At 65.7% G+C, this 54,184-nt stretch carries 60 protein-coding genes, 1 tRNA gene and 1 other RNA gene (1 of these 62 only partly in view); 27 read left to right on the top strand and 35 right to left on the bottom strand.

Annotated elements, in window-relative coordinates:
* A protein-coding gene (locus D5084_RS04255; protein WP_162302375.1) for an ABC transporter transmembrane domain-containing protein crosses the window boundary here: on the bottom strand, positions 1-1,310 show its 5' portion. It extends 472 nt beyond the left edge of the window; only the first 1,310 of its 1,782 coding nucleotides appear in the window; it begins with the start codon at positions 1,308-1,310; its stop codon lies off the left edge, out of view.
* 127 nt (positions 1,311-1,437) lie between these two features.
* Here D5084_RS04255 and D5084_RS04250 point away from each other — a divergent pair, with 127 nt between their 5' ends.
* The 4 genes from D5084_RS04250 (at position 1,438) to D5084_RS04235 (ending at position 5,496) form a co-directional block, all read left to right on the top strand.
* On the top strand, positions 1,438-2,265 hold the full coding sequence (locus D5084_RS04250; protein ID WP_128514267.1) for an alpha/beta fold hydrolase: 828 nt from the start codon (positions 1,438-1,440) through the stop codon (positions 2,263-2,265).
* Complete coding sequence (locus tag D5084_RS04245; protein ID WP_128514266.1) at positions 2,262-3,230, top strand: threonine ammonia-lyase; 969 nt, start codon at positions 2,262-2,264, stop codon at positions 3,228-3,230. Before D5084_RS04250 ends, D5084_RS04245 begins: the two co-directional genes overlap by 4 nt.
* The gene (locus tag D5084_RS04240; RefSeq protein WP_128514265.1) at positions 3,227-4,012 is read left to right on the top strand and encodes an alpha/beta fold hydrolase; all 786 of its coding nucleotides are present in this window, start codon (positions 3,227-3,229) and stop codon (positions 4,010-4,012) included. Before D5084_RS04245 ends, D5084_RS04240 begins: the two co-directional genes overlap by 4 nt.
* A 245-nt stretch (positions 4,013-4,257) precedes the next feature.
* Entirely contained in the window at positions 4,258-5,496 is a 1,239-nt protein-coding gene (locus D5084_RS04235; protein ID WP_128514264.1) for a mandelate racemase/muconate lactonizing enzyme family protein, read from the top strand.
* Between the two features lie 50 nt (positions 5,497-5,546).
* On the opposite strand, the gene D5084_RS04230 is transcribed toward D5084_RS04235, so the two are convergent.
* The 4 genes from D5084_RS04230 to D5084_RS04215 form a co-directional block, all read right to left on the bottom strand.
* Positions 5,547-5,623, bottom strand: a tRNA-Arg gene (locus tag D5084_RS04230).
* A 31-nt stretch (positions 5,624-5,654) separates the two neighbouring features.
* On the bottom strand, positions 5,655-6,119 hold the full coding sequence (locus tag D5084_RS04225) for a GNAT family N-acetyltransferase (RefSeq protein WP_128514263.1): 465 nt from the start codon (positions 6,117-6,119) through the stop codon (positions 5,655-5,657).
* Positions 6,120-6,431 (bottom strand): ETC complex I subunit, encoded by a 312-nt coding sequence (locus tag D5084_RS04220; RefSeq protein ID WP_128514262.1) that lies wholly within the window; start codon positions 6,429-6,431, stop codon positions 6,120-6,122.
* 241 nt (positions 6,432-6,672) lie between these two features.
* Complete coding sequence (locus D5084_RS04215) at positions 6,673-7,533, bottom strand: class I SAM-dependent methyltransferase (protein WP_128514261.1); 861 nt, start codon at positions 7,531-7,533, stop codon at positions 6,673-6,675.
* Between the two features lie 138 nt (positions 7,534-7,671).
* Between D5084_RS04215 and uvrB the strand changes: the two genes are divergently transcribed.
* Entirely contained in the window at positions 7,672-9,855 is a 2,184-nt protein-coding gene (gene uvrB, locus D5084_RS04210) for an excinuclease ABC subunit UvrB (protein ID WP_128514260.1), read from the top strand.
* Between the two features lie 21 nt (positions 9,856-9,876).
* Here the strand turns inward: uvrB and D5084_RS04205 are convergent, their stop codons facing one another.
* The gene (locus D5084_RS04205; RefSeq protein ID WP_128514259.1) at positions 9,877-10,383 is read right to left on the bottom strand and encodes an REP-associated tyrosine transposase; all 507 of its coding nucleotides are present in this window, start codon (positions 10,381-10,383) and stop codon (positions 9,877-9,879) included.
* A 63-nt stretch (positions 10,384-10,446) separates the two neighbouring features.
* On the bottom strand, positions 10,447-10,734 hold the full coding sequence (locus tag D5084_RS04200) for a hypothetical protein (RefSeq protein WP_155523096.1): 288 nt from the start codon (positions 10,732-10,734) through the stop codon (positions 10,447-10,449).
* A 107-nt stretch (positions 10,735-10,841) separates the two neighbouring features.
* Between D5084_RS04200 and D5084_RS04195 the strand changes: the two genes are divergently transcribed.
* Complete coding sequence (locus D5084_RS04195) at positions 10,842-11,288, top strand: hypothetical protein (protein WP_128514257.1); 447 nt, start codon at positions 10,842-10,844, stop codon at positions 11,286-11,288.
* 125 nt (positions 11,289-11,413) lie between these two features.
* On the opposite strand, the gene D5084_RS04190 is transcribed toward D5084_RS04195, so the two are convergent.
* On the bottom strand, positions 11,414-11,731 hold the full coding sequence (locus D5084_RS04190) for an antibiotic biosynthesis monooxygenase family protein (protein ID WP_128514256.1): 318 nt from the start codon (positions 11,729-11,731) through the stop codon (positions 11,414-11,416).
* Between the two features lie 50 nt (positions 11,732-11,781).
* Here D5084_RS04190 and D5084_RS04185 point away from each other — a divergent pair, with 50 nt between their 5' ends.
* Positions 11,782-11,970 carry a hypothetical protein gene (locus tag D5084_RS04185; RefSeq protein WP_128514255.1) on the top strand — a complete coding sequence of 63 codons (189 nt, stop codon included), beginning with the start codon at positions 11,782-11,784 and terminating at the stop codon, positions 11,968-11,970.
* Positions 11,971-11,973: 3 nt separating this feature from the next.
* On the opposite strand, the gene D5084_RS04180 is transcribed toward D5084_RS04185, so the two are convergent.
* Genes D5084_RS04180 through D5084_RS04160 form a run of 5 tightly spaced genes read right to left on the bottom strand, consistent with a single transcriptional unit; the run spans position 11,974 to position 17,260 of the window.
* Entirely contained in the window at positions 11,974-13,110 is a 1,137-nt protein-coding gene (locus tag D5084_RS04180; RefSeq protein ID WP_128514254.1) for a TFIIB-type zinc ribbon-containing protein, read from the bottom strand.
* Position 13,111: 1 nt separating this feature from the next.
* Entirely contained in the window at positions 13,112-14,212 is a 1,101-nt protein-coding gene (locus D5084_RS04175; protein WP_128514253.1) for an SPFH domain-containing protein, read from the bottom strand.
* Positions 14,213-14,231: 19 nt separating this feature from the next.
* Complete coding sequence (locus D5084_RS04170) at positions 14,232-15,188, bottom strand: DUF2927 domain-containing protein (protein ID WP_128514252.1); 957 nt, start codon at positions 15,186-15,188, stop codon at positions 14,232-14,234.
* A 17-nt stretch (positions 15,189-15,205) separates the two neighbouring features.
* Positions 15,206-16,378 carry a toxic anion resistance protein gene (locus D5084_RS04165; protein WP_128514251.1) on the bottom strand — a complete coding sequence of 391 codons (1,173 nt, stop codon included), beginning with the start codon at positions 16,376-16,378 and terminating at the stop codon, positions 15,206-15,208.
* An 18-nt stretch (positions 16,379-16,396) separates the two neighbouring features.
* Positions 16,397-17,260, bottom strand: coding sequence for a 5-bromo-4-chloroindolyl phosphate hydrolysis family protein (locus D5084_RS04160; protein ID WP_128514250.1), 864 nt, complete (start codon positions 17,258-17,260; stop codon positions 16,397-16,399).
* Positions 17,261-17,552: 292 nt separating this feature from the next.
* Between D5084_RS04160 and D5084_RS04155 the strand changes: the two genes are divergently transcribed.
* Positions 17,553-18,521 (top strand): hypothetical protein, encoded by a 969-nt coding sequence (locus tag D5084_RS04155; protein ID WP_128514249.1) that lies wholly within the window; start codon positions 17,553-17,555, stop codon positions 18,519-18,521.
* Here D5084_RS04155 and D5084_RS04150 read toward each other — a convergent pair.
* Positions 18,518-19,597: a pseudouridine synthase gene (locus D5084_RS04150; protein WP_202910026.1), complete on the bottom strand. Its 1,080-nt coding sequence runs from the start codon at positions 19,595-19,597 to the stop codon at positions 18,518-18,520. The two genes, D5084_RS04155 and D5084_RS04150, sit on opposite strands and share 4 nt — an antisense overlap.
* Before the next feature lie 54 nt (positions 19,598-19,651).
* On the opposite strand from D5084_RS04150, the gene D5084_RS04145 reads away from it, so the two are divergent.
* Both D5084_RS04145 and D5084_RS04140 read left to right on the top strand, forming a co-directional pair.
* Positions 19,652-20,116: a nucleoside deaminase gene (locus D5084_RS04145; RefSeq protein ID WP_128514248.1), complete on the top strand. Its 465-nt coding sequence runs from the start codon at positions 19,652-19,654 to the stop codon at positions 20,114-20,116.
* Between the two features lie 533 nt (positions 20,117-20,649).
* A complete protein-coding gene (locus tag D5084_RS04140) occupies positions 20,650-21,507 on the top strand; it encodes a phytanoyl-CoA dioxygenase family protein (RefSeq protein ID WP_128514247.1) in 858 nt (285 codons plus the stop codon).
* Positions 21,508-21,519: 12 nt separating this feature from the next.
* On the opposite strand, the gene D5084_RS04135 is transcribed toward D5084_RS04140, so the two are convergent.
* The gene (locus D5084_RS04135) at positions 21,520-22,215 is read right to left on the bottom strand and encodes a metal-dependent hydrolase (protein WP_128514246.1); all 696 of its coding nucleotides are present in this window, start codon (positions 22,213-22,215) and stop codon (positions 21,520-21,522) included.
* Positions 22,216-22,380: 165 nt separating this feature from the next.
* On the opposite strand from D5084_RS04135, the gene gatC reads away from it, so the two are divergent.
* The 8 genes from gatC to D5084_RS04095 all read left to right on the top strand — a co-directional run bounded on the left by gatC (position 22,381) and on the right by D5084_RS04095 (position 27,744).
* The gene (gatC, locus tag D5084_RS04130) at positions 22,381-22,668 is read left to right on the top strand and encodes an Asp-tRNA(Asn)/Glu-tRNA(Gln) amidotransferase subunit GatC (RefSeq protein ID WP_128514245.1); all 288 of its coding nucleotides are present in this window, start codon (positions 22,381-22,383) and stop codon (positions 22,666-22,668) included.
* Positions 22,665-24,143, top strand: a complete 1,479-nt coding sequence (gatA, locus tag D5084_RS04125) for an Asp-tRNA(Asn)/Glu-tRNA(Gln) amidotransferase subunit GatA (RefSeq protein WP_128514244.1) — start codon at positions 22,665-22,667, stop codon at positions 24,141-24,143. Before gatC ends, gatA begins: the two co-directional genes overlap by 4 nt.
* Positions 24,144-24,174: 31 nt before the next feature.
* A complete protein-coding gene (locus D5084_RS04120) occupies positions 24,175-24,939 on the top strand; it encodes a hypothetical protein (RefSeq protein ID WP_128514243.1) in 765 nt (254 codons plus the stop codon).
* A complete protein-coding gene (locus D5084_RS04115; protein WP_238382515.1) occupies positions 24,936-25,643 on the top strand; it encodes an N-acetylmuramoyl-L-alanine amidase in 708 nt (235 codons plus the stop codon). The genes D5084_RS04120 and D5084_RS04115 overlap by 4 nt, the downstream gene beginning before the upstream one ends.
* An 11-nt stretch (positions 25,644-25,654) precedes the next feature.
* An RNA gene (rnpB, locus tag D5084_RS04110) (RNase P RNA component class A) lies at positions 25,655-26,062 on the top strand.
* A gap of 113 nt (positions 26,063-26,175) precedes the next feature.
* The gene (rpmG, locus tag D5084_RS04105) at positions 26,176-26,343 is read left to right on the top strand and encodes a 50S ribosomal protein L33 (RefSeq protein WP_008027883.1); all 168 of its coding nucleotides are present in this window, start codon (positions 26,176-26,178) and stop codon (positions 26,341-26,343) included.
* A gap of 150 nt (positions 26,344-26,493) precedes the next feature.
* Positions 26,494-27,186, top strand: a complete 693-nt coding sequence (locus D5084_RS04100) for a VIT1/CCC1 transporter family protein (RefSeq protein WP_128514241.1) — start codon at positions 26,494-26,496, stop codon at positions 27,184-27,186.
* 42 nt (positions 27,187-27,228) lie between these two features.
* On the top strand, positions 27,229-27,744 hold the full coding sequence (locus D5084_RS04095; RefSeq protein WP_128514240.1) for a GNAT family N-acetyltransferase: 516 nt from the start codon (positions 27,229-27,231) through the stop codon (positions 27,742-27,744).
* A gap of 48 nt (positions 27,745-27,792) precedes the next feature.
* On the opposite strand, the gene D5084_RS04090 is transcribed toward D5084_RS04095, so the two are convergent.
* Both D5084_RS04090 and D5084_RS18625 read right to left on the bottom strand, forming a co-directional pair.
* A complete protein-coding gene (locus D5084_RS04090) occupies positions 27,793-28,530 on the bottom strand; it encodes a Bax inhibitor-1/YccA family protein (RefSeq protein WP_128514239.1) in 738 nt (245 codons plus the stop codon).
* 127 nt (positions 28,531-28,657) lie between these two features.
* Positions 28,658-28,807 (bottom strand): DUF1127 domain-containing protein, encoded by a 150-nt coding sequence (locus tag D5084_RS18625; RefSeq protein ID WP_238382514.1) that lies wholly within the window; start codon positions 28,805-28,807, stop codon positions 28,658-28,660.
* Positions 28,808-29,014: 207 nt separating this feature from the next.
* On the opposite strand from D5084_RS18625, the gene D5084_RS04080 reads away from it, so the two are divergent.
* Complete coding sequence (locus D5084_RS04080) at positions 29,015-29,866, top strand: LysR family transcriptional regulator (RefSeq protein ID WP_162302374.1); 852 nt, start codon at positions 29,015-29,017, stop codon at positions 29,864-29,866.
* 2 nt (positions 29,867-29,868) lie between these two features.
* Here D5084_RS04080 and D5084_RS04075 read toward each other — a convergent pair whose 3' ends face one another.
* On the bottom strand, positions 29,869-30,840 hold the full coding sequence (locus tag D5084_RS04075) for an NADPH:quinone oxidoreductase family protein (RefSeq protein WP_128514236.1): 972 nt from the start codon (positions 30,838-30,840) through the stop codon (positions 29,869-29,871).
* Positions 30,841-31,216: 376 nt separating this feature from the next.
* Here D5084_RS04075 and D5084_RS04070 point away from each other — a divergent pair, with 376 nt between their 5' ends.
* The 5 genes from D5084_RS04070 (at position 31,217) to D5084_RS04050 (ending at position 34,980) form a co-directional block, all read left to right on the top strand.
* The gene (locus D5084_RS04070; protein WP_128514235.1) at positions 31,217-31,579 is read left to right on the top strand and encodes a helix-turn-helix domain-containing protein; all 363 of its coding nucleotides are present in this window, start codon (positions 31,217-31,219) and stop codon (positions 31,577-31,579) included.
* Between the two features lie 77 nt (positions 31,580-31,656).
* Positions 31,657-32,454: a histidinol-phosphatase gene (hisN, locus tag D5084_RS04065; protein ID WP_128514234.1), complete on the top strand. Its 798-nt coding sequence runs from the start codon at positions 31,657-31,659 to the stop codon at positions 32,452-32,454.
* Between the two features lie 195 nt (positions 32,455-32,649).
* Entirely contained in the window at positions 32,650-33,996 is a 1,347-nt protein-coding gene (locus D5084_RS04060) for an 8-oxoguanine deaminase (protein WP_128514233.1), read from the top strand.
* Positions 33,997-34,066: 70 nt separating this feature from the next.
* Positions 34,067-34,636 carry a hypothetical protein gene (locus D5084_RS04055; RefSeq protein WP_128514232.1) on the top strand — a complete coding sequence of 190 codons (570 nt, stop codon included), beginning with the start codon at positions 34,067-34,069 and terminating at the stop codon, positions 34,634-34,636.
* 26 nt (positions 34,637-34,662) lie between these two features.
* On the top strand, positions 34,663-34,980 hold the full coding sequence (locus tag D5084_RS04050; RefSeq protein WP_128514231.1) for a ribonuclease E inhibitor RraB: 318 nt from the start codon (positions 34,663-34,665) through the stop codon (positions 34,978-34,980).
* 309 nt (positions 34,981-35,289) lie between these two features.
* On the opposite strand, the gene guaD is transcribed toward D5084_RS04050, so the two are convergent.
* Positions 35,290-36,567, bottom strand: a complete 1,278-nt coding sequence (guaD, locus tag D5084_RS04045) for a guanine deaminase (RefSeq protein WP_128514230.1) — start codon at positions 36,565-36,567, stop codon at positions 35,290-35,292.
* Positions 36,568-36,690: 123 nt separating this feature from the next.
* Here guaD and mgtE point away from each other — a divergent pair, with 123 nt between their 5' ends.
* Positions 36,691-38,061 carry a magnesium transporter gene (mgtE, locus tag D5084_RS04040; protein ID WP_128514229.1) on the top strand — a complete coding sequence of 457 codons (1,371 nt, stop codon included), beginning with the start codon at positions 36,691-36,693 and terminating at the stop codon, positions 38,059-38,061.
* Positions 38,058-38,603, top strand: coding sequence for a 5-formyltetrahydrofolate cyclo-ligase (locus D5084_RS04035; protein WP_128514228.1), 546 nt, complete (start codon positions 38,058-38,060; stop codon positions 38,601-38,603). Before mgtE ends, D5084_RS04035 begins: the two co-directional genes overlap by 4 nt.
* Positions 38,604-38,658: 55 nt before the next feature.
* Here the strand turns inward: D5084_RS04035 and D5084_RS04030 are convergent, their stop codons facing one another.
* From D5084_RS04030 to D5084_RS03970, 13 genes are all read right to left on the bottom strand, one after another.
* Complete coding sequence (locus D5084_RS04030; RefSeq protein ID WP_128514227.1) at positions 38,659-39,975, bottom strand: DUF8689 domain-containing protein; 1,317 nt, start codon at positions 39,973-39,975, stop codon at positions 38,659-38,661.
* Between the two features lie 61 nt (positions 39,976-40,036).
* Positions 40,037-40,546, bottom strand: coding sequence for an A24 family peptidase (locus D5084_RS04025; protein ID WP_128514226.1), 510 nt, complete (start codon positions 40,544-40,546; stop codon positions 40,037-40,039).
* Positions 40,546-41,403 carry a tetratricopeptide repeat protein gene (locus tag D5084_RS04020; RefSeq protein WP_128514225.1) on the bottom strand — a complete coding sequence of 286 codons (858 nt, stop codon included), beginning with the start codon at positions 41,401-41,403 and terminating at the stop codon, positions 40,546-40,548. The genes D5084_RS04025 and D5084_RS04020 overlap by 1 nt, the downstream gene beginning before the upstream one ends.
* Before the next feature lie 51 nt (positions 41,404-41,454).
* Positions 41,455-42,015, bottom strand: coding sequence for a tetratricopeptide repeat protein (locus D5084_RS04015; RefSeq protein WP_435532658.1), 561 nt, complete (start codon positions 42,013-42,015; stop codon positions 41,455-41,457).
* Between the two features lie 18 nt (positions 42,016-42,033).
* Positions 42,034-43,017 carry a type II secretion system F family protein gene (locus D5084_RS04010; RefSeq protein ID WP_128514224.1) on the bottom strand — a complete coding sequence of 328 codons (984 nt, stop codon included), beginning with the start codon at positions 43,015-43,017 and terminating at the stop codon, positions 42,034-42,036.
* 7 nt (positions 43,018-43,024) lie between these two features.
* Positions 43,025-43,993 (bottom strand): type II secretion system F family protein, encoded by a 969-nt coding sequence (locus D5084_RS04005; RefSeq protein WP_128514223.1) that lies wholly within the window; start codon positions 43,991-43,993, stop codon positions 43,025-43,027.
* Positions 43,994-43,996: 3 nt separating this feature from the next.
* Positions 43,997-45,439 (bottom strand): TadA family conjugal transfer-associated ATPase, encoded by a 1,443-nt coding sequence (locus tag D5084_RS04000; protein WP_128514222.1) that lies wholly within the window; start codon positions 45,437-45,439, stop codon positions 43,997-43,999.
* A gap of 17 nt (positions 45,440-45,456) precedes the next feature.
* Positions 45,457-46,719 (bottom strand): CpaE/TadZ family protein, encoded by a 1,263-nt coding sequence (locus tag D5084_RS03995; RefSeq protein ID WP_128514221.1) that lies wholly within the window; start codon positions 46,717-46,719, stop codon positions 45,457-45,459.
* 247 nt (positions 46,720-46,966) lie between these two features.
* Positions 46,967-47,623 carry an OmpA family protein gene (locus D5084_RS03990; protein WP_128514220.1) on the bottom strand — a complete coding sequence of 219 codons (657 nt, stop codon included), beginning with the start codon at positions 47,621-47,623 and terminating at the stop codon, positions 46,967-46,969.
* 4 nt (positions 47,624-47,627) lie between these two features.
* Complete coding sequence (locus tag D5084_RS03985) at positions 47,628-49,010, bottom strand: type II and III secretion system protein family protein (protein WP_128514219.1); 1,383 nt, start codon at positions 49,008-49,010, stop codon at positions 47,628-47,630.
* 212 nt (positions 49,011-49,222) lie between these two features.
* On the bottom strand, positions 49,223-50,083 hold the full coding sequence (gene cpaB / locus D5084_RS03980) for a Flp pilus assembly protein CpaB (protein WP_128514218.1): 861 nt from the start codon (positions 50,081-50,083) through the stop codon (positions 49,223-49,225).
* Between the two features lie 372 nt (positions 50,084-50,455).
* Positions 50,456-50,662, bottom strand: a complete 207-nt coding sequence (locus D5084_RS03975) for a hypothetical protein (protein ID WP_128514217.1) — start codon at positions 50,660-50,662, stop codon at positions 50,456-50,458.
* 442 nt (positions 50,663-51,104) lie between these two features.
* A complete protein-coding gene (locus tag D5084_RS03970) occupies positions 51,105-51,308 on the bottom strand; it encodes a hypothetical protein (protein WP_128514216.1) in 204 nt (67 codons plus the stop codon).
* 347 nt (positions 51,309-51,655) lie between these two features.
* On the opposite strand from D5084_RS03970, the gene D5084_RS03965 reads away from it, so the two are divergent.
* Complete coding sequence (locus D5084_RS03965) at positions 51,656-52,510, top strand: lytic transglycosylase domain-containing protein (protein WP_128514215.1); 855 nt, start codon at positions 51,656-51,658, stop codon at positions 52,508-52,510.
* On the opposite strand, the gene D5084_RS03960 is transcribed toward D5084_RS03965, so the two are convergent.
* The 3 genes from D5084_RS03960 to D5084_RS03950 are packed head-to-tail and all read right to left on the bottom strand — an operon-like array spanning position 52,507 to position 54,132.
* Positions 52,507-52,797: a GNAT family N-acetyltransferase gene (locus D5084_RS03960; protein ID WP_128514214.1), complete on the bottom strand. Its 291-nt coding sequence runs from the start codon at positions 52,795-52,797 to the stop codon at positions 52,507-52,509. The two genes, D5084_RS03965 and D5084_RS03960, sit on opposite strands and share 4 nt — an antisense overlap.
* Positions 52,787-53,431 (bottom strand): 3-oxoacid CoA-transferase subunit B, encoded by a 645-nt coding sequence (locus D5084_RS03955; protein WP_162302373.1) that lies wholly within the window; start codon positions 53,429-53,431, stop codon positions 52,787-52,789. Before D5084_RS03955 ends, D5084_RS03960 begins: the two co-directional genes overlap by 11 nt.
* The gene (locus tag D5084_RS03950) at positions 53,428-54,132 is read right to left on the bottom strand and encodes a CoA transferase subunit A (protein WP_128514212.1); all 705 of its coding nucleotides are present in this window, start codon (positions 54,130-54,132) and stop codon (positions 53,428-53,430) included. The genes D5084_RS03955 and D5084_RS03950 overlap by 4 nt, the downstream gene beginning before the upstream one ends.
* Positions 54,133-54,184 lie beyond the last annotated feature (52 nt).

The raw sequence follows: 54,184 nt of genomic DNA, 5'->3' as shown, positions 1-54,184 counted from the left end.
ATCACCGGATCCTGCGGCACCAGCGCGATGGCCTGGCGGAAATCGCTGCGCGCCATGTCGGGCAGGGCGATCCCGTCCAGCGTGATCCGGCCCGATTGCGGGTCGTAGAACCGCATCAGCAGTTGCAGGATCGTGGTCTTGCCCGCGCCCGAAGGGCCGACCAGGGCCACCGTCTCGCCCGGACTGACATGCAGCGACACACCGTTCAAGGCCGAGGCCTCGGGCCGGGCGGGATAGCGGAAGGTCACCTCCTCGAAGGCAATCTCGCCGCGCACCGGGCGGGGAAGGGGGACCGGGCGCACCGGGTCCTTCACCGAATCCTCGGTGTTCAGCAGCTCCACCAGCCGCTCGGTCGCGCCTGCCGCCCGCTGCAATTCACCCCAGATTTCCGACAGCGCGCCCACTGCGCCGGCCACCATCACCGCATAGATCACGAACTGGATCAGCGCGCCGACCGACATCTCTCCGGCCCGCACGTCGCGCGCCCCGACCCACAGCACGCCCACGATCCCGGCGAAGGTGAGGAAGATCACGATCACCGTCATCACCGCCCGCGTCCGGATCCGCGCCTTGGCCGAGACGAAACTCTTCTCGGTCACCTCGGCAAACTGCGCCCGTGTCGCGCCCTCATGCGTAAAGGCTTGCACCGTCTGCACCGACGTCAGCGCCTCGGACGCCGAGCCCGAGGAGGCCGCGATCCAGTCCTGGTTTTCCCGCGACAGGGCCCGCAGGCGACGCCCCAGGACCACGATCGGCACGATGATCGCGGGCACGATCAGCAGGACAAGCCCCGTCAGCTTGGCCGAGGTCAGGAACAGAAGCACCAGCCCGCCCAGCAGGATCAACACGTTACGCAGCGCCACGGACACCGAGGACCCGATCACCGACAGGATCAGCGTCGTGTCGGTCGTGATCCGGGACAGCACCTCGCCCGTCAGGATACGCTCGAAGAACGCAGGCGACATGCCCAGCACGCGGTCGAACAGCGCCCGGCGGATATCGGCCACCACCCGCTCGCCCAGCCGGGTGACAAGGTAGTAGCGCAAGCCTGTTCCCAGGGCGAGAAGCCCGGCGATCCCCAGCGCAGCGGCAAAATACTTGTCCAGCAGTCCGGCATCGGCATCGTTGAACCCATCGATCACCCGCCGCACCGCCAAAGGCAGGACCAGGCTGACCGAGGCCGTCAGGATCAGCGCCAGCAAGGCCAGCAGCCCCAGCCCGCGATAGGGCCAAAGGAACGGCACCAGACCGCGCAGGGCTGCCACCCGTTTCGACTTTGGCCGATCCTCGACCGCGGAACTGTCCGACATGCGCCTGCCTCACCCGTTTCGGGGACGGGTTTAGTCTGCCCCGCCCCGGCTCACAAGCGCCCCGTCCCGCGACCAAAGGCGCAGCCCCCCCCTTTTCCCCGCCCGCGCCACATGCCACGCTGCACCCATGACCGCGATCACCCGCTTTACCGCCGAAGACGGCGCCCGCATCGCCTACCGCGATGAAGGCGAGGGGCTGCCGCTTCTCTGCCTGCCCGGCCTGACCCGCACGATGGCCGATTTCGATTATCTCGTCCCCCACCTGCCGCCCGTGCGGCTGATCCGTATGGACTACCGGGGCAGGGGGGCCAGCGACTGGACGGGGGCGGCCACTTACACCGTCCCGCAAGAGGCCCGCGATGCCGTCGCCCTTCTCGACCATCTGGGCGTGGCCCGGGCCGCGATCCTTGGCACCTCGCGCGGCGGGCTGATCGGGATGCTGCTGGGCGTCACAGCGCGCGACCGGCTCCTCGGTCTCTGCCTCAACGATGTCGGGCCAGAGATCGACCGCATGGGCCTCGCCCGCATCAGCGACTACGTCGGCCGCGCCCCTGCCGGTCGCAACCGTGAGGACTATGCCCAGCGCCTGTCGCGCAGCCCCGGGTTCGACGGCGTCCCGATGTCCCGCTGGCTGGAAGAGGCGCAGCACCTTGTCATCGAGACCCCCGAGGGCCTGCGCCTGCCCTACGACCCCGCCTTGCGCGACGCGTTCCTTGCCGCCTTCGATGGCCCGCCTGCCGACCTCTGGCCGCTGTTCGACGCCCTTGCCGGTCTGCCGCTTGCCCTGATCCGCGGTGCGAACTCGGACCTGCTCACGCCCGAAGCCGCAGCGAAGATGCGCGCCCGCCGCCCCGACATGGCCTTTGCCGAAGTTCCGGGCCGCGCCCACATTCCCTTTCTCGACGAACCTGAATCGGTGGCTCTGATCCGCCGCTTCCTCGCAGGGCTGGCATGACCGACATCACCCTGATCGAAGCCGCCGCCCGCCGGATGCAGGGCCATGTCCGGCGCACTCCTCTCCTTAACGCGCCGCTGCTGGACCGGGTTGCCGGGCGGCGGATCTTCGTCAAGGCCGAGAACCTCCAGATCACCGGCAGCTTCAAGGCGCGCGGCGGCTGGGCAGCCGTCTCGGCGCTTGACCCGCAGGCCCGGGCGCGCGGTGTCATCGCCTATTCCTCTGGGAACCATGCGCAGGGCGTGGCCCATGCCGCCGCCTGCCACGATGCGCCTTGCGTGATCCTGATGCCCGCCGACGCGCCGCAGGTGAAGATCGACAACACGCGGGCCTATGGTGCCGAGGTCGTGCTTTACGACCGTGGAACGCAAGACCGCGACGCCATCGGCGCCCGCCTTGCCGAAGCCCGTGGCCTGACACTGATCCGGCCCTACGACGATGGGCAGGTGATCGCCGGACAAGGCACCGTCGGCCTCGAAATCGCCGCCCAGGCGGCCGAGGCCGGGGTCACGACCGCCGAGGTCCTGGTCTGCTGCGGCGGCGGCGGACTGTCCTCGGGCACCGCCCTTGCGCTTGCCGCCCATGCGCCCGGCCTGCGAGTCCGCACTTGCGAACCGGAGGGCTTTGACGACATGGCCCGGTCGCTCATTTCGGGAAAGCGCGAACGCAACGCGGCTGTCTCCGGGTCAATCTGCGACGCGATCCTGACCCCTTCGCCCGGTGAACTGACCTTCCCGATCCTCTCCCGCCTCGCCGGGCCTGGGGCGGTTGTGACCGACGATCAAGCGCTGTACGCGATGGCGCTGGCCTTTACCCACCTGCGGATCGTGCTGGAACCGGGTGGCGCTGTCGCCTTGGCCGCCGCCCTGTTCGGCGCGGACCTGCCCGACACCGTCATCGCCGTCGCCTCGGGCGGCAATGTCGCCCCCGAAACCTTCGCCAAGGCCCTGCGGCGCTTCGCATGACACTGGTCTGGCTGGACGATCTGCGACTGAACGCCGACCTGAACGGCCCCCTCACCGGGCCGCCCTTGGTCCTGATCCACGGCCTCGGCCTTGACGGTCGCGTCTGGGACGCGCTGATCCCCCGCCTGAACGGCCAGCGCATCCTGCGCCTTGATCTGCGCGGCCACGGGGCCTCGGACACGCCCCCGCCGCCCTATGCGATGGGCGCGATGATCCGCGATGTCGAACGGCTGATGACCCATTTTGCACTGAAGGATGCTGTTGTGCTGGGCGCGGGCGAGGGCGGGCTGATCGCGCAGGGCCTCGCCGTCAAACGCCTCGACCTCGTGCGCGCCCTGGTCCTGACCGGCTCGGCGACCCGCTTTGCCAACCCTTCGGTCTGGGAAACCCGCCTTGCCCGCCTGCGCGGCGAGGGCCCCGATCTCGACGCCGAATGTGCAGCCCTCCTCGGCCCCAGATGGCGCGCCTCGCCGATGCTTGCTGCGGTCCGGGCCATGCTAGGCACCACCCGCCCCGATGGCTGGACCGGCTTCGCCTCGGCCATTGCCACGGCGGATTTCTACCAGACCACCGCCGCGCTGCGATTGCCGACCCTGATCCTTGCCGGCGCTGACGACCGCAAGACCCCGCCCGACGTCCAGCGTGACCTCGCGGAGCTCGTGCCGGATGCCGGCTACAAACTGATCCGCAGTGGCAGCCATCTGTCGATGCTGACCGATCCGGAAGGCTTCGCCGAACCGCTCCTTGGCTTCCTCGCCCGCATCGGCCATGCCCGACTTTGACTTTTCGCTGCGGCAACCTCGCGGAAGAAGCCAGGATCCGCGAAAGAACTTGACGTAATCGAACACCACGCTGCACCCAGCCTTCGGGTTTGCCACCTGTTGCCCTATCCCATCCGCGTCACGATCTGTCGCAGATGAAAGGTTGACGCGCCCCTGTCCTCTCTAGCTTGCTCTTTTGAGAAATACTCCACGGGGGTGCGGGGGTGTGAAACCCCCGCTCCGCCGCCAGCCAGGGGGCGCGCACCATGAAACTGAAGGACCTCGAAATCTTCGTCGTCGCCCCCCCGTTCCCCGGCTGGGGAGGCCGCTACTGGATCTTCCCGAAACTCACCACCGACACCGGGATCACCGGCTACGGCGAATGCTACGCCTCCACCGTCGGCCCCAAGGCCATGCAAGCCGTGATCGAAGACGTGTTCGAACGCCACATGGCCGGCGAAAACCCCGAAAGCATCGAACTGATGTTCCGCCGCGCCTATTCCTCCGGCTTCACCCAGCGCCCCGACCCGACCGTGATGGGCGCCTTCTCGGGGCTCGAGATCGCTTGCTGGGACATCCTCGGCAAGGCGCGCAACCGGCCGGTCTACGCGCTGCTCGGCGGCAGGATGAATGACCGCATCCGCAGCTACACCTACCTCTACCCCGAGCCCGGCAAGGAGACGCCCGAGTTCTGGGTCGACCCAGACGCCGCCGCCGAGGCAGCGGTGCGATTCATGAACGCAGGCTTCACCGCGGTGAAATTCGACCCCGCCGGCCCCTACACGATCCGCGGTGGCCATGAACCGGCCCTGTCCGACATCACCCGCAGCGTCGCCTTCTGCAAGGCCATCCGCGCGGCGGTGGGCGACCGCGTCGACCTTCTCTTCGGCACCCACGGTCAGTTCACCACGCCGGGCGCGATACGCATGGGCCGCGAGATCGAACCCTACAATCCGCTCTGGTACGAAGAACCGATCCCGCCCGACAACCTGCTCGAATTCGCCGAGGTCGCCGCCCAGGTCCGCGTCCCCCTCGCCACCGGCGAACGCCTGACCACCAAGGCCGAATTCGGCACCCTCCTCCGCGCCGGGGGCGTCAAGATCCTGCAACCCGCTCTTGGCCGTGTCGGGGGGATCTGGGAGGCAAAGAAGATCGCCGCCATGGCCGAGATCTTCAACGCCGAGATGGCGCCGCACCTCTATGCAGGTCCGGTGGAATGGGCCGCCAACATCCATTTTGCCGCCTCGATCCCGAACCTGCTGATCGCCGAGACCATCGAAACCGGCGGCGCCTTCCATCAGAAACTGATCCGCAACTCGATCAGATGGGAAGACGGCTACATCCTCCCCCCCGAGGCCCCCGGCCTTGGCATCGACTTCGACGAGGATGTCGCCCGCGCCCATCCCTTCACCGGCACCGGCCTTCATCTGCAGATGCAAGAGGCCCCCTGCGACTACCGCCACGGCAACCGCTTCGAAGGCGGCGCGCCCAGCAGCAAGACCTGAGCCCCCCGTGGGGACTGCCCGAAGCGATTCACGACCGATTTGGGAACCTGTGGCGGGCCCAGAAGGACTCGAACCCTCAACCTCGGACTTAGAAGGTCCTTGCTCTATCCAGTTGAGCTATGAGCCCGCGCGACGCCCTTTTGGGCCAAGCGTTCGGTTCAGGCAAGCGCCTTTGTCATGAAGACCGAATTCGGGTCCGGGCCATAGCCCTCGAAGGGCGGACATTCCCGGAATCCGGCGCGTTCGTACAGCGCCCGCGCGGCGATGAAGGTTGGCTGCACGCCGGTCTCCAGGCTCATCCGGACAAACCCGTCCGCAGCGGCCGCGGCCAGCAGATGGTCCAGCATGGCCTTCGACAGCCCGCGCCCCCGCGCCTCGGCCAGCACATGCATCGACTTGATCTCGGCATGGGTGGCATCGATTCGCTTGTAGGCCCCCATGGCCAGCGGCACCCCCTCGTCCCGCAGGACAAAGAACCGGATCCCCGGCGCTGCCAGCGCGCCCTTGTCCATCATGTGTATCGATTCCGGCGGGGTGTCGGCGTGCATGTCTGCGGTGTGACGCTCGAACAGCAGCGCCAGGTCAGGCGTAAGCGGGTGCTCTTCGGCGATGGACCACGCCATTCAATGCGTCCAGGCGCCCTTGCGGTCGGTCGCGAAATTCTCGCCATAGCCGCGGGGCCGGATCACCGGCTTGCGCGGCTTGGGCTCGACCACGTCGAACTCCAGCCCTTTTTCGGTTGCATAGGCCTCGGCCGCCGCGCGGGTTTCGAACCGCAGGCGCACCTGGCTCTGGGTGTCCGAGGACGAAGTCCAGCCCATCAGCGGGTCGATCTCCCGTTCAGAGACTGGCGTGAATTCCAGCACCCACTGGTGGGTCTTGGCGGTCCCCGATTGCATCGCGGTCTTGGCTGGCTGGTAGATACGGGCGCGCATGACTGGCTCCTTCGGACGTGCCCCGTGTTATTCCGAAGTTTGCGGAAAGCGCAAGCACCCGATGCGGGAAAGACTGCCGGCCGGTGTCAGGGAGTGTGGGTGGGGTGGGATCTGACGCCGACCGGCAGATTCAGTTGCTGCTTGCCGGTCCATCTTGGCCGAAGCCGGAGGTCATATCAACCAGAAGTTGTATTCGTCGGTGAAGAATCTTTTCACGATCGACGCTTGACACCGCAGGACCTCAGCCCTGCGCCCGTCCCAGGCGGAAGATCTGGTACCTGTTGTAGGTCCGGAACGCTTCGGAGGTTCGGTTGGTCCCGGTCAGTCGCTGCATCAGGTTCTCGCGGCGCGACTTCGACAGGAACAGCCCCAGCAGCCGTGCCAGCGCCCAATGCGCCGCCGGCCGCTTGGCGTGGATCTCGTCGGACACCCGCTTCACCCCGTGGCCCAGCACGTTGAACAGCCGCTGCTCCAGGTCGATCGAGGGCGCGACGGCGTCGGTGATGTCCTCCTCGGCCTCGATCGCAAAGCCCGCCTGCGGCACCGCCGCGCGGAAGGCTGCGATCTGATGACCACCGCCGGGCTGCGGGCCATGCACGGCGCGACCGCGATAGGCGGCGGTGCGAAAGCAGTCGGCAATCAGCACCTGCCCGGCAGGCGCCAGGAGCCGGGCGCATTTCGGCAGGCTTTCGGTCAGGGGAATATACTGGAAACTTTCGGAAAACAGGCACAGGTCGAACGGCCCGGTTCCGGTGAACGCCTCGAACGTGCATTCATGCACCGTGGCACCTCTGGCCGTCTCGCGGCAGCGCGCGGCCAGGAACGCCGAAGGCACCACGATCTCGACAGTATGGCCCAGCGCCAGCAGCTTCTTCGCCGTCTCGCCCGCACCCCCGCCGATGTCCAGGATGCGCAGCGGCCCCTCGGGAAGGTAGCCGAACAGCCTGGTGGAATAGTTGTCCTGCGCCGCCCGCAGATTGCCCGCCGTCACCTCCAGCCCGGTCCACAGGCCATAATGCAGGTTCTCTGCCCCCGTGAGCCAGCGGATGAACGCCAGCCCCACATCCAGCCCCACGGCCCGCGTATCGATCTTCTTCGCCATCGCTCACCTCTGGCCCGTTGCCTTAGCCGCTTCGCCCTGCCTCGGCAACGGTTTCACCCGCCCGCGCGGATCGCCGCTTGAACTGGAACAAAAACGGATCAACTCTGCTCTGCCCTCCCCGACTCGCGAAAGTGCCCCATGCCGCACAACAACGCCAATGCCGTGACCGAACGCCCGGACGTGCTGACCAAGCCCAAGCTCGAGGGCGGGCGGCGATTTGTCCTGTCGTCGCCCTTCCAGCCCGCAGGCGACCAGCCCACCGCGATTGCCGAACTGACCGCCGGGGTGAACGCGGGCGAGCGGGATCAGGTGCTTCTGGGGGCCACGGGGACGGGCAAGACCTTCACCATGGCCAAGATCATCGAGGCAACCCAGCGACCCGCCATCATCCTTGCGCCCAACAAGACGCTGGCCGCGCAATTATATGGCGAATTCAAGGGCTTCTTCCCCGACAACGCGGTCGAATACTTCGTTTCCTACTACGACTACTACCAGCCCGAAGCCTATGTCGCGCGCACCGACACCTACATAGAAAAGGAATCGCAGATCAACGAACAGATCGACCGGATGCGCCACTCTGCCACCCGGGCGCTTCTGGAGCGCGACGACGTCATCATCGTGGCCTCTGTCTCCTGCATCTATGGCATCGGCTCGGTCGAGACCTATTCGGCGATGACCGTCGATCTGGTGGTGGGCCAGCTTTATGACCAGCGCAAGGTGATGGCCGACCTTGTGGCCCAGCAATACCGCCGCCTCGACACCGCCTTCCAGCGCGGGGCCTTTCGCGTCCGCGGCGACAGCCTGGAAGTCTGGCCCGCCCACCTGGAAGACCGCGCCTGGCGGTTTTCCTTCTTTGGCGAGGAGCTGGAGGCCATCACCGAATTCGACCCGCTGACCGGCGCGAAGACCGACAGCTTCAAGCAGATCCGCATCTATGCGAACAGCCACTACGTCACCCCCCGGCCAACCCTGCAACAGGCGATCAAGGGCATCCGGGAAGAGCTTTTCCACCGTCTGAAACAACTTACCTCGGAAGGAAAACTCCTCGAAGCCCAACGCTTGGAACAGCGCACCAACTTCGATCTCGAAATGCTGGAGGCGACGGGCAGTTGCGCCGGGATCGAGAACTATTCCCGCTACCTCACCGGCCGCGCGCCGGGCGAACCGCCGCCCACGCTGTTCGAATTCATCCCTGACAACGCCATCGTCTTTGCCGACGAAAGCCACGTCTCGGTCCCTCAGATCGGCGGGATGTATCGCGGCGACTTCCGGCGCAAGTTCACCCTGGCCGAACACGGCTTCCGCCTGCCATCCTGCATGGACAACCGCCCCCTCAAGTTCGAGGAATGGGATGCGATGCGCCCGCAATCCATCTTTGTCTCGGCCACCCCCGCCGCCTGGGAGCTGGAGCAGACCGGCGGCGTCTTCACCGAACAGGTGATCCGCCCGACCGGGCTTCTCGACCCCGAGGTAGAGATACGCCCGGTGGAAATGCAGGTGGACGACCTCCTGGACGAGATCCGCAAGGTTTCGGCCCGGGGCCTGCGGACGCTGGTCACCGTGCTGACCAAGCGCATGGCCGAGGACCTGACCGATTACCTGCATGAACAGGGCATCCGGGTGCGCTACATGCATTCCGACATCGACACCATCGAACGCATCGAGATCCTGCGCGATCTGCGGCTCGGGGCATTCGACGCCCTCGTGGGGATCAACCTCTTGCGCGAAGGCCTCGATATCCCGGAATGCGGGCTGGTGGCGATTCTGGATGCCGACAAGGAGGGCTTCCTGCGGTCGGAAACCAGCCTCATCCAGACCATCGGCCGCGCCGCGCGCAACAGTGAAGGCCGGGTCATCATGTATGCCGACCGGATCACCGGGTCGATGGAACGGGCGCTGGCCGAGACCAATCGGCGGCGCGAAAAGCAGATGGCCTACAACCTGAAGCACGGCATCACGCCCGAGACGGTGAAGAAGAACGTGGAGGACGTGCTGGCGGGCCTCTGGCAGGGCGACACCGATATGGCGCGCGTCACGACCAGGGTCGACAAGCCCATGGTCGGCCAGAACCTCGCCGCCCATCTGGAGGCGTTGCGCACCCAGATGCGCAAGGCCGCCGAGAACCTGGAATTCGAGGAAGCCGCCCGCCTGCGGGACGAGGTCAGGCGGCTGGAGGCCGTGGAACTCGCCGTCGCCGACGACCCCTTCGCCCGGCAGGAGGTGATCGAGGAAGCGGTGGAAGAGGCCACGAAGATGGCCGGCCGGTCGACGGCCGGGCGGGCCGGGCAGCGGGGAGGGAAGAGGTCACGTCGCGGAAGATAGGGGTCGGTCAAACTGCCCTGCCTACGCGACGGCCCTCAGGGTGGGCGATGGGCCCACCTTCGCCCGCAGATCGCGGTGGAGTGTGGAGAAGGGCCATTCGGCGGCCTGTTCCACATAGCCATGCCGGACCGGATCGCTCAGGCAATAGGCGATTGCCCGGCCCTCCTCGTCGGGATTGCGAATCATGTGTTCCCAGAACCGGCGCTGCCAGAGACCGGCTTCGCGCTTTACCACCATGCTGCGGGATTGCGCGCCCCGAAGGCCCGTCGCATGGGTGAACCGGGCCTTGAGTTTCTGCCAGCGGCGCGAAAAGTCGGCATCCCCCGGAGGCAGGGTCCAGACGGCGTGGATATGATCCGGCAGGACCACCATCGCCCGGCAATCGATCGGATGCTCGGCGGCGGTCACCCGGTAGGCTTCCCGCAGAAGGTCGATGTGATCGACAAGCGCGGTATCCCCTTCCCTAGCCAGATTGACTGTGAAGAAATAGGTGGCGCCTGGAACGCGCAGTCGGCGGTAGTTCGGCATGGCATTGACCTTGATGGATATTCCCCGGCGTAGGGTGGGCGGATCGCCCACCTTACCTGTGACTCACTCGATCAGGACGATGTCCGGGTCGCCCGCGCGAAAGGTGGTGATCTCATGGCATGTCACCACCTCGCTCTCCCGCTCTTCCCAATAGCGCGGATCGGCAAGAACCGACTCGGGCAGGCGTTCCTTCACGAAAACGCGCCGCTTCTGCCGTTTCACCGTGATCTCGAACCGGTTCGACCGCAGCCGCGCGCCGGGTTTGAGGAACCCCTCGCGCAGGGCCTCCGCGCGATCCTGCAACCGCCGGATTTCGGCCTTCAGCCGGGCGAATTCGTCCACTGGGTCCATGCTCACCTCCGCGGTCTCCGGCCAGTTTCGCGCGCAGGCCTTTCCGCAAGGTTAACGCCCCCCGGACGGATGCCGGAGCCCAACCCCTGCCTTGACCGCAGCCGGGCTTGCCCCATCTTCCGGTCAAGCGTGTCCTCCTCTCCCTCCTCCTCCTCGCCACGCCCGCCCGGGCGTGGGACTTCACCCCCACGCCCGTCTGCACGATCCTCCACGACACCCCGATGCTCTCCATCTGCGTGACCTATGATCCCGCGCGGCCTCAGCCCTATGCGATCACCCTGACCCGCCCCGATCCCTGGCCCGTGACCGACCTGTTCGGACCTGGATTCAACGGGCCCGCCGCGATGACCATAGGCGCCGATCGCCACCAGCTCTCGCCGGACGCGCGGACGCTCGACGTCACCGACACGGGCTTGGGCAATGTGCTGGACGGGCTGGCCTTCAATGCGACCGCGACCGCCCTGGCGGGGACAACCGTTGTTCCCTTCGATCTGACGGGCGCGCGGCCAGCGGTCGAGGCGTTCCGGGCCTGTGCCACAGTGCCTTCGGCCTGATCCGGCGCCCCGGCGGCATCGACGGTCAACACTTTTCCATATGCACGCGCGCATGCATGGATCGAAGCGCAGCAGGCGCAAGGCATACGGCGAAAGCCGCCCTGACCCCTTGATCTGACGCGGGCTCAGAAAACCCCCGTCACCTCGTACATCACCGGCTCGAACCCCCGGCACAGCTCGTTGATGCGCCGGTTCCTCTCCCGCATCTCGGGGGTGCGCAGCATCGCCTGATAATCCTCGCGCGAGCGCCACTGGCTATAGTTGCAGATCCGCGTCCGGGCGTCGTTCATGTGCAGCCCCGCGCCGATGAACCCCGGCTGCAGGCGGATGCACTCGGCATAGGCGGCCTCCAGCGCCTCGATCAGGTCGAAGGCCATGGCGGGCGTCGTCTCGAAGGTGGTGATGACGGTTTGTCCTTGGAAATCCTTGACAATCTTGGGCATGTCGTCCTCCCTTTGTCAGCCAAGGATGCCACGAACGGGGACGCACGGCCATGAAGTTTCTCGATCCCAACGACCCGTTCTTCAGACATGCCTGGGTGCGCTGGCTGACCGTCCTCCTGCCCGTTTTCTGGGGCCTGATGGAGCTTGTCTGGCTGCAATCGCCGTTCTGGGGCCTGATGTTCCTCGCCGCAGGGGCCTATGCGGGCTATCAGCTTTTCTTCCGGCGCGACGCGGATTGACTGTCAGTTCATCCAGTCCGGCTGCGGCAGGCCCATGGCCTCGGGGTCGGACAGGTAGACCGCGCCAAGTGCCAGAAAAGCCACGACAATCACCGCAAGCGCGATCTTCCAGACCGACCAGGGCCGCTCACCCTGCACCTCTCCGGTCTGGCCGTTGACGAGAAAACGGTAGCTTTTGCCGTTGTACCTGTAGGCCGCCGTCCAGACCGGCAGGAGAATGTGCTTGAACGTCTCGCCCGACCACGAGGTCGCCACGTCATGGATGCGCTGTTCATCCCCGCCGATGTCGCGGCGCACGTCCTCGCGGATGATCTGCGACATCCGTTCCTGCGCCTCGCGCCAGCCATCCGACAGAGGAACGGTATAGCCTTCGGCCTGAAAACCGGCAAGGAATTCAGGGCTATAGGCTGTCAGCGCCCCAAGGTCCCAGGGCGTCAGCTCATTGCCCAGCCGCGGTGGCAGGCTGCGCGAGGCCATCACCAGCACGTCGTCAAAGTCGCGGCGCACGCGGCCCGAGGCCGGATACCAGCGCGTCCTGCGCACGCTTTCCTGGCGCTGCTCCGTGCGGCCGTTTACGCGCACGTTGACCGTTCGGGTCTCATAGTAATATTCGCCGCGTTCGCCCGTATAGCGGCTGGCGGTGTCGGCGTCGAAGGTCCAGAAGGGAACATAGATCCCGGTCAGCGCGCGGCCCTTGCGGGCGTATTCCAGCAAAGTCCCGGGCGCGAACCACAGGTTGCCCATCCAGCGGATCATCGCGGCCCGTGCTTCGCTCTCGGTCAGGACAAAGGGCACCAGCGCCTGCGGCTTGATGTGCCGCTCGGTCCCGGTATCCAGCACCATGGGCGTTGCGCAGAAAGGGCATTGGGTGGCATGGGTCGCACCGGTGACTTCGACCTTGGCGCCACAGTTCGGGCAGCTCGTCGTGCGCACCTCGACCATGTCCGAGCCTGAAAGATCGTCGCGCAATCCTTGTGCCAGATCAAGCTCTTGCAGCGCCCTGGCCCGTTGGCTGGGCGCCTGTGGAGCAATGTCCTGCACATGTCCGCAATGGTCGCAGGTCAGCCGCGTCTGGCCCGGTGCGTAACGCAGTTGCGCCCCGCATTGTTCGCAGGGCCAGCGGTATTCCTCTTGCGGCATCTCAGGGCTTCGGCGGTGGCGGGGGCACCTGGTCCAGCAGTCGGGCAAGCTCGGTCTCGGCGGCCATCTTCCAGCCGTCCTGACCGGGGGTCCAGACCATGGTTGCGCGGGTCAGACGACCTTCACCCGCCAGCCTTGCCAGATCGGACTCGGTGAACGGGCCCGACGTCGCGCCATCGACCGCCAGATGCCACACCTTTCCCGTCGCGGGGGGCAGGGGCGGCGGGGTGGTTGCCGCCGCCGCACCCGGCTGCGCCCCCCAGGGGCCCATGTTCTGCGCCATGCTGGCCCCCATCCCCATGCCCATGCCGGCCCCCATCGCCGAACCCATCGCCGAGCCCGGTTGCGACATGCTTTCGGCGGCATTGTACTGCATGTAGCGGTTGAGGTCGCCCACCACCCCCATCGAGGTCCGCTTGTCCAGCGCCTTTTCCACCTCTTCGGGCAGGCTGATGTTTTCGATGTAGAATTCCGGGATCGACAGCCCGTATTCCGCGACCTTCGGCGCGATGGCATTGGCGATCACCTTGCCCAGGTCGGCAAGGTTCGCCGCCATGTCCAGCACCGGGATACCGGCCTTCGCCAAAACCTGAGACGCTTCCTGAACGATGATGTTGCGGATCTGGAAGCTGATCTCGTCCGAAGTGAATTCGCCGTCGGTCCCCACGATCTCGGTCAGGAACTTGCCGGGGTCCGAGACCCGCATCGCGTAGGTCCCGAAGGCCCGCAGGCGCACCGGGCCGAACTCGGGGTCGCGGGCCATGATCGGGTTCTTGGTGCCCCATTTCTGGTCGTTGAACCGGGTGGTGTTGACGAAATAGACCTCGGACTTGAAGGGCGACTGGAACCCGTGGTCCCAGTGCTGCAGCGTGGTCAGGATCGGCATGTTGTTGGTCTCAAGCATGTAGAGACCGGGCTGGAACACATCGGCTAGCTGCCCCTCATGGATGAAGACCGCCGCCTGGCCCTCGCGCACCGTCAGCTTGGCGCCATACTTGATCGCCTGCCCCCGCCGATCGAACCGCCAGACCATCGTGTCCCGCGTGTCGTCGAGCCAGGAAATGACGTCGATGAATTCGCCCTTGAGGAAATCGAAGACCATTGGACCCTCCGTTTCTGGATCAACTTTCGCCGCCGGTCAGGCGACTGGCAAGCGAGAAGACGATGGGCCGGGCTTCGTCAGCACTCATGCCCGGCCGCAGTTCGCGGCTGTAAAGGATGCGCAGAAGAAGCTCGTCCTGATCGGTCAGCAGGGCGAACTCCTCGTCGTCGTTGAAGATCGACGGTCGCGCACGGGGGGAATCGTTCGGCAGGCCAAGGCCTTGCGTCAGCTCCTCATGCAGGCAGGACAGGCGCAGCAGGTCGGGATGTTCCGACCGGATCACCGCGAAGGCGCGGGTATAGGCGCCGGTGGCGCTGTCGGCCAGGGCATAGACGAGGCAATAGGTCGTGCGCGGCATCGCGGTGATCCCGGCAACTTCGGCGGGGCCAAGGCCGGGCAGCGTGGCGCGAACGACGGGACCCAGAGCCTCGCGTTCGTCTTCGGATACGACATGGATGAAGAAGTTCGGGTTGCGGTCGTCGACCGAGATCGGATGGCCGGTGATCTGCGCCAGACGCGCGGCAAAGCTGGCGATCCGGGCGCGGTCGGTCGCCTGCCGGTCCGGCGGCACGCTCGCGCCGAACCGGATCCCGATGCGCACCGGCACTTCCCAGCGCCGCAGGTTGCTGGCCGTCTCCTCGCGCACGAACCCGCCCGAGCCTCGGCGGTATTCGTCGAACAGCGCGATGCGCATGAAGTTTTCCGCCAGCATCCGGTCGGTGACGGGGATATCCGCGCCGCCGTCGGTCCGCAGCATCCCCTGCGCCAGAAGCGTCTGCTGCACCTGGGCGAAATAGGCCTGGGCCGCCGCGCTCTTGGCCGTTTGCGGGGTCACAACGGGCGGTGCCTCGGGCTGCGGAGGCGCCGCCGGTTGCGATGTGCCGATGCAGCCTGCGAGGGCAAGGCACAGGGCCAGGCTCTGGGCAAGGCTCCAACCGCCGGTCCTCAGGGACGTGACTGTCTGTCCGTGGGCCATGCCTTGCCGCCGACGCCTCAGGCCGATGCCGAAGGCGCGGTGGGGCGGGCCCTGGCCGAGGCCAGCGTATCGCGCAACTCGGCCTCCATCTTCACCAGTTCCGCCTCGGCTGCCGCGCGCCGGGCCTTGCCTTCGTCGGCGATGGCGAGGCTTTCGTTGATCGTGGCGATCAGCGTGGCATTGGCCTGCTTGACCGTCTCGATGTCGAAGACGCCGCGCTCCATCTCTTCGCGCACGACCTTGTTCGCCTGTTGCAGGTTTTCGGCATTGGCCTTCAGCAACTCGTTCGTCAGGTCGTTGGCATCCCGCACCGCCTCGGCCGCCTCTCTCGACCGCTGGATCGTCACCGCCTGGGCCAGCTGCGTTTCCCACAAGGGCACGGTGTTCACCAATGTCGAGTTGATCTTGGTGACCAGCGACTTGTCATTTTCCTGCACCAGCCGGATCGAGGGCAGCGACTGCATCGTCACCTGCCGCGTCAGGCGCAGGTCATGCACCCGGCGCTCCAGGTCATCCCGCGCTGCCCGCAGGTCGCGCAACTCCTGCGCCTTCATCACCTTGTCGGCCTCCGGGGCCGCGGCCACCTCTGCCTCCTTGGCGGGGATCGTGACCTGATCGGTCTCGGCCAGCTTCGCCTCTCCGGCGGCGATGTAGAGCGCGAGTTCGTTGTAGAAGGTCAGGGTCTTTTCATACAGCAGATCCAGGCTCTTGATGTCTTTTAGCAGGGTATGCTCATGCGCCAGCAACTCGCCCGTGATATTGTCGATCTGGCTCTGCACGTCCTCATACTGCGCAACAAACTCCGCGAAGGGCGCAGCACGACCCAGCAGACGCTCCCACCAGCTCGCCTCGCGGCGCAGGTCCAGTTCTTCCGCCGCAAAGCCGCGGATCGTGGAGACGATCTTGCGCAAGCTGTCGCCTGCGGGCCCGACGTCCTTGTTCTTGACGTCTTGCAACATCGCCTGGCTGATGACCTGCAATTCGGCCTGCGCCGAGGACCCGAACGAGATGATCGACTGCGTGCTGGTCAGATCGACCTCGGCCATCCGCTTGCGGATTTCCTCCGCCTTGCCTGCGGGTGCCTCCTCCAGCGGTACGACCTCGGTCACCGGCTCGGGCAGGATCACGGCTGTGACCTTCTCGACCTCGGTCAGCAGGGCCTGGGCATCGGCTTGGACGGTCTCGGACATGGTCACTCCCCTTCGGGTTCAATGGTCAAGCTTCAGGCGGTCCCGCAGGACCGAGATTTCGACGTCCAGATCGCTGCGGTTGTTGGTCAGGAAAGCCCTGCTCTTCTCGGCGAAGGTGGTTTCCAGATCGGTCAGCAGCGCCTCGTAATCGGCCCGCGCGGACGAATCGCGGGTCTGGGCATAATGGTCGGCGAACTTCACCGTCGCGTCACGGGCGCCCATCAGATAGACCGAAAGATATTTCCGCGCCGCCGTCAGGTCGCCCGGATCGCTCTCGATCGTGCGGAACAGGCCCCGCGCCACGGCAGCGAACTGGTCCACCCGCCGCTCCAGCCCCCGGTCGCGCGCCCGCAGGATCGCCTCCTTCATCGCCGCCAGATGCGCCTCGCCTTCCTCGACAGCCCGCGCCACCCGGCCGGTCTGGAAGGCGTCGATCCCCGCCATCCCCTTGTCGGCCATCGGGTCCAGCCCGAAGGCGCCCATATGCAGCCCGGCCCCGACCAGCGCATACAGCGCCGGGTAGACCAGCCCCTGATCCGCGATCACCCCGCCCAGGGCCAGCGCAAGCCCGGTCAGCACCGCGCCCAGGGCCTTGCGCGGCAGGACAGGTCGGCGAGCGACCTTGCGGGCGTTGTAGGCTGCTTCGGCCCGCAGCCCCTCGCGCGTCTGCCAGGCCGACAGGATGATAAGCCCGCCGGCTGCCAGCCCCATCAGCATCTCGCGCGGGCCGTCGCCGAAGGCCGGGAACAGGAACAGGAAGGCGGTCAGGAACAGGACCCGCGTGCGCCACACCCCAACCGGGCGCACCTCGGCAAGGACCGGCACCTCGCCGCCTGATCCTGTCCCACCGGGCGAGTATTTCCCGCCGAACCGTTCCGCCATCAGACGCCCCCCGACCAGGCCACATAGGCCGTCAGGGCAACAAGCAGGGCCAGCGACAGGTTCCTCAACCCGGTTCCCGACATCGCTTGACCTCCTGCACCGCGCGTTGGTTCCGACCTTAACCGAGGTGGGCATCCACTGCCAGCGCCACAGGGGGGAAATCGGCGGCATTCCTCCCCGGCCGCCGGCGATGGCTTGACACCCGAACCTTGCGCAGAATCGGCAACGGGCGCAGGCTTCGCCGATTGGTAGGCAGATTTTGATGACGTGATCGTTTTGAACGGAGGATCCGATGCAGGAATCCGAAAGCGACGCCACGACCGACAGCAAGGGTCGCCGTGGCGAAGAACGCGCCTGGGGCGCGCATATGGCCGGGTTGCGGGCCTCGTATCACCGGCACCTGGCCCAGCATCCCGACTTGAAGGACCCGCAGATCGGGGCGCTTCTGGCCCCCGAGGTCGCCGACAACCCGGAAAACTGGCGCAACTGGGAGATCCCGAACGAGATCGAGATCCTTCTGGTGCGGCTCAAGTCCGGCGCCGATCTGGAGGTCGCGCTGGACAGCGCCTTCCTGACTGCCGAAAGGATCGCCGTGCCCTCGGTCGCGGTCCTGGCCAAACGGCGCGATCCCGCGGCTGCGGACGAGGTGAAACAGGCGCTTCTGGCCAAACTTCTGCGCGACACCCACAACCGCTATGCCGAGAGACGCTCCGAACGCGCCGAACGGGCGCGGGTGGCCAAACGGATGACCTATCTCGGCTTCGGGCTGACGGCGGTGATCGTCGGGGTGTTCCTGATCCTCGGCACCGGCTGGTTCGCCGTCGCGGTCGAGAAGATGCCCTTCACCGATCTGGTGAAATACAACCTGATCGTGACGACCTTCTTCGGCTTTCTCGGCGCCTATCTGTCCCGGCTGATCGCCTTCCAGAACACCGCGGTCAGACTCAGCCTGGATGACCTGGAGAACGGCTATTCCTGGCATTTCCTGATGGTCCGGCTGCTGGTCGGCGGCCTTTCGTCGGTGATCCTCTACTTCGTGATCTCTGGCCACCTGATCGGGGGCGAGCTGTTCCCGGCGCCGGAAAACGGAGCCAACGGCGGCTTCGGGTCGCTGTGGACGGTCCACACCGGCGCGGGGATGCCCTATGAAGGCCCCTCCGCCAACTTCGCCAAACTGATCGTCTGGTGCTTCATCGCCGGATTTTCCGAACGCTTCCTGCCCGACAGCCTGTCTGCGCTCGAGGCAAAAAGCCGGGGCTAACCCTTTTTCGGTCCGCCCGGACGAGGCCCCGTCCGCGTTGGCGCACCTTTCGGTCGCGGGGTCAGGGTCGCGGCGGGGCGATCCGTCGCAGCCCGGTCGCCCTTGCGCGGCGTCGGCCGGGTCGCCTTCTGCCAGGTCTCGGACAGCTGTTTCAGGCCCTCGCCGGGCTTGAGCAGCTTGCCCTTTGCCGCAGGCCGGGCTGCGGGTTTCTCGTCCGCCCTCGGCGCCGGTCCGGGCGTGGGCTTCGTGGCGGGCTTCGGGTCGGCCTTGCGCGCCGACCGCGGGGTCGAGGGCACTTCGCCTTCGGACAGGCCCAACTGCTCGCGCAGCACGCGGGGGCGCACTTCCTCGACCTCGCCGGGCTGCAATTCGTTCAGTCGGAAGGGACCGTAGGAAATGCGGATCAGCCGGTTCACCGTCAGCCCGATATGGCTCATCGCCCGGCGGATCTCGCGGTTCTTGCCTTCGCGCAGGCCCACCGTCAGCCAGGCATTCGCGCCCTGATGGCGGTCAAGCTTCACGTCCATCGGCTGGAACCTCTCGCCGTCCACCGTAACGCCCTTGCGCAGGGGTTCGAGGTCCGGGTCAGTCGGGTTGCCCTTGACCCGCACCCGGTATTTCCGCAGCCAGCCGGTCGAAGGCAGCTCCAGCCGCCGCTTGAGTTCGCCGTCATTCGTCAGCAGCAGCAGTCCCTCGGAGTTCAGGTCGAGGCGGCCTACCGACATCACCCGGGGCATGTCCTCGGGCAGGTGGTCGAACACCGTATCCCGGCCCTTCTCGTCGGCGGCCGAGGTCACCAGCCCCTCGGGCTTGTAGTAGAGCCACAGGCGCGGCGGTTCGGGCTGGCCCACCGGCTCGCCCCGGACGGTGATCCGGTCCTTTGCGGTGACGTTCAGCGCGGGCGAGGTGATGACCTTGCCATTGACCTTGACCTCGCCCAGTTCGATCAGCCGCTCGGCCTCGCGGCGCGAGGCGATGCCGGCGCGGGACAGCACCTTGGCGATCCGTTCGCCTTCCGGCGTGTCGGTTGCCTTGGCGGGCGTCTTCGGGGCGGGGGGCTTTTCTTTTCCGACCATGGGGCACATCCTTCGGGCCTTGGTGGCCGGGGTGCGCAGGATAGTGATGCGGGCATGAAAGAGCAACGCGAAGGCTTCCGGTCGTTCATGGCCCTGGCCCTGGACGAGGCGCGGGCGGCGGCCTTGCGCGGCGAGGTGCCGGTGGGGGCGGTTTTGGTGCGCGGGCAAGAGGTGCTGGCCCGGGCCGGGAACCGGACCCGGGAGCTGTCCGATCCGACGGCCCATGCCGAGATGCTGGCGATCCGCGAGGCCTGCCGGATCACGGGATCGGAGCGGCTGGTGGGCTGCGACCTCTATGTCACGCTGGAGCCCTGCCCGATGTGTGCCGCCGCGATCTCTGCCGCGCGGGTCGGGCGGCTGTACTATGGGGCGGCGGACCCGAAATCCGGGGGGGTGACGGTCGGCGCGCGGGTCTTCAGCCACCCCCAGTGCCACCACGTCCCCGAGGTCTATGACGGCATCGGGGCAGGGGAGGCGGAGGCGCTGCTGAAGGGGTTCTTCGCGGACAGGCGCGGGTAGCTGACCACGCGTGGACAGATTTGCGGGCCCCATGATTTCAATGGGTTGGATGTGAGCATTAGGGTTTGGTTAACGCCTGAGGCGCTACCGGCCGTCCAATAGCGCCAGCGTCTTTTCGGCCGCGGCGGGCCAGGTCGTGAAGTCGGAGTGTAGGGGCAGGAACGGAATGCCCTGTGCCTCCATCTAGGAATAGAGGTCAATGAGGGCATCCTGACCCTTGACCTCGGCCGCATCGGATGGCGGAGCCAATGGCGCAGGCAGGTCAGGCGGACGTGGCCCAAATCCCCCATGTATTGCTGTGCCTCATGGGTCCCCATATCGACGAACAACAGCTTGGCATTCATGGCACGGTTCCCGTCAGTGATGTCCGGCGTCGGGAGCAGCGGGGGTGCCTTCACGTCAAGCCAGATCTCCCGGCCGCGAGGGGTGCAAGGGCCGAACCTCGCCCAATCCGGCGCGCGCGCCTTGCGGTTGCGGGCGCAGTTCGGCATTTTCAACAGCAGCTACACCGGAAATGGCGAGAGGCAATCCTGATGGCGAGCAGCGTGAAGAAGGCCGTCAAGACGCTCAAGCTCTTGGGCAGACGCAGGCGCTGCCTTGGTCCGATCCACCGTTTCGACCGCCGGTCGGATGCGACGGGAAACGTGCAGCGCAGCGGCATTCGCGACGGGATGCTGAAGACCCGCATCGACAGCTTCCTCGACGCGCCCGGCCTGAACGCCCGCATGATCGCCTCCGAATTGCGGGTGCGCCCGGACGAGGCGAAGCGCATCTATTTCAACTGGAACCTGCCCGCCTTCCTTTGGGAGGCGATCCTGACCTCGAAGACGCTTCAGGCGGCGATGACCGATTATCTGGGGCCAAGGGTCCGGCTGGACGACCTTTACGTCAAGTCGGTGATGGACGGGCTGAACGCTACGGCGGAAGGCTGGCACGACGACAATGTCGGCTACCGGGTCAAGGTGTTCATGGTCTTCGACACCGAGGGCAATCCGTCCGGCACGGTGGTCGTCCCGACCGAGCGTCCGAATCTTTATGACATCCGGATCAAGGACGAAATCTCGCGGTTCCTGTTCAAGCCAAAGACGGATGAGCGTGAAGGAGCGGTGCGGGTGGCCTATCAGCCGGGGGACTGCCTGGTCTTCGATACCAACATCCCGCACCGGGGCGATTATCACTGCGGCCAGGGCATCCGCCATTGCGTGGTGGCCGAGTTCATCGACCGCGACAAGGCCAACGCGCTGCGCGGGCTTGCGCCCTGCGGGCCGGGGCAGTCACTGCACCGTATCCGGATTCCGGCGCTGTCGGGGGTGGACCTGCGCAACCACCCGCTGATCGACCCCGATATTCTGGAGGCGGACGGCGACGGGTGGCTTTACGGCTACAGGTAGCGCCCGGAAGGGTCAGATCCGGATCGGCTCCAGCACCTGCGGTTCGATCACCTCGATCCCCGGCGGGAGGCCGGCTTTCAACAGGCTGGCATCCTGGGCGAGGATGCCGAAGGTCCGGTAGTGGCAGGGGATCACCCAGCGGAAGTTGAACCATTTCCGCGCGGCCCAAGCGGCGCGTTCCATGTCCATCGTGTAATGCCCGCCGCAGGACAGGATGCCGATGTCGGGCTGGTGGTATTCGGCCATCCAGGCCATGTCGGCCATGATGTCGGTATCGCCCGAGAGATAGATCGTGTGGCCCTCGCCCGCGATCATGAAACCCGCCGCAGACCCTGCCGGAAGAAGGCCCTTGCCCCCGAAGTCGATGCTGGCCGAATGGACGGCGTTGACCATCGTCACTTTCGCGCCGTTCAGGGTCAGCGTGCCGCCCTTGCCGAAGCCCAGGGTTTCGCAGCCCTGGCTGTTCAGCCATTCCGAAACCTCGTGGATGCAATGCACCTTGATCCCCAGCTTGCCCGCGAGCCGCGCCGCGTCCGAGGCGTGGTCGCCATGGGCATGGGTCAGCAGGATATGGGTCGCGCCCTGCACCGCCCGATCTTCCTGCCCGACGGGGAACATCGGGTTGCCGGTGAGCCAGGGATCGACCAGCAGGACGGCCTCTTCGATCTCGATCCGGAAGCCGGAATGGCCGAACCAGGTGATCTGCATGTGTTTCTCCTTCGTGCTTTCCGTGCAGGCAGATAGCATGGGCAGATGGTGTGACCATGACAATCCGCAACCGCCCGCCGGGGCGGCTGCCGCGCGGTCAGCCGCCAGGCGCTTGCAGGGGCGGTGGTCGCGGGCTAAACGGGGCCAAACCGAATGGAGAGCCCGATGGCGATCGACATCGACACCGCCCGCAAGGTGGCAAAACTGGCCCGGATCCGGGTCGAGGAACAGGACCTGCCGAAACTGGCGGGTCAGCTGTCCGGCATCCTCGGCTTCATGGAAGAGCTGAACGAGGTCGACGTGACGGGGGTGGAGCCAATGGTCAGCGTCACGCCGATGCGGCTGAAGCGGCGGGCGGATGTGGTGACGGATGGCAACATCCAGGCCCAGGTGCTGAAGAACGCGCCCGACGCGCGCGAGGGGTTCTTTGCCGTGCCGAAGGTGGTGGAATGAGCGCGAATACCTGGACAATCGCGGCGGCGCGGGATGCCTTGCGCAAGGGCGAGATCTCGGCGGTTGACCTGACCATGTCCTGCCTGACGGCGATCGACGCGGGCGACGCGCTGAACGCCTTCGTTCACAAGACGCCCGAGATCGCGCTGGAGCAGGCACGCGCGGCGGATGCCCGGCTGAAGGCGGGCGATGCGCCCTCGATGTGCGGGATTCCGCTGGGGATCAAGGATCTGTTCTGCACCAGGGGCGTGCCGAGCCAGGCCGCGTCGAACATCCTGCGGGGGTTCAGGCCGGAGTATGAGTCCACCGTCACCGCGAAGCTGTTCGAGGCGGGCGCGGTGATGCTGGGCAAGCTGAACATGGACGAATTCGCCATGGGCTCGTCGAACGAGACCAGCTGCTATGGCAACGCGGTGAACCCCTGGAAGGTGGACGACCGGCTTCTGACGCCGGGCGGGTCCTCGGGCGGGTCGGCGGCGGCGGTGGCGGCGGACCTCTGCCTTGGCGCGACGGGGACGGATACCGGCGGATCGATCCGCCAGCCGGCGGCCTTCACCGGGATCGTGGGGATCAAGCCGACCTATGGCCGCGTCAGCCGCTGGGGGATCGTGGCCTTCGCCTCCAGCCTGGATCAGGCGGGGCCGATGACCAAATCGGTCCGCGATGCGGCGATCATGCTGGGCGCGATGGCGGGGCATGACCCGAAGGATTCGACCAGCGCCGACATTCCGGTGCCGGATTTCGAGGCCGCGCTGACCGGCGACATCCGGGGCAAGGTGATCGGCATCCCCAAGGAATACCGGATGGACGGGATGCCGGAGGAGATCGAGGCGCTGTGGGCGCGCGGGATCGAGATGATGCGCGACGCGGGCGCCGAGGTGCGCGACATCAGCCTGCCGCACACGAAATACGCTCTGCCCGCTTACTATGTGATCGCCCCCGCCGAGGCGTCGTCGAACCTCGCCCGCTATGACGGGGTGCGCTATGGCCACCGGGCGAAGCTGGCGGCAGGCGACGGCATCACCGAGATGTACGAAAAGACCCGGGCCGAAGGCTTCGGGCCGGAAGTGCAGCGCCGGATCATGGTGGGGACCTATGTGCTGTCGGCGGGGTTCTACGACGCCTATTACAACCGCGCGCGGAAGGTGCGGGCACTGATCAAGCGCGACTTCGAGACGGTGTTCGCGGAGGGCGTGGATGCGATCCTGACCCCGGCCACTCCCAGTGCGGCCTTCGGACTGGGAGAGATGGCGGATGCCGACCCGGTGAAGATGTATCTGAACGACGTCTTTACCGTGACGGTGAACCTGGCGGGGTTGCCGGGGATCTCGGTCCCGGTGGGGCTGGACGGGCAGGGGTTGCCCTTGGGGCTGCAACTGATCGGGCGACCCTGGCAAGAGGCAGAGTTGCTGAATTACGCACATGTGTTGGAAAGCCGGGCGGGCTTTGTGGCCAAAGCGGAAAAATGGTGGTAATGGGCCGCAAAACGCACCCATTGAGGCACTGATGAGCCGTACCTATCTTCCCGCCGCTGGCGCGACTGTTGCTGCGCTGATGCTGGCCGCCTGCACGCCCACGTCGACCGAGACCGGACCGGGCGTCGGCTTTCAGGACTACAACAGCTATATCCGGGGCGCGGCCCCGGGGCCGGCGGGCACTCCGGTCACCATCCCGCCGCCGGGCGGGGGCTTCGATCCGGCCGCCGCCGCAGCCGCCATCGACCGTGCGCAGGGCGTGGCCCCGGTTGCAGGCGCGCCGGTGACGCCCGGTCCGACCGCGACCCCGTTGGCCGCGCCGGTCGCAACGCCCACCGATACTGCGGCCCGTCCGCGTGGTGGAGCTCCGGCCGGGATCAAGGAGGAATCGGGCGAGGTCGCCAACCACATCGGCATCTCGGACGAACAGGACTTCAACGCGGTTTCGGCGCGCGAGACCATCGAAAGCGATGCCGAGCGCATTGCGCGGAACCGGGCGGAATATGTCGTGGTCCAGCCGAAGGACCTGCCGCAGCGGCCAGGCGATATCGGGCCGAACATCGTGGAATTCGCGCTGGCCACGAAGCATGCGCCGGGGGTCCAGATGTACAAGCGGTCGGGTCTCGGCATCCGTGACGCGAACGCGGCCTGCGCCAAGTATGCCTCGTCGGATCAGGCCCAGCAGGACTTTCTGGCCAAGGGCGGCCCCGAGCGCGACCGGATGGGCGTCGATCCCGACGGCGACGGGTTCGCCTGCGCCTGGGATCCGCGTCCTTTCCGCACCGCGCTGCAGTGAGGCTGACCTACCCGTCGCCCAACTTCGGCGACCGGAAGGGCGGGGCCAGGGTCGAGCTGATCGTCCTGCATTACACCGTGCTTGACTGCGCGGCCTCGCTGGAGCGGCTGTGCGATCCGCAGGCCGAGGTGTCGGCGCATTACCTGATCGACCGGGACGGAACCCTGCATGTGCTGGTCGATGAGGGCGCGCGGGCCTGGCATGCCGGGGCAGGGGAATGGGGCGGGGCGGGGGATGTGAACTCGCGGTCCATCGGGATCGAACTGGTGAACAGCGGGGCCGAACCCTTTGCCGAGCCGCAGATGGCGTCGCTGGAGCGGTTGCTGGCCGATCTTCTGGACCGTCACGCGCTGCCGCCGCAGGCAGTGATCGGGCACAGCGACCTGGCGCCGGACCGCAAGACCGACCCGGGCGCGCGGTTCGACTGGCGGCGGCTGGCCTTGCAGGGGCTGGCAGTCTGGCCCGATCTGACCGAGGCTTCCCTGCCCGCGACGCAGGGGGGCGTCGGCGATGTGCCGGACGAGGCGGGGTTTGTCGCCGACCTGCGCGCCTTCGGCTATCCCGAGGCCGCGCCTCAGACGCTGCTTGCCGCCTTTCGTCTGCGCTTTCGGCCTATGGCCAGGGGACCGCTGGACGCGACGGATTGCGCGCTGGCGGCGGCCCTGCGCCGGTTTGCGATTGACGGAAGCGGCGCCGATGCCTAACTGAGCCTCGCGCGGAGGGCTGGATGGCCGCGGCCCCGGATCATGTCCGGGGTCGAGGAAAGTCCGGACTCCCGTTGGCAAGGGTGCCGGGTAACGCCCGGCGGGGGCAACCCCAGGGAAAGCGCCACAGAGAAGAGACTGCCCCGGTTCGCCGGGGTGATGGTGAAACGGTGGGGCAAGAGCCCACCGCGGGACTGGCAACAGGACCGGCACGGCAAGCCCCACCCGGAGCAATGCCAAATAGGGGCCTCGCGCGGGGGCCGGTCCCGGGTCAGGCCCGGGATACCGTCCGCAGGGATGCCAACGCCCGAGAGGCCCGGGTTGGCAGCTTGACCGCCGTGGCGACACGGTTGGCAGAGGAATGGTCATCCATGGGTTTCGGCCCAGGACAGAATCCGGCTTACAGGCTCTCCGCGCAAATCGATCACAGGTTGGCCGTTTCGCGGTTGACTCTGCCGCCTGCGTGGCTAAAAGGCGGGCTTCAAGGATTTGACCGGGGGCCATTGGATTCCCCGATGCAGAGGAAACGACCATGGCAAAGCCCGCCACCATCAAGATCCGCCTGAACTCGACCGCGGGCACTGGCCACTTCTATGTGACCAAGAAGAACGCCCGGACGATGACCGAGAAGATGGTCGTCAAGAAGTACGATCCCGTGAAGCGGGAGCATGTCGAGTACAAGGAAGGCAAGATCAAGTAGGATCGCGCCGGATCGAAGGTTCGGGGCCGTGTCCGCAGGGGCGCGGCCCTTTTCTTTTGCCCAATAAGCTGGCGCTGATCGTCGAAAGTGCGCTTCGGCTTGACGGCGTGGCGCGATGGGACAAGGACGGGACGACACAAGCGAGGTCCCATGGAACGCAATCACCGTGAAGAGCATTATGTGGCCCGGGTGGGATGGCTGCGGGCAGCCGTCCTTGGGGCGAATGACGGGATCGTCTCGACCGCGTCGCTGATCGTCGGGGTTGCTGCCGCTTCGGGGCGGGCCGAGGTGCTGATCGCCGGGGCCGCCGGGCTTGCGGCGGGGGCCCTGTCGATGGCCGCCGGGGAATATGTCTCGGTCAGCAGCCAGGCCGATACCGAACGGGCGGATGTGATCCGCGAGGCCGCCGAGATTGCCGCAGACCCTGAGGAGGAATTGCGCGCATTGGCTGGCATTTACGAACGCAGGGGGGTGCCGCCCGCGCTTGCCGCGCAGGTCGCGGCGGCGTTGCACGAGAAGGACGCCCTGGCCGCGCATGTGCGCGATGAGCTTGGGATCTCCGAGCATACCGAGGCCAAGCCTCTGGTCGCGGCGGGGGCGTCGGCGCTGACCTTCGCGGTCGGGGCGGCGTTGCCGCTGGCCACGGCGGCGCTGGTGCCCGAGGCGACGATCTCACTTTGGGTCACGGTGCTGTCGCTGATCTTCCTGGCGGCGCTGGGGGCGGTGGGGGCGAAGGCAGGCGGAGCATCGGTCTGGCGCGGGGTGCTGCGGGTCACCTTCTGGGGGGCGGTCGCGATGGCGGTGACGGCGCTTGTGGGGAAGGTTTTCGGCGCGGTGGTCTGAGGCGCGGCTTTCCTTTCCGTGCCAGCGCGCCATCTGTCGGGCATGGCACCGACGATCACCATCCGCCGCGCCGGACCTGGCGACCTTGCAGCTGTCGACCGGCTTCTGGCGCGCAGCTATCCGCGCCTGCTTGCAGCGGACTATCCGCCTTCGGTCATGGTGCTGGCCGTGCCGATCATCGCGCGGGCACGACCGGAGCTGCTGGCCTCGGGCCGGTATTTCCTGGCCGTGGATGCGACGGACCGTGTGGTCGGTTCGGGCGGGTGGAGCCTGGGGCATCCCGGCGGCCGGGGCTCGGCAGCGGGCGATACCGGCCATGTGCGGCATGTGGCGACCGATCCGGACCTGGTCCGTCAGGGCGTCGGGCGCAAGCTGATGGTCGAGGCGATGGCGGATGCCGCACGAGCGGGTGTGCGGCGGATGGAGTGCCTGTCGACGCGGACGGCGGTGCCGTTCTACGCGGCTTTGGGCTTCCGTGTGGTCGGGCAGATCGACGTGCCCTTGCAGCCGGGCATCCTGTTTCCCGCGATCAGGATGCTGACCAACCTGCCGACATGAAAAAGGGCCGGTCCCGGGACCGGCCCTTTCGTCAGGCTGTCGGGCGACCTATTCGCGGTTGCCCAGGAATTGCAGCAGGAACATGAACAGGTTGATGAAGTCCAGATACAGGGTCAGCGCGCCCATGATCGCGGACTTGCCCAGCCATTCCTGGTCCATCGCCACCGCATGCTGGATGTAGTCGTTCTTGATCCGCTGCGTGTCGAAGGCGGTCAGACCCGCGAAGATCAGCACGCCGATCACCGAGATCGCGAAGGCCAGCGCCGAAGAGGCGAGGAACAGGTTCACGATCATCGCGACGATCAGGCCGATCAGACCCATCATCAGGAAGGTGCCCATCGCGCTGAGATCACGCTTGGTGGTGTAACCATACAGCGACAGGCCCGCGAAGGAGATCGCGGTGATGAGGAAGGTCTGTGCGATCGAGACGCCGGTGAAGACCTGGAAGATCCAGGCCAGCGACAGACCCATCGCCGCGGCGAAGGCGTAGAAGAACAGTTGCGCCGCCGCGACCGACATCCGGTTGATGAGCGCGCCGAAGGCGAAGACCATGCCCAGCGGCAGGAACATCGCGATCCAGCCGAGGATCGTCATCGACCCGGTTGCGGGGTTGCGCAGGATCGAGAACAGCTGCTCGGACGAGCCGACCGCCCAGGCGACGCCGGCCGTAACCAGCATGGCCACGGACATCAGCCCGTAGACCTTGTTCATGTGGGCGCGAAGCCCTTCGTCGATCTGCGCGCGGGCGCCGACGCCAACGCTGCGGATCGTTTCATATTGAGCCATAGAAGCCTCCGATGTTGTCCCTAAGGGCAACGCCGGGGGAACCGGCGCGACCTCGTGCGTCAAATATTGGGAAGCCAGCCCCTGATTTCAAGGATTACGGCCGGTCAAACAGCGAAAGCGGAGCAATTCACTCCTGCCAGTGCGCAGGAGCCTTCCAGGCGGATTGCGCGGCCTCGGTCAGTGCTTCGGATCGGGTCAGACCGACGTCGCGCAAGAGGTGATCGTCGAGGTGTCGCAAAGCCCGACGCGACCGCGCCAGTGCGGCTGCCTTCAGCATGCGCGAGGGGAGCCGGGCAAGACTGGCAGTCAGGCGATGCAGGCCGGACGTGATGGGAAGAGCGTGCGCGCGGAGCGACATGGTTCGGGTCCTTTCATGAGGATCGATGATGGTGCGACGCCGAAGCATCAGGATGCTTGAAAGATGCTCCAATCTTCTTCATGATGGAAACGAATGATTGTTACGCCAGCCATCAGGATCTGTGATATGCCGCGCAATCTCGACCTCTCTGCCCTGCGGTCCTTCGTGACGGTTGCCGAAGTCGGCGGTGTGACCCGCGCGGCGGGATATCTGAACCTGACCCAGTCGGCCGTTTCGATGCAGATCAAGCGGCTGGAGGACTCGCTTGGCATGCCGCTGTTCCTGCGCGCGGCCCGCAAGCTGGCGCTGTCCCCGGACGGCGAGCAGCTTCTGTCCTACGGCCGCCGGATGCTGGCGCTGAACGACGAGGCGATGTCGCTGCTGTCGGCGACCTGTTGCCAGGGCGAGATCCGGCTGGGCGTACCGCATGACGTGGTCTATCCGTCGATCCCCGGCATCCTGAAGCGGATGGCGCAGGCCTACCCGAAGGTGCGGATTCATCTGGTGTCGTCCTTTACGCTGCTGATGAAGCAGGACTATGCGCGGGGCGCCTTCGACCTGATGCTGACGACCGAGGAAACCCCGGACCCCGAGGCCGAGATCCTGTCCACGCGCGGGCTGGTCTGGGTCGGGGCGGTCGACGGCCATGCCTGGCAGCGTCGGCCCCTGCGGCTGGGGTTCAAGGACACCTGCATCTTCCGCCCGCGCGCGCAGGCCGCGCTGGAGGCGGCGGGCATCCTGTGGGAGATGGCCACGGGGGGCGAAAGCGAGCAGGCGGTCGAGGCGACGGTGGCGGCGGACCTGGCGGTATCGGTCCGGATGCTGGGCAGCATTCCCGAAGGCATGGCGCCGATCGCCGGCGAGAACCAGCTGCCCCCGGTGGGAGAGATGAAGCTGGCGCTCTATCGCGCCAACCGACGCAGGGACGAGGCGATGGATCTGCTGGTGCAGGAACTGCGCTGCGCCTACGGGGCCTGAGCTCAGTCGCCCGGGCCGACCCGGATCACCACCTTGCCGGTCGCCTTGCGCTCGCGCAACAGCGCCAGCCCCTCGGGCACTGCCTCGAACGGCAGGACATGGCTGACATGGGGGTGGATCAGCCCCTCGGCCCGCCAGCGCAACAGCTCGGTCAGGCTGGCGGCGACGCGGGCGGGGGCGTGGGTTTCGAACCCGCCGAACCAGAAGCCGGACACCGTCAGGTTCTTGACCAGCAGAAGGTTGGCCGGAATCTGCGGCACCTGGCCCGAGGCAAAGCCGATGGCCAGCATCCGACCCTCGGGCTTGCAGGCGCGCAGCGCGGCGTCGAAGGCGGGGCCACCCACCGCGTCATAGACCACGTCCACCCCACCTTCGGCACGCAACGCCTCTTTCAGGCCGGGTGCCTCGCTGTCGATCAGCACATCTGCCCCGGCCCGCTGCGCAACCGCCAGCCGGTCCGCCCCCCGGGCCGAAGCGATGACCCGCGCGCCCAGACGCTTGCCGATCTCGACCGCCGTCAGCCCGACGCCACCCGCAGCGCCGGTCACGAAAAGCGTCTCGCCGGGCTGCAACCGCGCGGTGTGGGTCAGCGCCAGGTGCGAGGTGCCGTAGGCGATGGGAAACCCGGCGGCCTCGTCATGTCCCATGCTGTCGGGGATGGGGAAGACGCGGCCGACTGGCAGCACGATCTGGCGGGCCAGCGCCCCGGCAGGACAGGTTGCAAGGACGCGGGTGCCCGGCGCGGGCCCTTTGGTGTCGGGCCCCAGCGCCAGGACCACCCCGGACAGTTCCATCCCCGGGATGTAGGGAAACGGGTGCCGAACCTGGTACTTGCCCTGAATTGCAAGCATATCCGCAAAGTTGAGCCCGACTGCTTCCACCTGCACAACGATTTCGCCTTTAACGGGAAATGCTTGTCTGATAGTCGCAAGGATGGGTGTCGCGCCGGGTTCCGTCACCTGCCACGCCTGCATCTTCTGCCCCTTTTTCGACCGTTGTTTCTACTACCTGCGGTGTAGAGCTTTTACCGAGCCTACCGTTTCTTGCAACGCGATGATCCGCAGTTTCGCATTATGCGACGGGATGTGGCAGAGTTGTGCAAAATGCAAAGCAAAATGCGATACCACCATGAGGCGAGTCCTGATTCGGTTCGACTCGTTCTGCGGGCCGCTGTGGACAACCGTGCCGTGTGTTATACGCCTGGATAATTCGACTTATCCAAAAAGACAGGTTTTTCGATCCCGAAAGTTTTTTTAGCGCGAAATGAATGGAGCGCCAGAATTGGCACGGAAAATGCTTATACATTCACGAGGGGAACGGACACACGTTTTGGAGTACATGGAGTACATAATGAAGCATCCCGTAGACGCACATGTTGGCAAGCGCATCCGTCACCGCCGCTGGATGGTGGGCATGACGCAGCAGCAGCTCGCCGACAAGGTCGGCATCAAATTCCAGCAGATCCAGAAGTACGAGACCGGCATGAACCGGGTCAGCGCCTCCCGGCTTTGGGACATTGCCGATGCGCTGGGTGTGCAGATCTCTTTCTTCTTCGAAGGTCTCGCCGAAGGCCAGGTCAATGCGGCCTATGCCCATGGCGACATGATGTCGGACAAGGAAGCCCTGGAACTGGTGCGCTCCTACTACGCCATCCCCGAGGCGCAGCGCCGTCGGCTGTTCGATCTGGCGCGCGTTCTGTCCGAAGCTGCCTGACTGCCTTGACCTTGTCCCCGTGCGCGGGTAGCGCCCGGGGACTGGGCTGGAAGGCCCCACAGGTCAGGGAGAGGATCATGCGGGTTTCAGCGGCGCTTGCGGCGGATCTGGTCGCAACAGCGCATGAACTGGCGGATGTGGCGCGCGTCGCCACGTTGTCTTACTTCCGAACCCGTTCCCTTGAAGCGGAAAACAAGGAAACCGACCGGTTCGATCCGGTCACGGCGGCGGATCGACTGTCGGAACAGCGCATGCGCGAGGTTCTGACCCGTCGCCGCCCGCAGGATGGCATCCTTGGCGAGGAATATGGCACCACGTCGGGCTCGAGCGGCCTGACCTGGGTGCTTGATCCCATCGACGGCACCCGCGGCTATCTGTCTGGCACGCCGACCTGGGGCGTCCTGATCTCGGTCCGCGATGCGGAAGGGGTGCTGTACGGGATCATCGACCAGCCCTACATCGGCGAGAGGTTCGAGGGCGGTCTTGGTCGGGCCAGCGTCAGGGGGCCGATGGGAGAGCAGGCATTGGCAACCCGCGCCGCCCGCCCGCTGGATCAGGCGATCCTGTTCTCGACTTTCCCCGAGGTCGGCACGCCAAAGGAAGGCGCCGCGTTCCGTCGGGTGGCGAGCCGGGCGAAACTGGTCCGCTACGGCACGGATTGCTATGCCTATGCCCTGATCGCGGCGGGTCAGATCGACCTGGTGATCGAGGCCGGGTTGCAGGCCTATGACGTGCAGGCCCCGATTGCGGTGATCGAGGCGGCGGGCGGGATCGTCACCGACTGGCAGGGCCGCCCGGCGCTGGAAGGCGGCCAGATCCTGGCTGCCGCCAACCGCGAAATCCATGCCGAGGCCCTGGCCCTGCTGAACAGCTAGGCCGGGCGACGGAAATCCCGGGCAGAGCGGACCATTCGGCCCGGTTTGAAAGACCTTGCGCGCGTTCCGCTTGACCGACCTCTTGTCGGTTGCGCCGGGCCGGGGCTATCCTGGTGCCGCCGGACGTGTCCTTCGCCCTTCTGACGGACGGCCTGGGTTTCCGATGAACCCGAAGGGCGCCCGAAAGGTGCGCCGATGGCTGATCTTCTGGTCCGAAATGCCGCTGTCGTCGTGACGATGGACGCCGTGCGCTCTGAACGGGCCGATGCCGATGTGCTGATCCGCGACGGGGTCATCCATGCGGTCGGTCAGGCCCTGGCCGCCCCGGGGGCCGAGGTGATCGACGCGCGGGGCTGCGTGGTGACGCCGGGCCTCGTCAACACGCACCATCACCTTTACCAGACCCTGACCCGCGCGGTGCCGGGGGGGCAGGATGCGCTGCTCTTCGGCTGGCTGAAGACGCTCTATCCGATCTGGGCGCGCTTCGGACCCGAGGAGATGTTCACCTCGGCTCAGGTGGGTCTGGCGGAACTGGCGCTGTCGGGCTGCACGATGACCTCGGATCATCTCTATCTTTACCCCAACGGCGCACGGCTGGACGACACCATCGCGGCGGCAGCAGAGGTGGGCCTGCGCTTTCACCCGACGCGCGGCGCGATGTCGATCGGCGAAAGCGCGGGCGGGTTGCCGCCGGACAGCCTGGTGGAACGGGAACCGGCGATTCTGGAGGACATGACCCGGGTGGTGGACCGGTTCCATGATCCGCGTCCGGGGGCCATGGTGCGGGTGGGCCTTGCGCCCTGTTCGCCCTTCTCGGTCAGCCGCGAGCTGATGCGCGACGCGGCCCTGCTGGCGCGCGACAAGGGGGTGATGCTGCACACCCATCTGGCCGAGAACGACGAGGATATCGCCTATTCCCTGGCCCGGTTCGGCTGCCGTCCCGGCCAGTATGCCGAGGAGCTGGGATGGACCGGCCCCGATGTCTGGCATGCGCATTGCGTAAAGCTGAATAGTTCGGAAATTGAACTTTTCAGCCGGTCGCGAACGGGTGTTTCGCATTGCCCATGTTCGAATTGTAGATTGGGCTCGGGCATCGCCCCCGTCCGCGCCATGCGGGACGCAGGGGTGAGGGTGGGGCTGGGGGTCGATGGTTCGGCCTCGAACGACGCCGGCAACCTGGTGGCCGAGGCCCGCATGGCGATGCTGTTGCAGCGGGTGTCGCGGGGGGCCGATGCGATGAGCGCGCGCGAGGCGCTGGAGATCGCGACGCTGGGTGGCGCGCAGGTCCTGGGGCGCGAGGATCTTGGGGCGATCACGCCGGGCAGGCGGGCGGATCTGGCGATCTGGGACGTCGCGGGGATCGAGGCGGCAGGGGCCTGGGACCCTGTGGCGGCGCTGATCCTCTGCGGCCCGACGCGGGTGCGCCATCTGGTCGTCGAGGGGCGGCAGGTGGTGCGGGAGGGTCAGCTGCTGACCCTGGACCTGCCCCGCGTGGTGGAGCGGCAGCGGCAACTGGCGGCGCGGCTGGCCGAGGGGCTGTGAGGAATTCCCGCCCTTGCGCGGGGCGATGGGGCGGGCAAGCTGTCGGCGACACCTCTGATGGAGCCCCGAGATGCGCCGATCTGCCGCCCTTGTCCTTTCCCTTGGCCTTGCCCTGCCCGCAGCGGCCCAGACCCTCTTGTCCGAAGCCAGCGGCAACTGGGCCGGGTCCACGGGGTCGGGCTTCACCTTCCTGGCCCGGCTGACCCAGAACGAGGACAAGGCGCGGCTGACGATCTGGGGCGGCGGGCCGGACAGCCCGGCGCGGGCCGAGGGCGACCCGCAGCTCGACAATGCCGAGTTTGCGCTGGGCGCCTTCGCGACGCGGCAGGAGCTGGAAGTGCTGGACAGCGGGCAGGGCAGCATCCTGCAGGTGGTCATCGAATATGCCGATGAGGAAGGCTCGGGACGCAGCGTGACGCAGGTGCAGTTCATCGACAACCAGTTCACGGTGGTGGGCTACCATCATGCCGGGGAATATCTGGACAAGAGCTTCGAGTGCGACGTCGATCTGTGGAGGATGGTGGCCACCGAGAACGGGGTGGAGCGGGCGCTGGAGCCGGTGGGATTCGAGGCGCTGAACGCGAGCGAGTGGCGGTTCGACACGCCCTATGAGCGGGGCTTCTGCACCCGCGCGGAGTGAGGTAGAACGGCCTTTCAGGAGGCCCCATGTCCCACGATTATGCTGCCCAGCGGCGCGAGACTTTTCAGACCTTCCGGATGTCGAAGGGGGTGAGCCTGCCGAAGACGGCGGTGGTGGAGTTCGCCTTCTTCGTCGAGGAGCTGGATGCCTCGTGGCCAGCCTTCGAGCGGGCGCTGCGGCTGGCGGGGTTCACGACGCGGCGCTTGAAGGATGGGGAGACGCTGATCGCCTCATACGGCCCGATGCCGGTCACCCCGGAGGCGATCTGGGAGCGGGAACATGCGGCGACCGAGATCGCGCTGAAGCATGACTTCTACCCCGACGGCTGGGAGCTGGCGGAATAGCGCACCGCGCGCGGCGCTTTTTCGGGGCCAATGGAATCAAGGGGTTGGCCCTGGGCGTTAGGGTGGCGTTTACCTTTTCGCCGGTCGGCCCCCCCACCCCCGACCCCTCCCCACGGAGGGGGAGGGGAGGCACCCCGGGGTGGGCGGCGGGCCTCATGTCCGGGCGGCTGTGCGGGTTGCGGCGGTTGTCAGATCGAGCGCCTTCGGCGCGAAGACCTTTTGTCTCGGCCTTGCGCGTGAAGGACGCGCAAGACCTCGGAGGTTTGCCTCCGGCGGGAGTATTTGGGAAAAGAGCAAGACCGTTTCGGGTCAGTGGACCAGAGGTTTGCCGCCCACCCAGACCTCGGCCACGGCGCGGTCGTCGCCCATCATGATCGTGGGGAACAGCTGCTGCCAGAGGTCTGTCGCGCGGCGGGTTGCCTGTTCGATGGCGGGGGTGGAGGCGAGGTCGATCACCACGAGGTCGGCCTCCATCCCCGGGGCGAGGTTGCCGATGCGGTCCTCGGCATGCAGCGCGCGGGCGGAGCCTTGCGTGGCCAGCCACCAGAGCTGTGCGGGGTGCAGGGATTGGCCGCGCAGTTGCGCCACCTCGTAGGCGGCGGCCATGGTGGGGAGCATCGAGAAGTTCGAGCCGCCCCCGGTGTCGGTGGCAAGACCGACGCGGAGGTGTTGCGCCAGGGTCATGTCGAAAAGGCCCGAGCCGATGAAGGTGTTCGAGGTCGGGCAATGGACGAGGGAGGCCCCGGCCTCGATCAGGCGCGCGCGCTCACGCTCGGTCAGGTGGATGGCGTGGCCGTAAAGCGCGCCTTCGCCGAGGAGGCCCTGGGCTTCGTAGGTGTCGAGGTAGTCGCGCGCCTGCGGGAAGAGGTCGCGGACCCAGGCGATCTCGTCGGTCTGTTCGGAGAGATGGGTCTGCATCAGGCAGTCGGGATATTCGCGCCAGAGGGCGCCGAGGGCCGCGAGCTGTTCCGGCGTGGAGGTGGGCGAGAAACGGGGGGTGATGACGTAGGACAGCCGGTCCACCCCATGCCATTTCCGGAGCAGCGCCTTGCTGTCGTCATAGGCCGACCGGGCGGTATCGCGCAGGCCTTCGGGCGCGTTGCGGTCCATGCAGGTCTTGCCGGCGAAAAGGCGCATCCCGCGCGCCCGGGCGGCGGTGAAGATTGCATCCACCGATGTGGGATGGATCGTGGCGTAGGTGCAGACCGTCGTGGTGCCGCGGGCAAGCACGAGGTCGAGGTAGCGGTTGGCGATCTCCATCGCATAGGCGGGATCGCTGAACCGCATTTCCTCGGGGAAGGTGTAGCTGTTCAGCCAGTCGATCAGCCTTTTGCCCCAGGAGGCGATGATCGCGGTCTGGGGATAGTGCACATGGGCGTCGATGAAGCCGGCCGAGATCAGCCTTTGCCCATGGTCGTGGACGCGGGCCTGCGGATAGCGGGGGCGGAGGAGGGCGGCTTCCCCTACATCGACGATCCGGCCGCCCTCCACCGCGACGGCGCCGTGGCCATGGTGCCGCGCCGCGCCCGGACCGTCGCGAAACGGGTCGCCGTCAAAGCGGATGACCTGACCGATCAGAAGATCCATGGACTTTATCCCCTTGTCTCGCCGCCAGACTAAGGGCATTCCGGTCCGGGGTAAATTTGCCCGGTGACCCCGTTTCGGTGAAACTGTTTTCGCCCGGGACGTGGCAATCGGACGGGGGCGCGCATGGCGGAAGATCACGCAGAGACCGAAGAGGTGACGCTGGATCAGGACCGGATCGATGCGGTGCTGGAGGCGGTCGAGGCGGGCAACAGCGAGGCGGTCGATGCCCTGCTGGAGCCCCTGCACGCCGCCGACATCGCCGACCTTCTGGAGCAGATCGGGCCGGCCGACCGGCGCGCGCTCTTGCGGCTCTGGTCGCACGAGATCGACGGCGAGATCCTGTCGGAGATCAGCGAGGACATCCGCGAGGAGGTGGTCGAGGCCCTGCCGCGCGAGGTGCTGGTCGAGGCGGTGCGCGACCTTGAGACCGACGATGTCGTCGATCTGCTGGAGGACCTGGAGCAGCCGCAGCAGGACATCATCCTGGAGGCGCTGGAGGATGCCGACCGGGTCGCGGTCGAGCAGGCGATGTCCTACCCGGAAAACTCCGCCGGCCGTCTGATGCAGCGCGAGGTGGTGGTTGCGCCGGAGCACTGGACCGTGGGCGAGACCATCGACTTTCTGCGCAAGGCCGACCATCTGCCGGACCAGTTCTACCATGTGATCCTGGTCGATCCGCGGATGAAGCCGGTGGGCTATGCCACGCTGGGGCGCATCCTGTCCTCGGGGCGCGAGGCGAAGCTGGCCGATATCACCGAGGACAGTTTCCGCACGGTTCAGGCGACCGATCCCGAGGCGGATGTGGCCTATATCTTCAACCAGTATCACCTGATCTCTTGCCCCGTGGTGGACGAGGCCGGTCGGCTGGTGGGCGTGATCACGATCGACGACGCGATGAACGTGCTGGACGAGGAGCACGAGGAGGACATGCTGCGTCTGGCGGGCGTCGGCGACGAGGCGAGCGTCAATGACGGGGCGCTGGAGACGGCGAAGCAGCGGCTGCCCTGGCTGGTGGTGAACCTTGGCACCGCGTCGCTGTCGGCCATGGTCATCAGCCAGTTCGAGGCGACGATCTCGGCGCTGGTGGCGCTTGCGGCGCTGATGCCGATCGTCGCCTCGACCGGGGGGATCGCGGGGACGCAGTCGCTGGCGGTGGCGGTGCGTGCGCTGGCGACGCGCGACCTGACGCAGGCCAATGCCGCGCGGGTGGTCTGGCGCGAGCTGGGGGCGGGGATCCTGAACGGGCTGGGGCTGGCGCTGATCCTGGGGGTGGCGGGGTCGCTGATCTTCGGCGACTGGCATCTGGGGCTGGTGCTGGGGATGGCGATGATCGTGAACCAGATCGTCGCGGCGCTGGGGGGCGTGCTGGTGCCCCTGACGCTGGAGCGGCTGGGGCTGGACCCGGCGCTGGCCTCGGGGACATTCGTCACCACGCTGACGGATGTGATGGGGTTCTTTGCCTTCCTCGGGCTGGCGACGGTGATACTGTTATGAGCGATGTGAAGGCAGTCGCGCGGGCCGAGGCCTTCGCGCGCCGGGCCGAGGCCTTTGCTGCCGGGCAGGGGCAGGCGGCGGAGATCCTGGCGGATTACCTCTCGGCGCATCGTGGGCGTGTGCTGTCGGGCTACATGCCGATGCGGACCGAGATCGACCCCTTGCCCGCGATGGCCGCGCATCAGGGGCCGGTGGGGGTGCCGGTGATCGTGGCGAAGGCCGCTCCGCTGCGGTTCCGGGAGTGGTGGCCGGGATGCAGGCTGGTGGAGGGTGCGTTCAAGGCGATGATCCCCGAGGAAGGCGCCTGGGTCGAGCCGGAGGTGCTGATCGTGCCGCTTCTGGCCTGGGACCGGCGGGGCTATCGGCTGGGCTATGGCGGGGGGTTCTACGACCGGACGCTGGCGGGCCTGCGGGCGCGGGGGCCGGTGGTGGCGGTGGGGTTTGCGTTCTCGGCGCAGGAGGTGGACGCGGTGCCCATCGACGGGTTCGACCAGCGGCTGGATGCGGTGGTCACGGAAAAGGGCGTCACGGTCTTCGCGTGACGCCGCCAAAATCCTTCGAAGGATTTTGCAAAAGTTTTCGAAAACTTTTGCGCCCTCAGTGCGCGATGTCCTCCTGCCGGACGAACATGTTGCTCCAGGCGCGGTCGATGAGTTCGGGGGTCATCTGGTAGGGGATGTTCTCGAATTCGCAGACCGCGATCATCTGGTCGATCAGGAAGACCGGCTGGTAGTTCGCGTAGTTGTTCTGGATGGTCGGGAACTTGACCTTCATCAGGTGCATGAGCGCCGTTTCGTCCAGCGGCATCTTCTTCTTGCGCGCGACCATGGCGAAGATCTTCAGGAAATTCTCCTGGCTTGGCCCGTCGATCTTGATCTTGAAGAAGATCCGCCGCAGGGCCGCGCCGTCGAAGATCTGGTTGGGGTGGAAGTTGGTCGAGAAGATGACCAGCGTGTCGAAGGGCACGGTGAACTTCTCGCCCGATTGCAGCGCCAGAATGTCGCGGGATTCCTCCAAGGGCACGATCCAGCGGTTGACGATCTTCTGCGGCGGCTCGGCCTGACGGCCGAGGTCGTCGATGATGAAGATGCCGCCGGTGGCCTTCAGCTGCAAAGGCGCCTGGTAGGTGCGGGCCGTCGGGTTGTAATTCAGGTCCAGCATGTCGAGGCTGAGTTCACCGCCGGTGATGACCGAGGGACGCTCGCAATAGACATAGCGGTTGTCGAAGCGGTTCGAGGTGCGGCGCAGGCTGTTGGGGTCGTCCACCGCCATTTCGGCCGCCGAATGGACGATCGGGTCATAGACGCTGATGATCTGGCCGGAATATTCGATGGCGCGGGGCACATAGACCTTGTCGCCAAGGGCGGCGCGGATGCCGTGGGAGATCGACGACTTGCCGTTGCCGGGCGGGCCGTAGAGCAGGATCGAACGGCCCGAGGTCACGGCGGGGCCAAGGTTGTCGATCAGGTCCGGCGGCAGGATCAGATGGCCCATGCTGGACATCAGCTGTTCGCGGGTCAGCCGGATGTCGCGTACCGACTGGCGTTTGATCTGCACCGAATACTGGTCCAGCGGCACGGGCATCGCGCCGTAATATTCCGACTGCGACAGCGCGTCCAGGGCGCGGGCCTTGCCGGCATCGGTCAGCTCATAGCCCATTTCGGTGCCGCCGGTGGCGTGCAGCGTGCCCATCGCGGTCAGCAGTTTCTGCGTCCGGGCCAGATCCACCAGTTCCTGGGTCAGCGGGACCGGCAGGCAGATGATCTTCGACAGGACCGAGACCTGCGACTGGTTGGTGCGGAACATCGACTTCAGAAGGATGTCGCGCATCATGACGATCGACAGGCCGGTATCTTCCAGCGAGCGGGGCGAGGGCGGCGGTTGCACGCCCGATACCGGGGCCTCAGCGTTCATGGGCAAGCTCCGTAAACAATCCAGCGCAGTTCTGCGGATTGAGTCGTAAACGTGACTTGTGTCAGCCCTGTGGCCAGATGGCGGCAAGAAGATAGAAGATGACCATGGCAGACAGCGCCAGACCGAAGGGGAAGTAGCGTTTCTTGGTCCAGCTTTCCCAATCCGGCGTGGCATTCCGCACCACGGGCAGGCTGCGCAGAAGCCGGTGGATCACCAGCGAGCCGATCATGCAGACGAAGATGATGAGGAGGATCTCGCCGATGTCGCCGCCGACGAAGATCCCCGCCATCGCGGCGGCGAATTTGGCGTCCCCCGCCCCGAAGGTCCCGGTCAGATACAGAAGGAACCCGGCGACGAAGACGATGGCCATCAGCGCAAAGCCCCAGGCCCAGACCGTCAGGGTCGGAGAGACATACCAGCCCAGAAGCGGCCAGACCGCCGCCATCGCAAGGACAGAGGTGTTGGGGATCTTCATCCGCTTGAGGTCCGACAGTGCCGCCCAGATCGCAATGGGAAGCACCGGGACCAGAAGGATCATCGCATCGGTCGGCGAAAGGACAGGGTCCGGCATCAGGTTTTCACGTTTGCATCAAGGGCGTTAAGGCTGCGCACGGCGGCCTCGAAATATTGCGGGTGGGTTTCGATCGCCTGGTTCAGAAGGCCCTTGCCGACCGAGATATCGCCCTGCTTGATGGCAGCCAGCGCCATGGAATACAGCAGTTCCGCCCGTTCCGTCTGCGTCATGCGGATGACCGGCAGATCGTATTTGCGCTGTGCGGCGCGCGCCAGCACCAGGTTGTTCTTGGCGGTGAACAGCGAGGGGTCGTAGGTCAGCGCCTCGGTGAAGAGCTTTTCGGCGCCCGCCGCGTCGCCGCGGGTCAGCTTCGAGAAGCCCCAGTTGTTCAGGACGCCGGCCGGAGTGGTCGTCAGGCCCGCCGCGATTTCATAGAAACTGTCGGCCTTCTTCCAGTTCTTGTCGCTGTCCGCGACCATGGCCTCAAGCCGGTAGCGGTCGAAGGTTTCGTGGGTCGGCGGGATCTGGTTCAGCTCGGCCTTGGCCTCGGCCCACTGGTTCGACCGGATCAGCGCATCGGCCAGCATGACGCGGTCTTCCGGGGTGGAGTCCTTGTGCGCCACCGCCTGGCGCCAGACCTGCGCGGCCTCGGTCGGTTTCTGCGCCCGGACCAGCGACCGCGCAAGCCCGCGCATCAGGTCGATCCTGTCGGGGTTCTGCTGCAACGTGCGGGTGAAGTAGCTGACCGCCTCGTTCGGGTCGGCCACCGTCATCATCACCTCGTTCAGGTTGGTCTCGTCGACGACGTTGACGTCCTTGAGAGCCCGCTGGACCTGTGCGTCAGAGTTCTTCTGACAGGCTGACAAGGCGACTGCGCCGGAAAGGCACAGCACTACGAAAGCCGGATGGCGCATGTTTGCGTCCTTTTTGTTGACTGCCCGTATCTTGACTTGACGTGTCGCCGCCTAGAGATCGGAGAGAAGGACGTATCTGCCCTTTTCCTGCCGGACGAGACGGAACCCGCTGCTTTCCTGTTCCTGGGTTTCATCATACACGCCCGCCTCGCTTTGCGCGATAGCGAGCATCAGATTTTGGCGGATCGAGTCCGTTTCGCCACTGTCCAGCGCGAAGGCCCGCTGGAAATAGACCCGCGCTTCGCCGACCTCGCCCTGTTCCATCTTCACGACGCCCAGATTGTTGAGGGCGGGCACGAAGTTCGGATCAAGGTCCAGCGCCCGTTTCAGCGTCTTTTCGGCCTGTCCCAGCCGCCCCAGGGCCAGGTCGGCCGAGCCGATGGCCGACAGCACGTCCGCATTGATGCCGATTTCTCCGGCCCCGCGAAGGTAGGCCTTGAGCGCCAGTTCAGGCTCGCCCGCCGCCATCAGCCGGTGGCCGACGGTCATGCCATCGACGCCCTGGCCATTGGCATCCACACCGTAAGGCTTGTTCCTGGAAACACCGCCGGCCGACACGCAGCCGGCCAGAAGAAGCGCAGAACACAGTGTCAGAATGACTGCTTCACGCAAGTCACGTCCCGTTCGCTGCTAGAGGCCGCCCGCGAGTTGGGCCAGCATTGTCACCATTCCGTAGACGGAAGGCCCGATCAGAATGACCAGAAGCGGCGGAACTGTAAACAGCATAGTGCCAAGCGTCAGTTTCGTCGGCAACATGTTGGCTTTCTCTTCCGCCCGCATGATCCGCTTGTCCCGCATGTCCGCCGAATAGACCCGCAGCGCGTCGGCGATCGAGGTGCCGAAAGTGGCGGACTGGATGATCGTGGTCACGAACGAGGCGACGTCGGGCACGCCCACCCGTTCGGCCATGTCCTTCAGCACCGCGATGCGTTCCTTGCCGGCCTTGACCTCTTGCGCGACCATGTCGAATTCGTCCGCCAGCGCCGGATAGCCCGCACGGCTTTCCTTGCCGACGCGGATGATCGACTGGTCCAGCGACTGGCCGGCCTCGACGCAGACCAGCATCAGGTCAAGCGCATCGGGGAAACCCTCGATGATCTCGGTCTGGCGCTGCTTGACGCGCTTGTTCACCCAGTAGCGCGGGATGTAGTAACCGATGGCGCAAGGCAGAAGGCTGTGCAGAAGAAGGTCGGTCATCGACATCTCTTGCGACATCGATTTCAGCAGCGCGACGATGAGGCCGCCGATCAGGAACAGGATCGCCAGCAGGAACTGGACGGCATGGAACATCCGCACCGCGTTCTTGCCGCTGTAGCCCGCGCGGAGCATGGTCAGCTTGGCGGCCGAAAGCTCCTCCTTCTTCTGCGGCTCAAGGAAATGCGCATATTTCTCCAGCTTGTCGACCTTGGTGGTCCTGCGCAATTCGCGCTTCTTGTCGGTCGAGGCCTTGGGGCCCTGGTCTTTCAGCTCGCGAAAGCGGTCGCGCTGACGTTTCATCACCACGGGCAAGGCCAGCAGAACCAGCAAGAGGCCCAGGAGGCCAAGACCCAGCAGCGGGGCCATCGGACCAAAGCGCTCGGTCACGCCCGACATGAGGTTCGAGAAGACTTCCATAGCCGACCTACACTTTGATGTTGGTCATCACCTTCATGTAGATGATGTTGATGATGAGGAACGAGACGACGAACAGCGCCGCCGGGATATAGGCCGAGGTTTCCCTGACTTCGTCATAGTAGTCGGGCTGCACGACGTTGATCATGATAAGCGCCACGATCGGGAAGCCTGACAGGAACATGCCCGACCACTTGGCTTCGGCGGTGATGGCGCGGACGCGGCGGAACAGCTTGAAGCGCGCGCGGACCACCTTCGACAGGCCTTCCAGGATCTCGGCCAGGTTGCCGCCCGACTGCTGTTGGATCGAGACCGCGACCGCGAGGAAGCGCAGGTCCTGGCTGTCCATCCGTTCGGCAAAGGCCTTGAGCGATTCAGAAATGTCGCGGCCATAGGCGGCTTCGTCCGCGATCACCCCGAATTCCGAGCCGAGAGGATCGGGGATTTCCTTGGCGACGATGCCGATCGCGGTCGAGAAGGGGTGGCCGACGCGCAAGCTGCGGACCATCAGTTCGATGGAGTCCGGCAGCTGCTCTTCCAGCAGGTTCATCCGCTTTTTCGCGGTGCTGTTGACCCAGTAGAACACGCCTCCGACGCCCATTGCGATCCCGAGCACGACCCGAAGACCGAATTCGGCCGCCGTGAAGATCGACAGAAGCATGAAGGCCACGACCGACAACAGCGCCATGATCCCGATCAGCGCCTGGGGCGAGAAGGCGATGTTCGCCCGCTGCGCCTTCTTGGCCAGCATGGAATACAAGGGGATATTGCGCGCGTTCAGGTGCTGGTTCATCTCCTTGCGGAGCTGTTCAAGCACCTGTTCGCGGTTCGCGTTCTTTTCCAAGAGCGTCAGGCGGCGGCTGACCTTGGAGTTCAGGCTGATCGACTTGCCGAAGACGATCAGATAGATACCGTTGACGATCACGACGACCGCAACGAAGATCATGATGTAGATTAGGGGGGCGGCACTGATCTGCATGGGTCAGACGATCGGTTCGTAGATGGAGGCCGGCAGGTCGAAGCCCCACTGGCGGAAACGGTCCGAGTAGGCGGAGCGGATGCCCGTCGCATTGAAGCGGCCGATGATCTTGCCCGAGGGCTCCACCCCGAGGCGTTCGAAGCGGAACACTTCCTGCATCGAGATGACCTCGCCTTCCATGCCGGTGATCTCGGTCACGGAAGTCATGCGGCGCGTCCCGTCCTGCAGACGGCTGGCCTGCACGATCAGGTTGACGGCGCTGGCGATCTGGCTGCGCATGGCCTTCAGGGGCATGTCGATCCCGGCCATGGCGACCATGTTCTCCAGACGGCTGACGGCGTCGCGCGGGTTGTTGGCGTGGATCGTCGTCATCGACCCGTCGTGGCCGGTGTTCATGGCCTGCAGCATGTCGATGACTTCCTCGCCGCGCGTTTCGCCGACGATGATGCGGTCGGGACGCATCCGCAGCGCGTTGCGCAGACAGTCGCGCTGGGTGACAGCCCCCTTGCCTTCGACGTTGGCGGGGCGGCTTTCCATCCGGCCGACATGCACCTGTTGCAGCTGAAGTTCGGCCGTGTCCTCGATGGTCAGCACGCGTTCGTGGTTGTCGATGAACGAGGACAGCGCGTTCAGCGTGGTCGTCTTGCCCGAACCCGTCCCGCCCGAGACGATGATGTTCAGCCGGCAGGACACTGCGGCCTGAAGATAGGCGGCCATTTCCTCGGTGAAGGCGCCGAAGCGGACCAGGTCCTCGATCTTCAGCTTGTCCTTCTTGAACTTGCGGATCGAGACGAGCGAGCCGTCCACCGCAATCGGCGGGATCATGCAGTTGAAACGGCTGCCGTCGGCAAGACGGGCGTCGCAGTAGGGGTTGGATTCATCGACGCGGCGACCCACGGCCGAGACGATCTTGTCGATGATGCGCAGAAGGTGGCGTTCGTCGCGGAAAGTGACATCGCTGAGTTGCAGCTTGCCCGCGCGTTCCACGAAGATGCGCTTGGGTCCGTTGACGAGAATATCGCTGATCGTCTCGTCCTTCAGCAAGGGCTCCAGCGGGCCGAGGCCCATGACCTCGTCATAAAGCTCCTGGTTGAGGGCCAGACGGTCTTCCTTGTTCAGCGCCACGGACATCTCGTCCAGCGCTTCGGAGGCGAGAGAGGCGATCTCGGACTTGAGCTGCTGTTCGCTGGCCGATTCCAGCGCCGAAAGGTTCAGGTCTTCCAGAAGGCGCTTGTGGATCTCGACCTTCAACTCGGTCAGGCGTTCCTTGCGCTTCTTCTCCTTGTCGGCGACCACGGCCTCGGCGGCGACGCGCTGCTGGACGGCAGGCGGCACCGCGGCGCGGGCGGAAAAACCGGCCTTGTCGACAGGCTGCGTGACGGGTGCGGTCGTTGCCAGAGGCGTGCCGGCACCAGACGGCGAGTCTTTCTTGAAGCGGCTAAACACGGGACGATCCCCCTAGATCAGGCCTTGGCGGTTTCAGTGGCTTTGTTCAGATCATACAAGGACTTGGCAAGTTTCTGCAGTTCCTTGCGCAATGGGTTCTTGCTTGCGCTTTCCGCGATCGGCAGGCCGTGGTCGTTGGCCTGGGTCACCTGTTCGCCGCCATCGGGCAGCTGCACTTCGATCGAGATGTCAAGGCTTTCGGCCAGGCGCTTGACGCGGGCCTTGGCCGAAAGGTCGGTGAACTTGGGCGCGCGGTTCAGCACATAGCGCACCTTTTCATGCGGCAGGCCCTCGGCCTTCAGCGCGCGGACAAAGCGCAGGATGTTCTGCGCCGAGCGCAGGTCAAGCTCCAGCAGCGCGAAATAGACATGGGCGCGGGTCAGGACGGCCTCGGTCCAGGCGACCACGGTCGAGGGCATGTCCACGATGACGAAATCGAAGTTTGCCTGGGCGGTGTCGAGGATGCGACCGACGTCTTCGGGCGAGAGGACCTCCAGCGGCAGCATGTCCGCGGGTGCGGTGAAGACGTGCAACTTGTCGTTGAAGGTCAGCATCGACTTGATCAGCGCGTCGGCATCAAGCCCCGCGGTATCGGTGAGAATCTCCAGCACCGCCTCTTTCCGGGGCAGGTCGAGATAGGTCGCGACCGAGCCGAACTGGAGGTCGAAATCGATGATGCAGACGCGCATCCCCTCGGTTTCCTGTGCGGCAAGGCACAGCTCCCAGGCCAGGTTCGCGGCAAAGGTGGTGGCGCCGGCGCCCCCCGCCATGCCATGGACCGGCAGGATCACCCCGTTGCGGTCGCCCTTCGCCTTGAAGACCGGGTTGAAGGTGCCGGTTTCCGGGTCATAGCCATCCGGCATGACAGGGGCGGGCTTGCGCAGCCGTTCGATCGCGTCGTGCAGCGCGCCTTCGGGCAGCGGGTAGGGCACGAAGTCGTCGGCCCCGAGTTTCAGCATCTGGTGCAGGACCGACGGGCTGACCTGGTTGGCGATCAACAGGACCTTGATCTTCTTGGCCTTCGCCGCCTTGATGACGTCGTTCATCTTGGACAGTTCGGATTCGTCCTCGGAATCGACGGCGATGGCAACGAACTGCATCCCGGTGCTGTCCGGCTGCTTGAGGAAGACCAGCGCATCCTCGAAATTGAGATCGCCCCATGCCTCGCCCAGCTCGGCCTCCATGTCGTCGATGAGCAGATCGAATCGCTGCACGTCACGCGAAATGGTGCAGGCGAGGATCGGCGCCGGATCGCTCTGAACTGTGGCTTTGCTCGTCATCTCGCGTCAGATCCTTTCGGTGGGGGTCGTTTTGAACATAAATTACAAGCAGTTAGTCTGAACTTCGATCTGGGCTGCCTGCCTGCGGAACATTGGACCCCGGTACTCATCCCATGAGGGGACCTTGTTCAAGAATGGTGGCGATATTTGGGCTAAAACTGCCTGTTTCTGGGATTATCACTATTCTGGAAACGAAGAGGCCGGGTGCAAGACCCGGCCTCTGTTTCGTCGCCTTTGCGCTCTGGGATCAGCCGCCGCCCTGACCGACGGCGTCGGCGGCCTGGCCCTGCTGCGTCGGCACCGCGCTGTTCACATATTCGCGCCAGATGATCGCGGCATACTTGCCGTTCAGCACCAGCGGATGCGACTTCACGAAGCCCGACACCTCGGTCACCGTGCGGCGGTTCTGCACTTCGGCCGCGTTCGTCGGGATCAGAGGACGGGTTTCGCCGTACGAAATGACCGCCTCGAGCCGCGAGCGGCTGATGCCCTGCGAGGTCAGATAGGCGACCGCAGCCTGGGCGCGGCGCAGGCCGAGACGCTGGTTGTAGGCGTTCGACCCGACCTTGTCGGTGTGGCCGAAGACCCGGAAGCGCACTTCGGGGAACTGCTTGATGAAGTTCGCCTGCTGCCGGAGGATCTGCTTCGCTTCGTCCGAAAGCTCGGCGCTGTTGAAGGCAAAGTTGATCGTGTCGGGCACTTCGGCCGCGAACCGTTCGGCCAGAGCCACGGTGTAGGACAACTCGCCCGACTGGATGAGCGTGTTGTTCATCGTGGCGTTGCCGAACTGGCCCTTGTCAACCTCCGAGCCAAGCTCGCGGTCCCAGGAGGTGGCATAGTCGCCGCAGGCGGTCAGCGCCAGAAGGGCGGTGGCGGCAAGGAGTTTGGGAAGCATCCTGGTCATCTCCTTACTCCATCACATAGCCGTAGGAGGAGCTGAAGTCCTGCCGGGCCACTTCGGCGGCGGCACCCTTCTTCGGGCCCTTCGCCACATCGCCGAACAGGAACAGTTCGCGTTCGGTCGGGATCCGCACCCGGTCGGTCGGCAGCGCCAGAGCGGCCCCTGCCACCGGGGTAACGAGGTGCGGCGTCACGATGATGACCAGTTCGGTCTGCGCGCGCTGGTATTCCGACGACCGGAACAGCGCGCCCAGGATCGGGATGTCGCCGATCCAGGGCAGTTGCGAGTTCAGGTCGCGGAAGTCGTCCTGCAGCAGGCCGGCGATGGCAAAGCTCTCGCCGTCGCGCATTTCCACCGTGGTCGAGGTTTCGCGGCGCTTGAAGGCGTCGATGGTGAAGTTGTTGCCCACCGAGATCCCGTTCGCCGGGTCGATCGAGGAGACGGCCGCGTTGATCGACAGGTTGATGATGTCCTGATCGACGACCACCGGGGTGAAGTTCAGTTCCACACCGAAGGGCTTGTATTCGACCGTGACGGTGTTGTTGTCCTGCGAGACGGGAACCGGATATTCGCCGCCGGCAAGGAACTTGGCTTCCTGGCCGGAAAGGGCGGTCAGGTTCGGTTCGGCCAGCGTGCGCACCATGCCCTTGGCTTCCAGGGCTTCCAGCATCACGCCGAATTCCAGACCGCCGACAGAACCGCCAAGCCGAAGCCCGCCGAAGGCGCCGGTCCCGAAGGGCGGGTTGGCGCCGGAGTTGACGAAGGCGCCGGACTGGCTCGAGAAGCGGCCGCCGTCGTTCACGCCAAGCGAGGTAGTGAGCGATTTCGAGATCGTGCGGTTCACCTCGGCAAAGCGCACTTTCAGCATCACCTGCTGCGTGCCGCCGACCACCATCAGGTTCGACACCCGGTCGGGCGCGTACCGGTTGGCCAGATCCAGCGCCCGGTCCAGTTTCGCCGTCGAGGAGACCTGGCCCGAAAGCACGATTCCGTCATTCGCGGTGCGCACCTCGATGTGTTCACCCGGCAGGATCTGTTGCAGACGTTCCTTGAACTCGGCGATGTCGGGTGTGACATGCACGTCCACGTTGGAAATCAGTTTCCCATCCGGCCCCAACAGGGTCAGCGTGGTGCGCCCCGGTGCCTTGCCGAGAACGTAGATCGAACGGTCGGACAGCGTCGAGATATCGGCGATGCCCGGGTTTGCGATCGACAGCTCCGCAAAGGGAGTGTCGCTTTCAACGACAACGGCCCGGTTCATCGGAACGTTGAGTGCGTCGGATGCCTGGCCCTGCATGACGCGCAGAACCTCGGCGGTGACCGGGGTCATCGACGTCGATGCGAGACACGCACCGAGATAACCTGCTACCAGGAGTCGTTTCATGTTCATTGTGATCTGCCCTTTCGACCACGCCTCGTTTGGGTCTTGCACGCCCTTATGTGCCGGCAGGATGACCTACCCCCGGTTTTTTTGCAAGAATCAATGATTTGAGGGATGACCTTGATGTGGATAAACTGCAACAGGTCGCAATGGATTGAAAAAGGGAAAGGGCGCGGCCCCAGATCATGTGGCCGCGCCCCTGGGTCCTTGCGGGTCGGGGGTCAGTTCGAGCAGGGGATCTCGATGTCGGTTTCGATCACCTGGCCGCCGCTGCGCTGCTTGGCGTAGCACTTCTTGACTTCGGGTACGATTTCTACGGGAGCCACTTCCTCGGGCACGATGCCAAGCAGCGACTTGGTGTCGGTTTCGATTGTCCCATCAACGGTTTCGCTGGCGTCCCGCGCAAGCGACAGGGTCAGCCGCCCGGTGGCCTGGGCCTGGGCCAGCCGCGCCACCTGTTCCGGCGTTGCGGCCACCGTTACCGTCTGGGCAACAGTGTCCGAGGAGACCTGGCCCTCGTTGATGGCGTTGTCCACCGCGATCACCAGCATCGCACTTTCGATCTGCCGGGTGATCCCGCCCTCGACGCCGGACACGTTGCCGGTCCACAGGATGTCGATATAGTCGTCGGGCTTCACGAAATTCGAGATGCCCGAGTTGGTGCCGACCTTGATCGCGAAGGCGCGCTTGCCCTTCTCCAGCTTGGAGGTCAGGTTCGACAGCTCTCCCGGTTCGGTCACGCGGCTGGCCAGCACCGGCTCGAAGGCCTCGGTGGACCGGGTGATGTAGCGCGGGCCCTTGGCGTTTTCCGGGAAGAGGGCGGCCTTGTCGCGGAAGATGGTCGCGGGCAGGTTCTTTTCCGGCCAGTAGATCGCGACGACATCGTCCTCGGCCAGCGGGTCGCCGTATTTCTTCGGCTTGGCGAAGACGAAGACCTCGACCAGCTTGCCGGCCTTGGCGTTGAAGGCCCGCTCTCTCTGCAAGGCGGTTTCCAGATCGGCCATGTAGCCCTGGATCATGTAGACCGCCACGCCGGCCAGAGCCATGCCGACGATCAGGACCAACGCGAAGACTGCTCTCATTTCTACCTCTGGTGTTCGGGGCGCTGCCGCAGCTTGGCTGTGACGATACGCAAGGCTGTTACGGCGGTCGGGACGATCCCGCAAGGCGCAAGACCGACGCCGGCAAGGCGACGGGGGCCCCGACGGGACAAGCCTGACGCAGGGCGACGCGCCCCATGGTGCCGGTTGACGGTCATGCGCCTGATTCCATGTGCAGGGCCAAGGTTTCGTGAGGGCACCTTGTCCTTTGAATGCGGCGAAAATTTAGCATTGGTCGGGCATCAATACCGCGATGCACGCCCAACTGTTTCCGATGTTTGCCGATGGGGAAGCGAGACAAGGAAAAGGCCGCGCCCCGAAAGGCGCGGCCCGGAAGGTCGGCAGTCGCAGGTGTTACTGGCAGCCGAGCGCGTTGTCCGAGGTCATGCAGGACTGGGCGTTGCCGAGTTCCGTGTTGATCGCTTGGGCCAGGTTCGAAACGCCCGGACGGACGTAGGAGAAGATCAGCAGGCCCAGGCCCACGACAGCGGCGGTCAGAACCACCCAGTCAACGGTCACGGCGCCGGCTTCGTCTTTCAGGAAAGCGGAAAACTTGGTCATGGTCTTGTCCCTTCATGTGGCGTTCAATTGCGTGTCAACCGTTCCGTTCGTGGCTTTCGGGTCTGCCTTCGCCGTTCGGTATGACGCCATCTAGCCGATCAATCATGGCAAGAGTTTGGACGGCTGTGGTTATTTCTGGGTCATAGGCAGGATTGCCTGTTTATTCCGTTAAAGGCTTGTAAAAAATACAGAAAAAATCTGACGCGGCAGGCCGGCATAACTGCGAACTTCAACTTCGGGGCGATCTGTTGGCGCCGGGGTCGCGGACGGCAGTCTCGGACCGGGCCCTGCGTGCCTGACCGGAAGCCGGGTGCCGTGCGGATGCGGGGAAAGGGCGGGAGCGAGGATCGGGCCGAGAGGCGTCATCGCCCGCGCGGCGTCGGGGAATGAGAAAGGCCGCGCTTCCTTCGAAGCGCGGCCCGGATGCCGTCAGGCAGTCGGATCAGGGGGTGGTGGTGCCGCTCGTGGTCATGGTGGTCTGGGCGTTCTCGAGTTCGTCGCCGATCGCGGAGGCCAGGTTCGAAACGCCCGGACGGACATACGAGAAGATCAGGAGGCCCAGGCCCACGACGGCGGCGGTCAGAACCACCCAGTCAACGGTCACGGCGCCGGCTTCGTCTTTCAGGAAAGCGGAAAACTTGGTCATTTGTCTTGATCCTTTGCTAAGGTGCTCACTTGTCAGTCAACCGCTTCGATCTGGCTTCGTCTGTCGCCGTCGTCGTTCGGTATGACCTCATATAGCCCCTCAAACGTGGCAGCAGTTTGGACGAGATCAGCAGAATTGGCGGCGAGTGAAAAAACCTTGCCAGGACCCGTCAAGCCACGGAAAAACAAGCAAAAGAATCTTAGGACGCCCTTTACTTTCCGGTGCTAGAGCGTGGTTTTCGGGCCAATTCTGGCAGAATTGCCATGATTGGACGGGAAAAGTTCTGGCGGGACCGCCCCGAAGCTGCGACTCTTCCCCCATAACAACGAGGCGAGCAGGCCCCGACAATGCTGAAGACAAGACACTGGATCGCAGCGATTCTCTGCGCTGCCGTGCCCCATGCCGGCTCTGCCGAGGAGACCGGGTTCAAACGCATCAAGGTGGGCGACACCAGGCCCGGCAAACGCATCACCGTGCAGATCGACCCCGAAGAGCAGGCCCGCTATCTGGCGGCCCTGCCGAAGGTGGACCCGAACCCGAAACCCCGCGCCGAGGATCCGAAGGTCGCCGGAACGTTCGACCGCGATCCGGGGCCCGCTCCGGCCTCTTCCTACGGCTGGTACTGGGAAAAGGTCCCCACCGACATCGACGCCAGGGCGGACCGCTTCGAACTGGCGCTGGCCTCGCTGTCGCAGGGGCCGGGCGGCACGGTGGTCGGCGCGCCCCGGTTGCAGCACCTGCAAGAGGTGTCCGAGAAATACGGCAAGGATATCCTGCGCGCGACTCTGGACACCAAGGTCTCGCCCGCGCTGGTGCTGGCAGTGATCGGGATCGAAAGCGCGGGCCGGGCGGATGCGGTCAGCCATGCCGGCGCGGTGGGGTTGATGCAGCTGATCCCGGCCACGGCAGAACGCTTCGGTGTCAAGGATGCGACCGATCCCGTGCAGAACATCAAGGGCGGTGTGGCCTATCTGGACTGGCTGATGGACCGGTTCGACAACGACCCCGTGCTGGTTCTGGCCGCCTACAACGCGGGCGAGGGCGCGGTCGAGGCGAACAAGGGCGTGCCTCCCTATGCCGAGACGCGGGACTATGTGCCCAAGGTGCTGGCGGCCTGGCAGGTGGCGCAGGGGCTGTGTGTCAGCCCGCCGATGCTGGTCACCGATCCCTGCATCTTCCGCACCGACATCGCCGGCCTTTAGACGAAGACATCCGCCCAGTCGGGGTGCTTTTTCCGGGTGGCATTCACGAAGGGGCAGAGGGGCACGACCTTGAAGCCCTCTCTCCGCGCCGCCGCCACCAGCGCCTCGACCAGCGCCAGCCCCGCGCCGGTGCCGCGCAGGCTGTCCGGGACGCCGGTATGGTCGGCGATGACAAGGGTGGGCGTCGTGACCGAATAGGTCAGTTCCGCCTCTTCCCCGCCCCTGCGGATCACGAAGCGACCCCTGGTCGCCCCGTGGTCGCGGGTGACGATGTGGTCAGCCGACAATCGTCGCCTCGGTCGCGGCGCGAAGCTCTTCTTCGGTCACGCCGGGGGCAAGTTCCACGATGTGCAGGCCCTTGTGCCCGACATCAAGAACGCCGAGGTTGGTGATGATCCGGTCAACCACGCCCTTGCCCGTCAGCGGCAGCGTGCAGGATTTCAACACCTTGGACTCGCCGTGTTTCGAGGTGTGGTCCATCACCACCACAACGCGGCCCACGCCTGCCACCAGATCCATCGCGCCCCCCATGCCCTTCACGAGCTTGCCGGGGATCATCCAGTTCGCCAGATCGCCGGTCTCGCTGACTTCCATCCCGCCCAGGATCGCCATGGCGATCTTGCCGCCGCGGATCATCGCAAACGACGTCGCGCTGTCGAAATAGGCGGTCTGCGGCAGTTCGGTGATCGTCTGCTTGCCCGCGTTGATGAGGTCGGGGTCCTCTTCGCCCTCGTACGGGAACGGCCCCATCCCCAGCATCCCGTTTTCCGATTGCAGGGTGACGTTCACGCCTTCGGGGATGTAGTTCGCCACCAGCGTCGGGATGCCGATGCCAAGGTTCACATACATCCCGTCGCGCAATTCCTGCGCCGCGCGGGCGGCCATGCCGTTGCGGTCCCAGCCCTTGGTCTCGCTCATCATGCGTTCTCCCGCTTGCGGACGGTCCGCTGTTCGATGCGTTTCTCGTGCTTGCCGGTGATGATGCGGTGGACATAGATCCCCGGCAGGTGGATGTGGTCGGGGTCAAGGCTGCCCAGGGGCACGATCTCCTCGACCTCGGCCACGCAGACCTTGCCGCAGGTGGCGGCGGGGACGTTGAAATTCCGCGCGGTCTTGCGGAAGACGAGGTTCCCCGACGGGTCCGCCTTCCAGGCCTTGACGATCGACAGGTCCGCCACGATCCCGCGTTCCAGGATATAGGTCCTGCCGTCGAAGTCGTGGTGTTCCTTGCCCTCGGCGATCACGGTGCCGACGCCGGTCGCGGTGTAGAAGCCCGGGATGCCCGCACCGCCCGCCCGCATCCGCTCGGCGAGCGTCCCTTGCGGGTTGAATTCCAGCTCCAGCTCTCCCGACAGATACTGGCGCATGAATTCGGCATTCTCGCCGACATAGGACGAGATCATCTTCTTCACCTGACGCGTCTCCAGCAGGACGCCCAGGCCGAACCCATCGACGCCCGCGTTGTTCGAGGCGACGGTCAGGTTCTTCGTGCCCGCATCGCGGATCGCGGCGATCAGAAGTTCGGGGATGCCGCAGAGGCCGAAGCCGCCGCTGGCGATCAGCATCCCGTCGTGCAGAAGCCCGTCGAGGGCCGCAGCGGCGCTTGGATAGACTTTGTTCATGCTGTTCTCCTCCCGGTTCCCGACGGCAGCGGGAACTTCGGACAGGGCGATC

Source organism: Tabrizicola thermarum, from assembly GCF_003574395.1.
Classification (GTDB): Bacteria; Pseudomonadota; Alphaproteobacteria; order Rhodobacterales; family Rhodobacteraceae; genus Tabrizicola; species Tabrizicola thermarum.
Note: the sequence above shows the minus strand (reverse complement) of the source record. Positions and strands in the feature narration are given on the sequence as shown.

Bases quoted from the DNA above. Each gene is read 5' to 3' on its own strand.
- D5084_RS04010 (WP_128514224.1), bottom strand. From the start codon at position 43,017: ATGGAAGTCTTCTCGAACCTCATGTCGGGCGTGACCGAGCGCTTTGGT.
- guaD (WP_128514230.1), bottom strand. From the start codon at position 36,567: ATGGATCTTCTGATCGGTCAGGTCATCCGCTTTGACGGCGACCCGTTT.
- D5084_RS04060 (WP_128514233.1), top strand. From the start codon at position 32,650: ATGGCTGATCTTCTGGTCCGAAATGCCGCTGTCGTCGTGACGATGGAC.
- D5084_RS04135 (WP_128514246.1), bottom strand. From the start codon at position 22,215: ATGCAGATCACCTGGTTCGGCCATTCCGGCTTCCGGATCGAGATCGAA.
- gatA (WP_128514244.1), top strand. From the start codon at position 22,665: ATGAGCGCGAATACCTGGACAATCGCGGCGGCGCGGGATGCCTTGCGC.
- D5084_RS04200 (WP_155523096.1), bottom strand. From the start codon at position 10,734: ATGGACCCAGTGGACGAATTCGCCCGGCTGAAGGCCGAAATCCGGCGG.
- D5084_RS03950 (WP_128514212.1), bottom strand. From the start codon at position 54,132: ATGAACAAAGTCTATCCAAGCGCCGCTGCGGCCCTCGACGGGCTTCTG.
- uvrB (WP_128514260.1), top strand. From the start codon at position 7,672: ATGCCGCACAACAACGCCAATGCCGTGACCGAACGCCCGGACGTGCTG.
- D5084_RS04160 (WP_128514250.1), bottom strand. From the start codon at position 17,260: ATGGCGGAACGGTTCGGCGGGAAATACTCGCCCGGTGGGACAGGATCA.
- D5084_RS04020 (WP_128514225.1), bottom strand. From the start codon at position 41,403: ATGCGCCATCCGGCTTTCGTAGTGCTGTGCCTTTCCGGCGCAGTCGCC.
- D5084_RS04055 (WP_128514232.1), top strand. From the start codon at position 34,067: ATGCGCCGATCTGCCGCCCTTGTCCTTTCCCTTGGCCTTGCCCTGCCC.
- D5084_RS04140 (WP_128514247.1), top strand. From the start codon at position 20,650: ATGGCGAGCAGCGTGAAGAAGGCCGTCAAGACGCTCAAGCTCTTGGGC.
- D5084_RS04180 (WP_128514254.1), bottom strand. From the start codon at position 13,110: ATGCCGCAAGAGGAATACCGCTGGCCCTGCGAACAATGCGGGGCGCAA.
- D5084_RS04205 (WP_128514259.1), bottom strand. From the start codon at position 10,383: ATGCCGAACTACCGCCGACTGCGCGTTCCAGGCGCCACCTATTTCTTC.
- rpmG (WP_008027883.1), top strand. From the start codon at position 26,176: ATGGCAAAGCCCGCCACCATCAAGATCCGCCTGAACTCGACCGCGGGC.
- D5084_RS03985 (WP_128514219.1), bottom strand. From the start codon at position 49,010: ATGAACATGAAACGACTCCTGGTAGCAGGTTATCTCGGTGCGTGTCTC.
- D5084_RS04175 (WP_128514253.1), bottom strand. From the start codon at position 14,212: ATGGTCTTCGATTTCCTCAAGGGCGAATTCATCGACGTCATTTCCTGG.
- D5084_RS04225 (WP_128514263.1), bottom strand. From the start codon at position 6,119: ATGGCGTGGTCCATCGCCGAAGAGCACCCGCTTACGCCTGACCTGGCG.
- D5084_RS04080 (WP_162302374.1), top strand. From the start codon at position 29,015: ATGCCGCGCAATCTCGACCTCTCTGCCCTGCGGTCCTTCGTGACGGTT.
- D5084_RS04240 (WP_128514265.1), top strand. From the start codon at position 3,227: ATGACACTGGTCTGGCTGGACGATCTGCGACTGAACGCCGACCTGAAC.
- D5084_RS18625 (WP_238382514.1), bottom strand. From the start codon at position 28,807: ATGCTGAAGGCAGCCGCACTGGCGCGGTCGCGTCGGGCTTTGCGACAC.
- D5084_RS04005 (WP_128514223.1), bottom strand. From the start codon at position 43,993: ATGCAGATCAGTGCCGCCCCCCTAATCTACATCATGATCTTCGTTGCG.
- D5084_RS04220 (WP_128514262.1), bottom strand. From the start codon at position 6,431: ATGCGCGCCCGTATCTACCAGCCAGCCAAGACCGCGATGCAATCGGGG.
- D5084_RS04190 (WP_128514256.1), bottom strand. From the start codon at position 11,731: ATGCCCAAGATTGTCAAGGATTTCCAAGGACAAACCGTCATCACCACC.
- D5084_RS03995 (WP_128514221.1), bottom strand. From the start codon at position 46,719: ATGACGAGCAAAGCCACAGTTCAGAGCGATCCGGCGCCGATCCTCGCC.
- gatC (WP_128514245.1), top strand. From the start codon at position 22,381: ATGGCGATCGACATCGACACCGCCCGCAAGGTGGCAAAACTGGCCCGG.
- D5084_RS04095 (WP_128514240.1), top strand. From the start codon at position 27,229: ATGGCACCGACGATCACCATCCGCCGCGCCGGACCTGGCGACCTTGCA.
- D5084_RS04150 (WP_202910026.1), bottom strand. From the start codon at position 19,597: ATGGTCGGAAAAGAAAAGCCCCCCGCCCCGAAGACGCCCGCCAAGGCA.
- D5084_RS04075 (WP_128514236.1), bottom strand. From the start codon at position 30,840: ATGCAGGCGTGGCAGGTGACGGAACCCGGCGCGACACCCATCCTTGCG.
- D5084_RS03975 (WP_128514217.1), bottom strand. From the start codon at position 50,662: ATGACCAAGTTTTCCGCTTTCCTGAAAGACGAAGCCGGCGCCGTGACC.
- cpaB (WP_128514218.1), bottom strand. From the start codon at position 50,083: ATGAGAGCAGTCTTCGCGTTGGTCCTGATCGTCGGCATGGCTCTGGCC.
- D5084_RS04050 (WP_128514231.1), top strand. From the start codon at position 34,663: ATGTCCCACGATTATGCTGCCCAGCGGCGCGAGACTTTTCAGACCTTC.
- D5084_RS04235 (WP_128514264.1), top strand. From the start codon at position 4,258: ATGAAACTGAAGGACCTCGAAATCTTCGTCGTCGCCCCCCCGTTCCCC.
- hisN (WP_128514234.1), top strand. From the start codon at position 31,657: ATGCGGGTTTCAGCGGCGCTTGCGGCGGATCTGGTCGCAACAGCGCAT.
- D5084_RS04185 (WP_128514255.1), top strand. From the start codon at position 11,782: ATGAAGTTTCTCGATCCCAACGACCCGTTCTTCAGACATGCCTGGGTG.
- mgtE (WP_128514229.1), top strand. From the start codon at position 36,691: ATGGCGGAAGATCACGCAGAGACCGAAGAGGTGACGCTGGATCAGGAC.
- D5084_RS04120 (WP_128514243.1), top strand. From the start codon at position 24,175: ATGAGCCGTACCTATCTTCCCGCCGCTGGCGCGACTGTTGCTGCGCTG.
- D5084_RS04030 (WP_128514227.1), bottom strand. From the start codon at position 39,975: ATGAACGCTGAGGCCCCGGTATCGGGCGTGCAACCGCCGCCCTCGCCC.
- D5084_RS04025 (WP_128514226.1), bottom strand. From the start codon at position 40,546: ATGCCGGACCCTGTCCTTTCGCCGACCGATGCGATGATCCTTCTGGTC.
- D5084_RS04100 (WP_128514241.1), top strand. From the start codon at position 26,494: ATGGAACGCAATCACCGTGAAGAGCATTATGTGGCCCGGGTGGGATGG.
- D5084_RS04170 (WP_128514252.1), bottom strand. From the start codon at position 15,188: ATGGCCCACGGACAGACAGTCACGTCCCTGAGGACCGGCGGTTGGAGC.
- D5084_RS04250 (WP_128514267.1), top strand. From the start codon at position 1,438: ATGACCGCGATCACCCGCTTTACCGCCGAAGACGGCGCCCGCATCGCC.
- D5084_RS04145 (WP_128514248.1), top strand. From the start codon at position 19,652: ATGAAAGAGCAACGCGAAGGCTTCCGGTCGTTCATGGCCCTGGCCCTG.
- D5084_RS04165 (WP_128514251.1), bottom strand. From the start codon at position 16,378: ATGTCCGAGACCGTCCAAGCCGATGCCCAGGCCCTGCTGACCGAGGTC.
- D5084_RS04215 (WP_128514261.1), bottom strand. From the start codon at position 7,533: ATGGCGAAGAAGATCGATACGCGGGCCGTGGGGCTGGATGTGGGGCTG.
- D5084_RS03955 (WP_162302373.1), bottom strand. From the start codon at position 53,431: ATGATGAGCGAGACCAAGGGCTGGGACCGCAACGGCATGGCCGCCCGC.
- D5084_RS03990 (WP_128514220.1), bottom strand. From the start codon at position 47,623: ATGACCAGGATGCTTCCCAAACTCCTTGCCGCCACCGCCCTTCTGGCG.
- D5084_RS04090 (WP_128514239.1), bottom strand. From the start codon at position 28,530: ATGGCTCAATATGAAACGATCCGCAGCGTTGGCGTCGGCGCCCGCGCG.
- D5084_RS03970 (WP_128514216.1), bottom strand. From the start codon at position 51,308: ATGACCAAGTTTTCCGCTTTCCTGAAAGACGAAGCCGGCGCCGTGACC.
- D5084_RS04155 (WP_128514249.1), top strand. From the start codon at position 17,553: ATGCAGGAATCCGAAAGCGACGCCACGACCGACAGCAAGGGTCGCCGT.
- D5084_RS04070 (WP_128514235.1), top strand. From the start codon at position 31,217: ATGAAGCATCCCGTAGACGCACATGTTGGCAAGCGCATCCGTCACCGC.
- D5084_RS03965 (WP_128514215.1), top strand. From the start codon at position 51,656: ATGCTGAAGACAAGACACTGGATCGCAGCGATTCTCTGCGCTGCCGTG.
- D5084_RS04245 (WP_128514266.1), top strand. From the start codon at position 2,262: ATGACCGACATCACCCTGATCGAAGCCGCCGCCCGCCGGATGCAGGGC.
- D5084_RS04035 (WP_128514228.1), top strand. From the start codon at position 38,058: ATGAGCGATGTGAAGGCAGTCGCGCGGGCCGAGGCCTTCGCGCGCCGG.